Consider the following 53,458-nt stretch of genomic DNA (forward strand, 5'->3'; position numbering starts at 1 on the left):
TTATAAGAATACGTAAAAGGGAGCTAAACATGAGTAAATCAGCAGAGCTTTATAGAATGGCAACAGATGAGCATATTTGCCCATTTGGCTTAAAGTCAAAAGACCTTCTAGAACGCGAGGGTTATGATGTTAATGATCACTTATTATCTTCTCGTGAACAAACAGATAAATTTAAAGCAAAGCACAACGTAGAGACCACACCACAAACATTTATTGCTGATAAACGTATCGGTGGTTATGACGACTTACGTGATTACTTTGATAAGCCAAAAGCTGGACAGCAAGGTACAACTTACACCCCGGTTATTGCAATCTTCGCGGTCGCATTTTTACTAAGTTTGGCATTTAGTTTTGCAATGGGTCATGGATTAATTTCCATGAAAACCGTGGAGCTATTTGTTGCGTTAACTATGGCTGTGTTGGCAATACAAAAACTTCAAGATTTATTTAGTTTCTCAAATTCATTTATCACTTATGACTTAGTGGCGATGAAAGTAGTGAGGTATGCCTATGTTTACCCATTTTTAGAAGCGTTTGTTGGTATTGGAATGATAGCTGGGTTGCCAGCATATAGTATTGCTCCTATTTCATTATTTATTGGTGGTGTTGGTGCTGTTTCTGTTTTTAAAGCCGTATATATAGATAAGCGCGAACTCAAATGTGCATGTGTAGGCGGTGATAGTAATGTACCGTTAGGCTTTATTTCACTTACAGAAAACCTGTTTATGATCGCTGCTGGGATATGGATGCTTGCCAGGTAGAAGGTAAAGTATTTAATTTAAAAATATAATGAACAGTTTATTTATGGGGGTACCTGACCCAGTCTAAAGTCTGAATTATCTCTTTGAGTCCAGCATCAATCTGTTCTGACACTTCGAAGACCTCACCAACTTCGATTGCTAAATAGCTAAAAGTGTTTTTGACGATAAATAGTTAATTGGCACTGTAAAAACTCACAGTGCCAATTAACAATTAGATTAGAAATCGTTTTTCGATTTTACATCTACAAGCTGACCATTTTTAGCTATTTTGAAATAAACTTGTTCACTATCATTTGATGCTTGGATAATATAAGTATCATCGCTCTCGTTTACGACAGTAAATGCTTCTGAAGAAATACCTTTCCAAGAATCATTTAGTTTTCCAACCTCAAAACCATAGTCTTTAAAGGCCAATTTCTTTATTGATTTAGCTGCAATACTAATAGCTTGTTGATCGCTAACGTGACCATGATCACTATGTGCTAGAACACCAGTACTCATTAATGAAATACAAACTAATGCTATTGGAATTAATCTATTCATTGTTTTCTCCTATTAAGTTTTAAGTTTATTGTTTTAAGCCAATTACTTTATATTGTCCTTTTACTAAAAGCTGTATAGCTACGGGGTTATCTGAGTTGTTTTTCCAGTACCAGCCATGTGAGCCCCCAAATGGGGCGGTAAAGCTGCCCTTCATTTCGCTTAAATTGGCAATTGCATAGCTTTCGAAGTAACCGGTTGTGTCTCCTGCTGGCTCTCCGTGTAAATCAAAATGTAAAGAAGCGCCATCGGTCATCCATTCGTAGGTCATTTTTTCATATTGTTGCATCTCAAATTTATATTCAACCCCGCGATTTGCAGGGATAGTGACTTCAATTGTTTGAAACTCATCACTGCCCACTTGCAATGAATCTGATGTTTTAAGTGGTTTTTGCGCTGATGTCTGAGCTATTTTAGTAACGCCCAGTTGTTTACCGAGCCCGGTTGGATCAATGTTATATTCTGCCGGAAGGATAAATAGCACAAAGGCGATTATCGCAACTAATGAAGCGGTGATACTGGCTTTTATAAGTGTTTTTGAACTAACTGTATGTTGCATATATTTCTCTAAATTAATTAATTATATAGCCGGTTAATTGAAGGCCGACTAGCATTAAGCCGGCACTCATTAACGCACCGTTGATAAATGTTGAAAAACGATGAAATGACGGCCGTTTACGCCACACATTAATGGCAATTAAGATAACTGCGAGCGCTAAAAATTGGCCAAGTTCTACGCCAATGTTAAAGGCAATTAAATTTGTCAGTAATCCATCTTCGGGTAATTGAAACTCTTGTAACTTGGTTGCTAAGCCAAAGCCATGAAACAAACCAAAAATAAGCACAGCCATTTTTGTATTTGGCTGCCAATTAAAACAACGCTTAAACCCACCTAAGTTATCAAAGCCCTTATAAATAACTGAAAAACCGATAATAGCGTCAATTAAATAGGCATTAATCTGAATATCGCCAAGCACACCAAGTAGTAAGGTTGTGCTGTGGCCGATGGTGAACATGGTGACATACAGCAATACATCTTTGCTGCGATATAAAAAGAAGATCACACCGATTAAAAACAATATATGGTCGTAACCGGTGATCATGTGTTTTGCCCCAATATAAATAAATGGCACAAACTGTACACCTTGGTTTTGCTCTAAAAAAGCGCGAGTACTATCATCGACTCCGTGTGCTAATGCCTCAAAGCTTAATAAAGCCAAAATAAGCATTAAAATCACTATGCTAAAGTTTATTATTTTAGTTGGCATCAGATCGCTCCAACGTTTCACTTTCAGTCAAAATAGACTCCTTTTCTTTGTGTAAAAGTCGATAGAGTGCGGGGATCAAAAATAATGTTAGTAAGGTCGATGAAATGATGCCACCAATCACCACGGTCGCTAGAGGTCGCTGTACTTCTGAACCAATTCCTGTATTAAGTGCCATAGGTATAAATCCTAATGAGGCAACCAGTGCTGTAGTTATAACTGGACGTAAGCGAGTTAATGCCCCTTCTGTTATCGCTTGATTAAGCCCCATCCCTGAGCTGCGTAACTCACGAATAAACGATACCATTACCAAGCCATTTAATATGGCGATACCAGATAAAGCAATAAAGCCAACAGCAGCAGATATTGAAAATGGAATATCACGCAACAACAATGCTGCAATTCCACCTGTAAGCGCTAAAGGCACACCGGTAAAAATAATTGCAGCATCTTTAAGTGAGTTTAAGGCTAAAATAAGTAAACCTATAATCATTAACAATGTAACTGGCACAACCACACTTAACCGCTCAGAGGCCGATTGTAACTTTTGAAACGTTCCTCCATATTCAATCCAATAGCCGGAAGGGATCGTAACTTCATTTTCAATAGTCGCTTGAATCTCACCAACAAAACTTCCTAAGTCTCGCCCTCTAACATTAGTGGTTACTACAATACGCCGTTTGGCATTCTCACGATTAATTTGATTTGCACCATTAGTTAGCTTGATGGTAGCTAATTCTTGTAATGGTATAGAGCTTCCATTTGGTAAGTTAATAGGTAAGTAACCCAACTTTTCAACATTACTACGTTGCACTTCTTCTAAACGAACGACAATATCAGAACGAATATCGCCTTGATAAAACTTGCCTGCGATAGCTCCTCCTAATGCGGTAGCTAACTGTGACTGAATTTGTGCTTTGCTTATACCAAACTGACTTAGCTTTTCAGTATTGGGTATAATTTCAAGCATAGGTAGACCTGTTGTTTGCTCAACCATCAAATCAGCTACGCCATCAACATTTGCAATCGCAGATTCAATTTCTTTTCCTAACGTAGCGAGTGTTTCAAAGTCATCACCAAATACTTTAATCGCTAATTCTGCGCGAACGCCGGCAAGCAATTCATTAAAACGCATTTGAATTGGCTGTAAGAATTCATATCTGTTACCTGGAATAGGCTCGACTAGTGCAGCTAACTCTTCTACTATTTGAGCTTTAGATTTATTTGGGTTTGGCCACTGATCTCGTGGTTTTAGAATAATAAAGTTATCAGCTACGCTAGGTGGTACTGCATCTGTTGCTACATCCGCGGTACCAATTTTTGCAAATACGCGTTCTACTTCAGGCATCTGCGTAATTTTTTCTTCCAAGACTTTTTGTAGCTCAATCGCTTGGCTTAAGGAAGTACCTGGAATACGAAGCGCGTGCATAGCGATATCACCTTCATCAAGATTTGGTGCAAATTCGCTCCCTAAGCGTGTTGCTTGATAACCAAAAAATGTCACAAGTAAACAAGCGATTAGTACTACTGCCCAGCGGCCTTTTAATGCTAATGCGAGTACTGGTTTATAAACACGGCTTAACCCCAGCATAATATGATTAGGTTTTTCTTTAATTGGCTTTTTAAATAATAGGGCGACCATTGCAGGCACAAATGTGATCGAAAGCGCCATTGAACAAAGCAAAGCAATCACAACCGTTAATGCCATTGGATGGAACATTTTTCCTTCAACGCCTTCAAGCGCGAAAATAGGTAAATAAACAACGGTGATGATGAATACACCGAATAAAGCGGGTCGAATAACCTCTCGTGTAGCCGTAAAAACAATATCTAAACGTGCTTTTAAAGAAAGAGGGGTATCACCTCTCATACTTAAACGACGTAAGCAGTTTTCGACGATAATTATCGTACCATCAACCAATAGACCAAAATCTAATGCCCCTAAACTCATCAAGTTTGCACTGACTCGCGTATGTACCATACCGGTTATTGTCATCAACATTGCAAATGGGATCACTAAAGCCGTTAAAAATGCGGCTCTGAAATTCCCCAGTAATATAAATAATACAACAATAACTAAAATGGCCCCTTCGAGCAGGTTAGTTTGAACAGTATTAAGCGTTTTATCTACCAGTTTAGTTCGGTCATAGACGGCTTTTGCAACTATACCTTCGGGTAAACTGGCATTGATTTCTTTTAACTTTTCACCCACGCCTTGTGCAACTGTGCGGCTGTTTTCTCCTATTAGCATGAACACGGTACTCATCACCACTTCGCGGCCATTTTGAGTAGCAGCACCGGTACGAAGCCCCTTACCATCACTTATAGTGGCAACATCTTTAATAAACACTGCGCTACCGTCGATGGTTTTAATGGGTAAATTTGTGATTTCAGTTAAATCAGCCACCTGACCAGGGACGCGAATTAACCATTGTGCACCGCTTTTTTCAATAAATCCTGTGCCTTGGTTTTGATTGTTTTGACCAATAATATCAACAACATCTGCTGAGGTAAGATTATAAGCCAGTAGTTTTTCAGGTTTAAACGCAATGAGAATTTCTCGCTCGTAACCACCAATAGGGTTTACTTCAACAACACCTGGCACCCGCATTAATTGAGGGCGAATTGTCCAATCATGTATTGTTCGTAAATCAATGGGAGTTACCTCACTACCGTCGGGGTTTTTAGCGCCAGGTATAGCATCAACCGTAAACATAAAAATTTCACCTAACCCAGTAGCTATCGGGCCAAGCTCAGGTAAAAGGTTTATCGGTAACTCGGAACGAGCACTAGACAGCCGCTCATTAACCAACTGGCGAGCAAAGTAAACATCGGTATCATCAGAAAAAATAGCAATAACTTGCGATAAACCATAACGAGACACAGAACGTGTGTTTACAAGCCCTGGTAGCCCAGCTAATGCATTTTCGAGGGGAAAAGTAACGCGTTGTTCAACCTCTAACGGCGTATAGCCTGGCGCTTCGGTGTTGATCATAACCTGAACATTAGTTATATCAGGTACTGCATCAATAGGTAGTTTAGTAAAATTCCATAAGCCTAATCCTGCAATGGCTAATACCATGACAAGAACGAGGATATTTCGCTTTATAGCAAAGCGTAAAATCGATTCTAACATTACGCTCTCCTAGTGATCGTGTGACGCGCCAGACTTTTCAATATCGGCTTTGATGATGTAGCTATTTTCAGTAACATACTCAGTACCAGCAGGCAGTCCACCTAGTACCTCTACCCATGTTGCATCTGAACGACCCAGCTCAAGCATCCTGACTTCATATTCATCAGCGACTTTTGTATACACGACCGTAAAATCACGAAAGCTCTGTAAGCCTATTTTCTTTACCGCTAAAGGAACTTCAAAAGAAGCAGTTTCAATATCGGCTTTAACAAAACTCCCTTCCAACAAAGGCTCAGCCTGTTGTGCCAACGTAACCCACACCATTCTTGCCTGATCACTTCTAACTTTTGGCTCTATAAATGATACCTTACCAGCAATATTCACAAGACTACCTTCTGCCTTAATGCTCACTAGAGTGCCTTGAGATACTTTGCTGTAATCGCTCGGGTAGACTGCTAATTTAACGACAGATTGACTCGCGTCTGTGATAACAAGCAGTTCTCGGTTATTCGTTTGCTCACCTGAATTAGCCATTTGTTTTGCGACAAAACCAGCAATAGGCGATTTTATCTCATAGGGGTTTAAACTTTCATTACTTTCAATCGTCATTAAAGTTTGGCCTTTATTTACTTTATCGCCAAGCTTTACATTTAAGTGTGTAATAACACCTTCAAAACGTGCAAAAACAGTGCGGTGCGCACTCGGCGGTAACCAAACCTGTCCATAAGCAGGGATCGTTTGATGAAGCTTTTGAGACCCTGCAATTGCAGTTTCAATCGCCATTGCATCTGCTACTGCGGGTTCGATTTTTGTTCGCCCCTCTAGGTTATCGTATTGCCAACGATATTTTTTTCCTTGGTAGCTCGCATTTACTGTGACAATAAAAGAGTGCGGTTCGTAAATTTCCATATCCCCACGTAAAAAGTCACTTTGGCTAATAAACTTAATATCATCAATCACATTACCTAATCGGGTTAACGTAACCGTTAATTCAACATCGTCGGGATTAATTGGGTTTTTATTATCCGTTAACCATACTCTAAACTCAGGTGGTACGCCTGTTTCGAAAATCGCTAACTCCAATGCGAAGCTTCCTTCACGAAGCATACGACCATTATGCGGCCCTTTTTCAGGCTCTGCTTGCTCTGTAGTAGGTGTTGATACTGCGCTAGCGGGTAAATGTACCCCCGCGCTGAGGCCGAGTAATACGGCAACGGTTATGGAGGGAATAAAGTTTGTCGTTTTCATAAATAATCTCATTGTTCTATCGATGCGCCAGTAAGACGCTGAATTTCTATATGCTGTAAATGTAAGCTTTCATAAGCGCTAAGTAGTTCTGATTGCGCGCTTAATTGCGCCAGACGCACGCTACTCCACTGGTTGTAATTCAATTTACCAACGTTAAATGCTTGTTTTGCTTGGGTAAGCGCGGTTTCTAGCGTGGGAATGATTTCATTTTTTGAGGTGGTAATTACATGAACAGAATGCTTAACTTCTTGAAGCAAAGCATAAAGCTGGCTATTAGCTTGTTGAGTTAAACTCTTCGCTTGCGCTGTTAATACATCTTGCTCGGCACGTAACTTAGCGACCGTTCCGGCATTGCTGCCAGATGCTCCCCACGGAATAGAAACACCGGCCACGAGCCCAAAGTCATCCGTAGATTCATAGCGACGTAAGCCTGTTGTGAATTGCCATTGTGGTTTTGCTTCAATTTGAGCTAATTCAATGTGTGATTGTGCAATACGTTTTTGACTTGCTAACTGCATCAAACGAGGCGCATTTTTAAAGCGCTCGAACTGTGACTGAAAATCTACAATTTTAGGTAACTGCAATAAGTTACCTGTAAGTGTAAAGTCAGTGCGAGGCTCTGCCCACAAGGCTGAAAGCTGATATTTTCCGCTAGCTATTTCATGCTCAAGATCTTCGACAAGTAATTTTTGTTTAATTAGTTCAGCTTTGGCTAAATTTTTATCAATAGCCAACGACTGACCAATACGAACTCGTTTATCTATTGCATTTACAACTTCATTCGCTTGTCTTACTGCCATTTTATTGAGCTTTAGTGCCTCTTCTTTCACCAGTAGTTGAATAAATTGCTTCGCAGTCATCGCGGCTAAATCAAGTGCAATAATTTGTTTATCTAAACGTAACTGCTCAAGTTCAGACTGGCTTGCTTTTACGCGACTATCAATTTGCTCTTGTTGCATCAGCCAAGAGAAAGTTAAGGTTGATTGCATATTTTGCAAACCACTATGCTCACCTGTCCCAAAAGCATCTTCAACCATTAAGCCTATTTGTGGTCTTTGGCCTATACTTGCTTGCTTTATTTTGCCTTGCTGGGCTTTATCTCGATAAAAGAAGCCCTGTAATTGCGGGTTGTTAGCAAGCGTAAATGAGATGGCTTGCTTTAGATTTAATGTTTGATAAGCCTCAGCACTTGCAAAACACGGCAGTGCTGTAAAAGCCATCAATACTCCCACAAAAAACCGACTACCAATCGGTTTTTTGTGGGTAAAATGACTACTAAATGATTTCATTTTAATCCTTACTTAGTGGATGAAAAAAGTTTCGATAAGATGGTGGACACTATCGACAGTCGACAGTGTGAATAAAGTGATAACCACAAAGCTAAACAAGGTGATCATTAAAAGTAGCTTAGGCGTAGTGGAGATTGGCATTAACAATGTTTGTATACGCTGAGTTATTTGTTCATTACTAAAATGACTCATGTATATATTGTCATTCGTAATATGTTGTTGTCGTTGAAATCGAGCAACATTAATAAGTGCTTGAGCCACATCTAATCCATCAAAACTTTGCGTTGCACCGACATCAGCGATTTGTTCTGTTAAAGCCGTATAAGATTGCTGTAACGCCGCGCGCGTTGACGCAGGAAAACACCAACCAAATAGACTAAACAGTGTTTTAAAAAGCGGATCTCGGGCTTTTAAATGTGCTAGTTCATGCTGTATGACTATGTGTACTGTTTTTTCATCAAGTGCTTGTAATCCGCTGGTTATATACACTTTTGGATTGAAAAAACCAACAGTAAATGCCTCTGGTACAAGGTGGTCAATAACGTGTACAGACTGGTTGGGATAATCTTTGTGAGGTTGAGTATTTGATAAAGCCAACAGACTGCTCATTGCTGAACTATGTCTATTAAGACTAAAAAATGCATGTACGCTAGCGCTTGTCATCAAACAAGCTGCTGATATAAGTAATACCGAATGCCAACTATAGACAGAGAAAACCTCTAGGTGATGCCAGTGAGCAACCCCTTGCAACCAATTAGACATTTGGTTTTGATGTGCCTGCCAAAATACAGCTGCACACAATAATGAGATCCACCAAGGGCTGCTAATAGTTAACCAAAGCATGAACTTACGCTCGGTAAACTGGAAAATAGTAAGTTTTTTACAAAGCGAGGTGTGGAAGAAGGAAATCAATATGATCACACAAATAAAAGCGGTCACCGCTGCGCTCGCTAGATTTAAAAACACGGCCCAATTTCCAACAATCATGTTTACACTTTTCCGCTTCGTAGTTTTCGCTGTTGCTCTATAAGCTTTTCGAGCTCATCTAATTGTGTATCATTAAAATTAGTCGAAGTAGAAGAAAATGCAGCAATTAAACTGTTTTCACCCTCTTCAACAAAGTCAGCTGTAATATCATTTATTAAAGTAGCTATAAGCGAGTTACGATCAACTTTAGTTCGGTAATTATAAGCATGACCCTGCTTAGTTCTGCTAAGAAGGCCTTTTTTATAAAGTCTTTCAAGGGTGCTTTGAATAGTATTGAGAGTGCAGCCACGTGTTTTACCTAAACGACTGTGCACATGCTTTGCATCCGCTTCTTTAGAAGACCACAAATATTGAAGTACTAGTTTTTCTAATTCGCCTAACTGCATAATCAAATATCTCTTAACAACATAGCCATATCATGGCAAAATAAAAACCGATAGGCAATCGGTTTTTATTTTTTATTTAAAAAGGAAAGTAATACATGGGTTGGATAATTTTTAAATACTTAGTGACAGCAGCAATTGTTGTAGCGGTTTCAGAGGTCGCAAAGCGCAGTGATAAACTCGGAGCACTAATTGTAGCACTTCCATTGGTAACCATTTTAGCGATGATTTGGTTGTACGTTGAAAAACAGCCGCCAGAGAAAATTGCGAGTCATGCCTGGTACACATTTTGGTATGTTGTGCCTACCTTACCGATGTTTTTAATATTTCCATCATTACTACACCGATTTGGTTTTTGGCCATCACTCGGCCTCAGCGCCTTAATAACTTGTTTTATTTTTGGAGTGTTTGCATTCGTCGTTAGTAAATTTGGAATAAATTTATTACCCTAAAAGTTGTTTCTGAAATTAATAATATGGTGAAATCAAGGATGTAGCTGAGGCAATAATTTCGATACTTATCTCTAAAAAATTTCCCATTACTTAGCAGAGTCAAATAAAAGCTAGCCTTATTTATGTACTAAGAGTGATAATATAAACAGAATATGGCTCATTTTATGGAACTATAAAAATGCTTCTATAACTCTAGTTCTAAGTGATTTAATTTGTATACTGCTTAATGAACAACCTGAAAGCAGCTCATCATAAGCTATACCGCGTTCTGAAGTTAGGCCCCCTAGAACGAGTTTATCAAGGGTTTCTTTTAACTTATTATCCCTGTTTATCTTTGGCGATGTTAAAGGTCTAAATATATCTTCTCTCACCAAGATTGTGTCACATTCCATATCAACATAAGAGCAACTATCTGGTATATCAATATTAATACGCTCAGCAAACTCAACTAAGCTTGTTTCTGCAAATGTGAATAACCATGCGAATTCAATTTTACCTTTGCCAGACCTAAGAATGCGCCCTAGAACTTGCCTAAAATACAACTCTGTTTTTATAGAGCTTAAATGACAGCATACTTGTAGCCTAGGTATGTCGGTCCCTTCACTGATCATACCAACACTAACAATCCACTGTTCAGTAGATGACTTAAATAAATTAATTTTCTGTGTTGAATTATCGTGTAAGTAAGTAACTATGGTTGACGTTTGATTAAATTCTTCAATTAATAAACTATTTATCATTTCAGCGTGCTTAACTGAAGACGCGACAACTAAGCCTCCGGCAGTTGGGTTTGAAGCTCTTATCTCCGACAATTTTAATACGGCTAACTTTAGTAAATATCTAAGTGCAGAGTCATTATTAAGCACCTCTTGGTACGTTGAGTGAGCTTGCCTAACAAATTCAGCTATAGACCCATATGTATCGTGACCATCCGAAATATTATTGCTATCAACTAAAACTATTTTTGGCTCTCTACACACATTATCTCTAATGGCCTGACTCAAGCTGTATTGATAATCGCATATCAACTCACCTTCTGCAGAATAGTTCACTAAAGCGATAGGAAGAGCGTCTGAGCGCCAAGGAGTGCCTGATAGCGCAAGCGTGTAAGTTGCAATATCCTGTAAATGGAAAACAACTCTCTCACCCCACGTATTGATTTTAGATTTATCTTGCGAGAACGAGCAATGGTGTATTTCATCAAAAATAAAAAATGTACGGTATTTACTTAGCCCATCCCAGGTACTTTGAGGAATGGAGCATAAACTTTGATAAGTCATTGAAACACCTACAGCCGTAAATGAGCCATCAAATGAACACCCAATTATTTTTCCAAATGTTCTTTTGATATTATTAGCCACTTCAACCGATGGTGAAAAGCAGATCACTCTGTCTATCATTTTTTTATCAAATAACGTTTTGGCCAATGATGCTGCCATTATTGTTTTACCAGCACCTGGAGTAGCCTGACATAGAAAGTGCTTATCACTAACAGCGTATTTCTTTACCGCTAACTCAACACATTCTTTTTGCCAACTTCTCAACATTGCCGTGCACCATTATCCAAAGAGGCCAATACAGTAGTTAAAGCGTTAACTTTTCCTAATAACTTAGCTGAATTATTTTTAGCATCATCTAATGCAGAGTAGAACAAGCTAAGGTGCTCAGGGAATCGCTTTTGTAGAGCTTTATATTCATCAACTTCCCCTAATAAAATTGCAAGCTCAGCCTCAAAGTGTTTCTTTTCATTTAATAAGGTTTCAACAAGCGGTGATGCTTGATTATCAGTATTACTGCTAATTGATTTTTCTTGTTCAATTACAACCTGTTTCGCCACAAACGTAACGTTATTAAACAGCTCAGTTTTAAAATATTTTTTATGGCGGCCACTTCCTTTTGAATTTAGGAGTTCCTTCCGCTCAAGAGCTGTCGTTTGTCTATAAATGAATTTACGTGCCTCATCTATATCTTGATATGTATCAGTTACGGTTAATAACTCATCCCTGAGCTCGACAATTGTAAAGCCATTGCACTCTTTTTCGATCAAAAGGGAATAAATATGTTGGTTTAATTTGATAACGTGGGGCATTTCTTATACTACAACAATTAAGAAAACTTAGGGTTGCTAAGTATATAGAACAATGCAAAACTTAGAAATACTAAGTTTTATGCTTGAGAGTGATTTTAAGAACATACCCACAAATCAGACTTAGGATTCCTAAGTGTACAAACTATTGTAAAACTTAGACAATCTAAGCTATTAGAGACTGAAAAAATGATACTTTTGTGTTCCAAAATCCAATCCCAATTAGACTCAAACAAGCCCGCGCTAAGTCAGGTATTACTCAAAAGCAGCTGGGGATACTTATCGGTATGGATGAAAACTCAGCGAGTGGTCGCATGAACCACTATGAAAAAGGCCGTCATATTCCAGATTTAACGACTCTAAAAAAGATCGCTGATGAACTAAATGTTCCATTGAATTATTTTTTCTGTGAAGATGAGACAACAGCAGAGCTAGTAATTGAAATATCAAAGTTAGACACGGAGAAAAAGCTTGAGCTAATCAAGGAACTCAAAAAATCAACTAAATAACTAAAGTTTAAGAATAAACAACCTGATACTAACTTGATATTTTTGGATTAAGTGCTGCGCCAACACATTAACTTTTATAACAATTGATCTGAGAGTATATTTTTAACAAACAAGAATTAAAAAAATCAATAAAGGGAAATTAATGTGAAAATTAAAATGTACCCAGCCGAAAATGGAGATGCATTTTTGATTTGCTCTTCCGATACTAATATTTTGATCGATGGCGGTTATGCAAAGACCTTCGATAAACACATAAAACAAGATCTCGATAACTTAGCGAGTAAAGGTAATATTCTAGATTTAGTTATTGTAACTCATATTGATGCTGATCATATTGGCGGAATTATCCGACTTTTATTACTGAACGAAAGTAAAATATTAAGTAAAGTTATCTCGATCAAAAAAGTTTGGCACAATAGTCTTCGAAGCCTTTCATTACCAAATAGTTCTGAAATTTCACAGGAAAGCTTAGAAATCCTGAAATCGTTCATAAGAAGAGGTCACCCCAAGAATTTAATTGCAGAAACTGAGCAAGTAGAAGAAATTAGCGCTAGACAAGGCAGTACACTAGCAACTTTGATAAATAAAGGTCGATATTGTTGGAATGAGAAACATGGTTTAAAAAACATATGCGTAGAAGAGAATTCATACACATCTCTTCCTAATGGTTCAATAAAAGTTATAACCCCTACAAAGTTAAGACTACAAGAACTTCTACACTCATGGAAAAAAGAGCTAAAGCGTTATGGACTTACTGAATCTGTTACATCAAATACAATTGTCGATGATGCATTTGAGCTAAGCTTAGAACATAGGCAAGAAGAAAATACCAAGCTCCCAGAATTAACATCTTCTGGCCAAAATATAAAGCTTGAGGATATATACTCACCTGATGAGTCAAAAACAAATGGAAGTTCAATTGCAACTATAATTGAGTTAGACGGTGTTAGAGTACTTATGCTAGCTGACGCTTGGGCCGAAGATATTATAGTTGAATTAAATGCAATGAAAGCTCAAGGCGATAACTTAGAGTTTGATGCAATAAAAATATCTCATCACGGTAGTATCCACAACACCAGCCCAGAGCTCCTAAAATTGATAGATGCACCGGCATTTTTTATTTCAACTAATGGTAGTGGAAATCATAATCACCCCGATTTAGAACCCCTTTGTGCAATCGTTGATAGAGAAGCGAATTTTATGAGAACTATTTACTTTAACTATTCAACCTCAGCATCTAGGAAGCTTAAAAACTATCAAACAACCACTGGAGCAACTTTCACAGTTGTAGAAAATGCTACAAATTGGATTAATATCAAAAAGGATTAAGATGCTAGATAAAACAGCACAATCAGCGACATGTAGAATTCAATGTGGTGAGGAGTCAGGAACTGGCTTTCTTGTGTCTTCAAAATTAGTATTGACAGCAAGCCATTGTTTGGAAGATCCGACTGAGAGTAACAATGAGGTTGATGTTGTTTTTGAATATGGCACAACCAAATTACCTCACAAAGCAAAAGTGCTGGATTATGATGAGAGCTTAGATGTAGCTCTATTAGAGCTCGACTCAGAACCCGACTTAACTCCGTTAACTATCAGTTGTCAGATGCCACTAGATGGTTCAAAGTTCTACTCTTATGGATGGCCAGTAGCTAAACTAACAATCGGTCACCGTTTAGAAGGAAAAATAATCCAAACTTTTGAAGCTACAAAACTAAAATCTGACATCGAAATTAGTATTAACCAAGAATTATCTCTAAGTAGTTATAAAGGCTTTTCTGGAGCTGCTTTAATATGCGATGAAGCTTGCGTTGGAATAATTCGAGTTTCAATTGAGAAAACATTACATGTCATTTCAACTTTCACACTACGACATTTTTTAGCTCAAAATGATATTCCAATAACACAAGAAGAAAGTTTGTCTAATAATGAAACCATAGCTTCACGATTTGAATTCGTGAAGCAGTTTGATGAACTACTCACCAAAAATTGCAATAGTTATAGGTTCATTAACGGCGCTCATGGGATAGGAAAATCCACTTTTTGTGATACTTACTCCCCATTGAATGACTCACTTGAACACTTCGCTACTTATTGCTTTTCGCAAAGTCAGAAGTCCAAAAATGCAGTACAGCTAGCACAGCCTATAGAGTTCTTTAATTGGCTAAATATGCAAGTATCAAAATTAATAAACGGGACTCCTATAAGGACAGATAACTATGATTACCACAGGTTAATAAAAGAAACAGAACAGCTCCTTTCCATAGCTTGCAATAAATATGATTTAAATAAAAAAGTAGGTATTTTATTTATTGATGGGCTTGACGAAATTTCTCGGCATGACCCTGCTTTATTAAGTAAGTTCATTGGGCTTTTACCAATACAACTACCTAAAGGCTTGATTATTGTTCTAGCAGCCCCTAACTATGAACAATTTGAAGCTCAATTGGGACAAAGGTTGAATAAAAGTTTATGTATTTCGCTCCCTCCCCTGAAATATAATTCAGCCCAAAGTTTCTGCTATACCAACCTATATAATGAATTTGCAGTACCTAAAACTGTAAACTTAATTTGTGAAAGAGCTCAAGGACACCCTCTATACCTTCGCTATTTAATAGACCTAGTAAACTCAGGATTAACTAAAAAAGAGTTATCTGATTTCCCCCTGATTGATGGAACAATCCGAAATTACTACGATTTACTTTGGTCACAGTTAAAAAACGATGAAGCTGCGGTAAATCTATTAGCAATTGTTGCTCGATTACGATGGGGGATTCCTATTAGTTTCTTTTCGGAGATTTTAAATAAAAGCGAACAAGCTATTCTAATAAGTACTCATAGTAGAATAAAACACTTACTTTTAAATGAGAATGAAACAACCGTCTATCACTCATCATTTTCAGACTTTTTGGTTGAAAAAACTCAATTGCTTGAGAAGAGTATTCAACTGAGACTATTTGAGTTTTGTGAAAAAAATCAAAAGAGTCAATACGGCTTACTTAATTTAATTTATCACGGCCTCAAGATAGAGAATGATGATAAATCTCATGTAATTCTATTATGTAATCAAAGTTGGGTAGATAAATGTGTCCTACAAGGAGTAGAGCCTGACACTTTGCAAATTGATATTCATAAAACCTTAGAGGCTGCAACACTGTTAGGTGATTTAGCTGAAACAGTTCGAATATTATTATTGTCCCAAAGAATTAATTTCCGCTATAGCGTTTTATTTGCTCAATCAGCTAGTTTGACAGCTGGAGCACTTATTTCTATTGGGAAACAAGAAGAAGTTTTGCAACATGTAGTTAGGTATGGTCAGTTAATAATACCTCCTCAAGAATCTTTCAAAATAGTTTTACACCTCTCGAATGAAGAAGCTAATCAAGAAGCTCTCAATCTAACAAGAACTACAGAGATGTTTATTGAGGACAAGTTTGAAAATTTATTAAGTGGAGATGGGATTCCATATGACGAATTTATGAACTTCTTTAGCTTGTACTCTCAACTTTTCATGCTTAAAACTCGACTTGGTGACGAATCCGCTTATAAGAAGTTCGTGAACTTTCAACTTTATTGGTCGGAAGTTATTTCATCCAACGCAAAAAATAAAGAGTATAGCGATGCGTTCAAAAACGAAATGGTAGCTAACTCCCAAGCAACCGCAATGTGCCTACTGGAACACTACGTGCCTATTTCAGAGCTACGCAAGATCTATCGAGGTCCTATCAGTGACTACACAGGAATTATTTTATCCTCGATTCCTATTTATTTTGAGTTATGTCGCTATTACGGCTTAACTGCCAATAGAAGTATACTTACAGTAGTTTTTAATGACCTTCTAACCATCATTGCTGAATGTGGTGGTGGAGTTAATAAACTAAATAGTGTAGCTACTAGCGCTCTTTTAACTCTCAATGCGCCAAAAGAAATTATAGAAACCTTTAGTAAAGAAATTGAAGAGTTGAGCTCCTTTACCTTCATCGGAGAAGACGGAATCACGAGTGATGAATACCTTTTCATTCAAAACATGTCTGACTGGCGACTAAAAGCATATGCTAAAACTTGCTTTAAATGTCCGAATTTTATCCCATTCACTAATAACAACTGGGAAGAAAGCATAAGCTCCATCTGTAAAATAGTTGCTTGGTGTAGTGGCAAAGCAAGAAAATACAATCAAAGTAGTGATGCTAAAGAGCTAGAAAATGTATGGGATATACTCAATAAAAGCGTTATTGATAATATAAAGTTTGTTTTGTCAGAGCGAGAGCAATGGCAAGATTCATATAACATACCTGAGGGTATTTTCCCGCTAATTTACAAGGAATTAGCTGAGACGATATCTCAAAGTTTTGAAAACAAAATTAGCTATTTAATAAACCATCTTAATACTCAGTTTGATACTCAATATGGAATATATTCAGAGGGATTTAGAAGAATACTTAAGAATACGATTGAGTGTTTAACGAGAAAAAAAATAGATTCTCAATCAGAAGATCTTGTTTTCAATTTAGTTCATCAATGGAACAAGTATGTAAGTCAAAATCTTAAAAATAGATATGAACTGATCCCTGAGCTTTTAGAAATAATTGCTTTATATAAAAAATTAGACGCACAAGAGGAAGCAAAAAGAACCTATGAGAGAGTTTTATCTCTTTCAATGGGGCCAAGCTGGTATAAAGAGGACCAATTTGGTTTATGCATTACCGCACTCGAATCTTTAAGTACTACTTCGAACTTAAAACATGAAGTTATCAAAGATATTGCAGGTATACTTGACGCAGCTAGCGGAGAAATGACTTTTCAAAGATTTGTTAGATACGCCAAAAGAGATCTTATTGGTGCCTTGTGTGTAAAAGGTAAGTATAAAATTGCTGTAGATTACTTTATTACACAAACATATGGCACATTAGAACAGATGCACATCGAAGTCACTCGAGATAACATTGACCGGCTCAATGAACTTAGGGGATCTCGCTTTCCTGGCAATGCTCTTGACGAGCAAGATTGCATAGTATTGATTGTTAAAAATATTTATAAAGTTGCTGACTGGCAGCTTTGCTGGGCTCTTCTAGAATGTTTTCAATTTGGAGACGATCGCCATTATAGCAGCTTTACCCAAGCATATGGATTAATCTTAAATAATATTTCAGATGACCAAAGTTCAGTGAGTAAAGCTTTTGATAGATTAGAAATAATCTGTGAGTCAGAATTTAATGACGAATTAAGTAAAGCTCAGTTTATTAATACAATTTTTTCAATTATTTCCGAGGGACTCAGAGAGCAGTTTGAAACAAAGTTTCAAACTGAATTAACTCTGATCAATGAGATTGAAAAAGAGGAAATTACAGATAATGATGAGTCGTTAGCTCCAAATGCTGATGTGCATAAAGATGAAAACTTAGGCCGTAACTCTGATGATATGGTTATTCCTGGTATATTTGGTAAACAGTCAGTAACCCAAATTGCAGAGAAGTTATTAGATAACGCTGAGAGTTTACTTCGCCGAAATAATTTCTCGAGTGCAACAAGTAAAATTTTAGCAGGGATGGAGGCAATGCAAGGTGGTGGTTGGACTATTTGGGGAGAAAGCCTATCAACAACTAGCAGAAGTCGTTTTCTATTGGCACAAACCACCGACTCAGTCCCAGAAATAGTAAAACTATTTTCTTCACTTATTTTAAATGAAACAAACACTCAGCGCTGGCAAATAGCTGAAGGGCTAGTTGATTGGCTGGGGAAGCGGTCATCACATGACATACAAAATAAACTACTAAAGTATACTATTGAGCATATCAATATAATAGTCGGAGATACTTCAGAATACATTACTAGCTACACAAAGGAAAAATCAAATAATAAAGTGGGGAGTAGTCTTGAGGAAAGTCTAACACAACTTTTATGCCATACTCTTAACCACCCTGCTTGGCTAAGAAGAGAAAAAGCAGCTGAGTTAACATCTTGGCTATCAAAATCTTATCCTTCTTTTATTAAATTTTTCAGCCCAAAAGCATTCTCTATGGACTCAGGATCACACTCAGATATTATTTGTGGTGCAATTGAGCTAATACCTTTTAATCTAAAGTTATGGGATCAACTTGCGGACACGCTAGATTTTGAATCTATATTAAACAACTGTAGACACACAGGGAGGTATTCTGTTTTAACTAAACTAGCTAATAAAGCTGTAATACAGGAATCTCAATCAGCACAAGATGCATTAAACATACTTAGGCATCGTTTTAATAAATATAATTCTTTAAATCATGATGAAATAGAGTTACCAGAATGGGCTGAGACTATCAAGTATGAGTGGGATAAACTTGTTCAATATGGTGCTATAAATAATGAAGTCGTAGCTAAAGCCGAAAAGATGATGAGGGAGATCTGCTCACCATTACCAATTGAAAAGGCTTTAGAGTTGGAAGAGTTATTGGCTGAAGGTTACTCTAGTAGCACTACTCCTCCCCAACGTTGGAAGGATAAAGTATTTTATGTATTCCAAGTAGCGCTTACTGATAATGCGTCTGAAAAGAACTATGAATACATAGGGAGTCTATTTAGACAATATAATCCTAATTCACTAACCAAAGAACGCATCATCAACTTTAACTCTCCTGTTGATAAATGGTTTAAATCTAATAAAATTACTCCAGTTCATGAAGGAAAAGTTTATTTAGACTACTGTGAGAGACTATTGTTAGAAGGTGAGCTAAAGTTTGTTAGACTAACAGCATATATTGCAGAGTCACAACAAAGCATCCCACTGATTTCTGGCAGATTTTTATCTACCGAACAAATCAATCAATCCAGTGTAAGTGACCTTGACACCTGCGCTAATGTGGTAGCCAATCCTGCATATTTTGGAGGGTTTACACCTGCAAACCCCGCATATCATTTTATGCAAATTACCAATATTAATAGCTCTGACATCACAAGAGGTTACTGGAAGTCAGGTCGTGTATTGGATGACTATAAAGGAGCACCGATGAATGAAGGGTGCTTCCTTGCTATAAATGAAAAGTCTTTCTATCGCGCTATTAACACTAACATTATTTGGCGGTTAGAAATTGATTTCAAAACTGTTGCACATATAACCTACAATTAACACTGGAGAAGTTATGAAGCTTGAGACATATGATACTCCCCATACTAGAGAAGAGTTTGAGTTGAGATTTCACTATCTCAGTGTTCAAATGAAACACGGTAAATGTCATTTCAATGGGAATATAACGATGGATGGATTAAAAAATATGAGAAAGCTACCAAATGGACGAATTGATTTTTTGAGTGTAAATGAAATGGCACGCTTAATGGCAAACCAAATTTACCATATGCGCAACATGAAACTCCCTGATGACAATTAATTTGGGGTGCTGAAATACTTACTAGCTCCCCTAAAGAAATACTCTTTAAATAATAAAAATTAATCATCAAAAGATAGACAAAGCTACTGTCAAAATTAGGATATATTAAATATGAATAGATCTGGAAAACTATTTTCCAGACCTCAAAAAAGTCCAAATTTCTTTGCTATTTTTCACTTTTTCTGGAAAAGCCTTCTAGACTAGGTAAAGTGTAGGTTTCCAGAGTATTTCCAGATTTGGATGTACAGAGTATGGTGGGACGATGCGATAGCTTCGGGCTTCGGGCTTCGGGCTTCGGGCTTCGGGCTTCGGGCTTCGGGCTTCGGGCAAATATTTAAAAACCTTGCTTAACACTGCAAGGTTTTTTCGTTTTGGCTGGTGACTTTACTTACTATCTATAGCTACAAAGCTAATTCATCAATTTTGTTTTTTAATCTTGGTGATGCGAAATCTAAAAAGCTTTTCATTTTTTGTGGCATATATTTTCGAGATTTATGCAGTAAATGCACAGGAACTTTCGCGGGTTCAAATTCAGCTAATATGACCTCAAGCGCGCCTTTATCTAGTGCATCTTTAACTTGGTAATGTAGTTGTTGGGTTACCCCTACTGAATTTATAGCAGCAGTAACAGCTGATTTACTATCCGTAATCGTTAATCGAGAGGATATATTTACATTAAAAGCAATTTTAGAATCCGGAACAAGGTAACTCCAAGGTGGGGTTGTCATCGCCGTATTTAGTGATATACACGGGTAGTGTGTTAAATCAGCCGGTGTTTTTAACGTTTTATGGGCAGCTAAAATCGATGGACTTGCACAGGTTACCACCCGAATTTTTCCTACTTGAGTGGCTATCATTGAGCTATTTGGTAACGCACCAATTCTAACAGCCATATCAACATCATTATCAAACAGATTAATATTTCCATCCGACAAAATTAACTGTACATTTATGCTGGAATATAAGGACAAAAACTCAGTAACAATTGGCAATACATATAACCTGCCAAACATCACAGGCGCGGTTATGACCAACTCGCCTTTAGGCTCTGAATATTCGCCTTTTACCCCTTGTTCGGCCTCTTCAACTTGCTCGATAATTGCTTTGCAAGCACGAATATAATTTGCCCCAAAGTCCGTTAACGATAACTTTCTTGTTGTTCTATGTAACAGACGCACACCGAGCTGGTTCTCAAGTTCCGATATTTTTCGGCTTAGGGTTGGCAAAGGAACACTTAGCTCTTTACTTGCCGCAGAAAAACTACCAACTTCCACAACCTTAATTAACATAGACATTGCTTGTAACTTGTCCATTAATTATCTCATTTATTGAAAATATCCTTATCAAATTTACCGTATTATCTTTTAAATAACAAAATGTCATAGTGCAGCTATCAAATAAAGATAGGAAACATACTCTATGCACGCTTTATCTCCTGTAAACCCTCAAGCAGCTCTTGCCTATGATCATATTGGTATTCGAGTCAGCAATAGACAAAAATCAGTCCACTTTTATGAACGTCTTGGATTCAAAGAAACCTATCGCATTGCAGAAGGCGAAGCGAATGAGATGGTTACACTGGGCGGTGTTCGCATTAATCTTATTTTTAATGGGGCAAAAATAACAGGGCAAAAGAACACACTACTTGATGAGCCGATAAAGAAACCAGGGATCACGCATCCTGCATTCATTATTAATAACATCCATGAATTTCAAGCTTGGCTATCTAAAGAAGGGATCACAATCACTGAAGGACCGAAAAAACTCGGCCCGAGAAGAATCGCTTTATTTATCCGTGATCCAGATGGAAATGTTCTTGAGTTCAACCAATTATTATCAGAGGAGACAAAAAATGAAATTATATGATTTAGCGTTATCAGGTAACTGTTACAAAGTAAGGTTATTTGCCTCACTGATCCATACACCATTAAATATTATTCCTGTTAACTTTATGCAAGGTGAGCATAAGCAAAGTAAATTAATGAAATTAAACCCTTGGGGAGAAATCCCAATACTTGAAGATGGCAATATAGTGTTAAGAGATGGGCAAGCGATATTAGTTTATCTTGCCAATAAATATGGCGGTGAAGCATGGTGGCCTAGTGAAGCGCATTTACAAGCAGACGTTATGCAATGGTTGTCTGTCGCGGCGAATGAAATACAACATGGACCGAATAAAGCTCGGTTAATTAAAAAGTTTGCGGCCGAGTATGATCATACTCAATACGTGCTGCAATCAAATAAAATACTTACATTAATCGATTCTCACCTTATGAATAACCATTGGTTAGCAGCGAATCGCCCGACTATCGCCGAGTGTGCAATTTATCCTTATATATCAATCGCCCATGAAGGAGATATTGACGTAGATAAATACCCGCATATCAAACAGTGGATGAAAAGAATTGAGCAGCTACCAGGCTATATCCCTATGCCTGGTAACTAATATTACCGTGTTTTAAACATGACCAAGTAATCCTTATTAGCTGGCACAAACCTTGTAACTATTGATTTATTGCAACAATTTGCCCTTATTTACTGTGTAATTAAGCAATTATTACGCAGTAAACAAGGCATTTTTACAAGGAGGCACTGTGTCTAAGTCTGCAATTTTATATCGCATGGTAACCGATGAGCATATTTGCCCATTCGGTTTAAAATCAAAAGATTTGTTGGATCGTAATGGCTACGATGTTGATGATCGCCACCTGACTAGCCGCGAGCAAACCGATGAATTCAAACAGCAACATGATGTAAAAACCACGCCGCAAACCTTTATTGATGATAAACGTATTGGTGGTTATGATGATTTGCGCGATTTTTTCAATCTGCCTGAAGCCGGTCAACAAGGCACAAGTTACACGCCGGTGTTAGCTATTTTTGCAGTCACTCTATTACTTAGCTGCGGGTTTAGCTATGCCAGTGGCGATGCTTTATTGTCGATGCAAAACCTGATGCTGTTTGTTGCACTATCGATGGCTGTTTTAGCTATTCAAAAGCTGCAAGACTTATACAGTTTTTCAAACTCATTTATTACCTATGACTTATTTGCCATGCGCGTTGTGCCCTATGCCTATGTTTATCCTTTTGTTGAAGCCTATATTGCCATCGGGATGGTAGCCAAACTACCAGCCTTAGCTGTGGCGCCATTCTCGTTATTTATTGGTGGCATTGGAGCTATTTCGGTATTTAAAGCTGTGTATATAGATAAACGTGAACTCAAGTGCGCCTGCGTGGGTGGCGACAGCAATGTACCGCTAGGTTTTATCTCATTAACCGAGAATCTATTTATGATAACAGCGGGTATTTGGATGCTAGTTAGTTGATAAAACATATAACGGTTTTACCACTTTATTAGTGTTCCAGCGTGGTGGAATCAGCAAAATTTAGTTAGTATGGCTACGAGCTATTTTGATTAACGCACTCCCCATTAGGAAGTTATGAGTAAAGATATACTGCTACACCCGGTTTTAATTTCATTGGCAATTTTCGTTATTGCGTTTTGCCTAAAGGTGCTAGTTGATAAATTAGCGCGACATCGCGCCGAAAAAAAGCAACGAGATATAAGGTACATTTCCCACAACATTAAGCACTTTATCAACTTAATGGTGGTTTTGTTGCTGCTGTTTGTTTGGTCTACTGAAATTCAGAATTTTGCGCTGTCTGTCGCGGCTTTTGCGGTAGCAATTGTGTTTGCCACCAGAGAGTTTATTCAATGTGTAATTGGCTTTTTCTACTTGGTGACAACACGGCCATTTAGAGTTGGCGATTGGGTTCAAGTTGGTGAGTATTACGGTGAAATTGCTGAAACAGATTGGATCAAAACCACCATGCATGAAATTGATATGCACTCTTATCAATTTTCTAGAAAAACCATATACATACCAAATAATAAGCTGATCACCAGCCCAATTAAAAACTTAAACTTTGTGAAACGGTTTACCACCCACCATTTTGCGATTGTGCGTAAAGAAAGCTTTAACCCGTATCCCATTTACGCCACGCTACTCGATAAAGCGAAGCATTATTGTGAAGACTTTCATGATGTAGCGAGTCGATATAATGCAATTATCGAAAGAAAGTTAGACGCAAAGATTTCTGGCCCTGCACCTGAAATACACTTTAGCACCACTGAGCTTGGTGAATTTAAAGCAAGCTTCACGTTATTCTGCCCAACCGATCAAGCACTAGCAATAGAGCACAAGCTAACCGAGTATTTTATGGCACTTTGGTACGCTGAAGCTGAAAAAAGTGAATTAAAAAACGTACTTTAAATCCACCTTCATTTATTTATACTCGAACCATTAGAGCATAGCAGTGGCTCGTCACCATGAGAGACGAGCCACTACAGATTTTTCATCAGCGAGCAGTGAAAACGACCAACCATTGCGCTCGCACAGCCGTTTCACAATACCTAAACCTAATCCATAGCCGTGAGACGATGACGTCTCTGTTGATATGCAACGCCTTTCAATGTTGTTGTGCGCCTGATTAGTAACTAACAGTTCACGCTCTTTAATACGAATTATAATTGCTCCCTGACCAGCGAGCGTGTGCTCGAACGCATTACGTACTAGATTGTTGAGCGCGATAGCAAAAGCCTGTGGATGTCCATGAACTATGGGGTTTGTGAGTTGCTCGATTTCAACATCAACCAATTTCCCTCTGAGCAAGTGGCGTTGCTGCTCTATCGCTTGACTCACTAACGGCATCACTAAAAACTGCTCGTCATACAATCCGTTATCTGACTCGCGAGCAAGCCACAAGAACATGTCAATGGTGGTTTTCATGTCTAGTGTTGCGCGCCTTATTCTGTCTAGCGCCTTTTCATCGGCTACTGATAAATTGCTGTGCTCTAGCAGCTCAAGTGCGCCTGTTATCACCGTGATCGGCGTGCGTAACTCATGGCTAGCTGAATCGGTAAAGTATCGCTCTCTGGCTATAAATGCGCTGATACGTTCAAGCGTCAGCTCTATGGTTCTGGCGAGCATACCAACTTCATCTTCGCTGAAGCGGCTGGAATCTATGCGCTTATGGTCCTCGCTTGATAGTTGTTCTGGGTCGATATCGGCGACGACTTCAGCTAGTTGTGTTACAGGGGCAACAGCCCGCCGCATCACTACTATTCCCAGTCCGAATCCCAGTATTCCTAGCGTACCTACAACACTGCTAATAATAAGCAGTAACCACCAATCCTCTGACGACGAAGCCTCGATGCCAGCAACATCAAAAACCACAAAGGCAGGTGACTGCTGATTTTCGACAGCTATCACTGCAACATGTAATTCTTCGCTATCGAACTCATACAACCCTAGTTCAGGATTTGTTTGCGCCCATTGTTTGAGTGATTGGGGTAAATTATCAAGCTTGTCATAACCACGCAGGTTTGTCGTCGCAGCTGGATAGTTATCAGCTGCAACCTGTAGCTGTTGTGTTAGCACACGGTCTTCACTTAACCTAACTGCTGCGAAGAAAGCAAAGCCCCATACAATGCTAAGTACAGCAACACATAATGCAAATGCAATAGCGACACGTTTGCGTAAACTGTGTCGATACATTATTGCGTATCCTCTGCAATTCGATAGCCGATCCGATGCACAGTATGAAGCAGCGGGCTGTCAAACGGCCTATCGATAGCCTGGCGTAACTTATACATATGCGAGCGAAGCGCATCACCATCGGGACGTTCGTCAGCCCACAACAAAGTTTCAAGCGTATCGCGAGCCACTACAGAGGGTGCCTGTTCCATTAATCGTTGCAGTAGTTTCATACCTGTTGGGTTGAGTTCGACACGTCGCCCCGCGCGATGAACTTGTAAAGTGGATTTATTTAGAGTCAGTTCGCCCACAATTAACAGGTTATCGGTTTTGCCATGACTGCGTTTGTACAACGCTTGCAGCCGTGCATGGAGCTCTTGTAATGCAAATGGCTTAACCAAATAATCATCGGCTCCCGCCGCAAACCCCTTAAGTTTATCGTCCAGCGTATCCCTGGCCGTTAGCATAAGTACTGGGATTTCTAGTTTGGCGTCCGCTCGCAACTGTTGGCAAAAACTTATGCCATCCATTCCTGGCAGCATCAAATCGAGTACAATCACATCAAATGGATTGGTCAACGCTAAATGCATCGCACTGATACCATCATAGGCAAAATCCAGTATATAACTGTGCCTTTCAAGATAGGCGGCAATGTTTTCACAAATGTCGCGGTTATCTTCGACAATCAAAGCTCTGATCGGCGTTGCACTGTGCGAGTTAACCATCTTCTATGCTCCCTTACCAGGCATAATCTAATCGCAAACCTATGAGTGGCTCTGCTTCGCTATCGTCTACGACCTCAATGCCTCGGCGGTAGTCAAACTCAGTGTCGTCACTTGATGACGCTGCCGTTACGTTGATAACATCGAGAAAAGCAGTTACATCTATGGGGCCAAACGCACGTCGATAGTCAACGCGAAGATTCAGCGAACCGGAACCACTTTTGCGACCAACATTACGCTCAGTGATCTCTTTTGAGTAACGTAAAGGTTGTCCTGGCCCCAATACGTCTGAATGAATTATAAATTCGTCGTCTGGTCTACCGGAAAGATATTTATAGCGTCCTGCGACTTTCCAGCGATCGCTGATCTCCCAAGTCAAACCTAGGGTAGCGACATGCTCGCGACTAAATTCTGCGGCCACGTCACCACGACCATCTTTACGATCAATGACTGCATCATTGTAAGAATAGGTTGCACTCGCGTAAAGGCCTTCATAGATTGCACCATTAAGGACAAAATCAACACCATACGAGGTGCCATCACCAATATTTGCATAAGTTCCGCTGGCTCGATCAAGATCAACCACTAAATCGTCGAGAGTTTGATAATAAGCTTCGGTCAACAGTGACCAATTGCTGCTCGGAAAGTATTTGAAACCAACACTAGCGTGGGTGATTTTTTCGGTCTTAAGATCATTTGAGTCGTTCGCTGCAAGCTCTAGATAGCGTGGCGACTGATGAAAGAGTCCTGCTGTTGCAAAATATCTAACTGTTTTGCTCGGCTGCCAGTTAACGTTAAATCTTGGTGATGCAAAACTTTCGTCAGCAAAACCGTCCCGTTCGAGGCGCAGTCCAGTACCAAAATCCCAATCACCAAATTCAAAAATTTGATCTACGTAGCCAACATAACTGGTTTCTTTCTGGTTCATTGTGGAGTCGATGCTCTCAGGCGTCAGTACAATAAAGTATTGCTCAGGATCTGGCCTAAAATCATCCTCATCGTAGACATAGCGATTCCAATCACCATCTAAAACGGTGCTGTAGTCCAGCTCAATTTGCGTCACTCGCACACCAGCACTGAACAATCCCCATTGGTTTACTGTCTCAAAATCGCTTCGCCAGCCAAGCTCTGTTTCACCTTCAGTGATGGTAATAATATCCTCCCGCACCGGATAATCAGACGCAGCTGTGCCTGCTGGTACAAGATCAGGATAAGCTTCCCCCTCTGAGCTCACTTTGTCACTGTTGCGATAGTAAAACTTATTGGTCCAAACTGCTGTTTCACCAAGCAAAGTTCGCCAAGTTAGACCATATAAATCACTGTCTTGCTCAGAGTCTTGCAGCGCAGTGTCTTCGAAATTGGGCGACTCGGCAACGTGTTTAACACCGCGAGTATAGTCTTCGTGAGTATCCATTAGCAGAATTTCAACGGTGTTATCTTGATTGATGGGGATGACTGATTTTAGTATCACGTCCCTTAACACTGGTTCACCAATATCTAGCTCTTCAATGGTTTCAAACAAAGCGCCAAAGTCCAATCGTCTTGCAGAAAAAAGCATAGTTGCATCATCAGTAATACCCATAGGCCCATCGTAACCTACTTCATAACCGGCAAGATCATAGCGGAAACTTGCTGACGGGCTTGGATTACCATCGGCAACATCGAGTTGCAGTAGCGATGCTGCACGGCCGCCATAAGCCGGGCCCCAGCCACCTGGGGAGAATTCAGCGCCGCTGATAACGTTTGGTGCAAAAATCGAGAAACGACCACCACCGCCAACATCCTGCTCTTCACCTAGTGTCGCATCAAAGTGAATCGCTTTATCAAAAGGAAAGTCATCAACGAATAGCAAATTATCTCTTGGCCCACGACCGCGAACACTAAAGCTTGCAAATTCACTGTCGGATGCAAGACCTGGCAATCCATCCAACGATAGCAGCGGATCTGCACCACCGCCCACAGCGCTTCGCAACGCTTCCCTATCGAGGTAGGTGCTAGAGCCTGAAGAAAATACATCCGCTTGCTGCGCCCGCACTTCCACAACTTCAATTATTTGCTCTCTAAGTTCAAATTCTACTTTGATATTTTTTCGCGTCACCACACGTACACTTGGTTCATACAATGAAGTGAATCCGTTTTTAGTGACGTTGACCGAGTAAAGGCCTGGGTCAAGCTGTGCAACAACAGCGCGACCTTGTTGATCGGTTGCTAAAGTTTGCGTGGATGAGGTTTCTCGTTTCTTGATAGTGATCTGCACATTTGCCAGTGGCCGATTTATATTTTGCTCTTTGACTATAAAGGTCAGCGCCCCTGGCGCCTCTGCTGCATGGCTAAGTAGTGGCAAGCCAATCAACAGTGCCCACAAGGTCAACCACGATAGCAGTCTTAATTGCCCGTTCATATTGCTATCCCTCTAATTGTTAACCGCACGACTTCTTTCAATTGCCTGCTCATCTTACTCTCCTTACAAAAAAATCAACTTAGCGCTGTAGTGAATGCAAGGAGTCTAGCAAAGCGAATGTGACTAAAAAGTCACCAGAACATAAAGGTTATATAAAATGGAGGAAAGTTAGACGCAAAGATTTCTGGCCCTGCACCTGAAATACACTTTAGCACCACTGAGCTTGGTGAATTTAAAGCAAGCTTCACGTTATTCAGACCAACCGACCAAGCACTCGCAATAGAGCACAAACTAACCGAGTATTTTATGACACTTTGGTACGCTGAAGCTGAAAAAAGTGCCACTCAACACTAAACCATTAAAGCGAGCATAGAACTTGCTACACTACTAAATACAAACGCTTCAAATAGATAAATGGCATTAAACCGGTAAAGTTTACAGGGTATTGCCATCATTTACTCATAAAGTGTCAGGAGGTAGTGTGGCTAAGTCAGCAATTTTATATCGCATGGTAACCGATGAGCATATTTGCCCGTTTGGTTTAAAGTCAAAAGATCTATTACAGCGAAACGGCTTTACTGTGGATGATCGCCACCTTAGTTCACGCCAAGAAACCGATGCATTTAAAGCCAAACATGATGTTGCCACCACGCCACAAACCTTTATTGATGAGCAACGTATTGGCGGTTACGATGATTTGCGTGGCTATTTTGAGCTGCCCAAAGCAGGTCAACATGGTACGAGCTACACACCAGTGCTGGCTATTTTTGCTGTAACTATATTACTAAGCTGTGGGTTTAGTTATGCCAACAACAGCGGTTTATTTTCGATGCAAAATTTAATGCTGTTTGTTGCACTGTCGATGGCAGTGTTAGCAATTCAAAAACTGCAAGATTTATACAGTTTTTCAAACTCGTTTATTACTTACGATCTATTGGCGATGAAAGTAGTGCCCTATGCCTATGTTTATCCATTTTTAGAGGCGTTTGTGGCTGTGGGTATGATAGCAAACTTAACGGCTTATATTGTTGCGCCAATCTCGTTATTTATCGGCACGATAGGCGCTATTTCGGTGTTTAAAGCGGTATATATCGATAAACGTGAACTCAAGTGTGCCTGCGTAGGGGGTGACAGTAATGTGCCATTGGGCTTTATTTCATTGACTGAGAATTTGTTGATGATTGGCGCAGGCTGTTGGATGTTACTGCGATAGATTGCTGCTCACTTTCTTGGTAGAGGATATATGCGCCGTTTAATTTATGGTAGGAAAGCGCTTTAGCGCCGAAAATAGGCCCCGAGGTTCGTTGCTCGAACCTCGTTTCCCGAGCTCCTACGTTAACGCAGAGCTCTATTAAGCCGTGCCACCTACAGTGAGGTTGTCTATCTTCAAGCTTGGTTGGCCAACGCCTACTGGTACACTTTGACCGTCTTTACCGCATACGCCCACACCTTTATCAAGTGCAAGGTCGTTACCCACCATCGAAATTTGCTGCATTACTTCAGGGCCATTACCAATTAAGGTGGCGCCTTTAATAGGTTGGGTAATTTTACCATTTTCAATTAAGTAGGCTTCAGAGGCACTAAATACAAATTTACCTGAGGTGATATCTACTTGGCCGCCACCAAAGTTAGGCGCGAAAATGCCTTTTTTAACCGTGCTGATAATATCTGCTTGGCTGTGTTCGCCGCCTAACATATAGGTGTTGGTCATCCGTGGCATAGGTAAGTGAGCGTACGATTCGCGGCGCGCGTTACCAGTTGGGTTAACCCCCATCAAACGCGCGTTCATTTTATCTTGCATATAGCCTTTTAAAATACCGTTTTCGATAAGTACGTTATAGGCCGCAGGCGTGCCTTCATCATCTACGTTAAGTGAACCACGACGGTCAGCAATAGTGCCATCATCAACCACAGTACACAGCTCAGAAGCCACCTTTTGCCCTACTTTACCGCTGAACGCAGAGGCACCTTTACGGTTAAAGTCGCCTTCTAAACCATGGCCTACGGCTTCGTGTAACAATACCCCTGGCCAACCATTACCCAATACCACTTCCATAGTGCCCGCTGGAGCATCAATGGCTTCTAGGTTTACTTTAGCTTGGCGTACCGCTTCTTCGGCGTATTCCATCCAACGTGGTTTACCCTCAACTAATTCTTTAAAATAACCATAATCTAAACGCGCACCGCCGCCTGCACCACCGCGTTCACGACGGCCGTTTTTCTCTAATAACACAGAGCAGTTTAAACGGATCAATGGGCGAATATCGGTAGCGAAGGTACCATCACTGGCGGCAATTAATACTTCCTCATAAACCGCTGACATAGAGCTGATCACTTGCTCTGCATCGGGTGCAAGTTCGCGAATATAGTTTTCAAGCTCACGTAACAAATTTACTTTGTCGGTATCTGTCATACTTTGAATTGGTTGTAGCGGTGCAAACTGCTGCTTTGCTGCCACATCACTAAATACCTGAATAGCTTTGCTTTCGCCTGCTTCGGCAATACTACGCGCGGCGGTGGCGGCTTTATTTAGGGCTTCGAGGTTAATCGCATCAGAGTACGAAAAACCGGTTTTTTCACCGCTCACGGCACGTACACCTACGCCACGTTCAACGTTGTATGAGCCTTCTTTCACTAAACCGTCTTCAAGCACCCAGGATTCATGGTGGCTTGATTGAAAATACAGATCTGCGTAATCAACGTTATGCTGATGAATAAAACCAAGCGTTTTTTCGAGTTCTTCTCGATTTAGCTGACTGTCGTGTAATAAATGCTGTTCAACCGAATTCATAATAAATGCTCTCTAAATCGTTGGTGAGATTGCACTGGCATATCTCGACGAATGGCGTGCAAGCGGTTTAAATCTGGCTGACAGCCAATAAACCCTATGCCATTTGCAAGCTCACTGAGGACATCGCCCCAAGGAGAAATAATAATACTGTGGCCATATGTTGCGCGGCCATTTTCGTGTTGCCCTACTTGCGCAGCGGCAATCACATAACTTTGTGTTTCTATTGCCCGCGCTGTTAGTAACGGCTGCCAATGAGCGGCGCCGGTTACGGTGGTAAAAGCGCTAGGCACTAAGATAATTTCAGCCCCAGCACGTTGCAAGGCACTAAATAAGCCACTAAAGCGCAGATCATAACATACTGTTAAGCCTATTTTACCAAACGGCGAATCCACTACCACGATATCATTGCCCGCTTGGGTAAAGTTAGACTCGCGATATGCCCCTGTACCGTCCGCCACATCTACATCAAATAAATGCATCTTGTTGTATTGGGCAACCACATCGCCTTGGTTATTAACAAGCAAAGAGGCAGCAAAGTATTTGTCATGTGCAGTGGCAATCGGCACAGTGCCTGCCGCAAGCCAAATATCATACTGACGACATAAATCACTTAATTGCTGTATATAAACGTCACTTTGCTTAGCAATCGCGAGTGTTTGTTGGCCACTTTTACTAAAGACTAAAAAGCTCTCAGGTAAACACACCAGTAATGGCCGAGTTGCAGGGAGTTGTTGTAACTGCAGGTTAAGTTGCTCAATGTTAGCATCAGCATACAGTCCGGAGCACATTTGTAGTGCGACTATCATAGCTTGCTCCTTATTGCGTGGCTGTAACGGCGGCATCTTTGAGTGTTAGCTCATTTGATCTAGACGCTTGAGGTTGATTTTGTGCCGCTTGTGGCAGTGTCACTTCACGGCTCTTACGATCGATTTCTTTCACCACAGGGTCATTCATACTGCCAGTCACTTTAAAATTAATTTCTGAAATAACCCGCGCTGAGTGAATCACTTTATCTATCGCCAATGCAGCAAGCCCAGTTACCGGATTAACCATCCACGCCACGATCACCGGAATACTTGAGGTAACTTGTGGCGCAACCGCTAAATCATAATCAATTTCCATGGTGTTGAGATTGGTGTGGCCTTTAATAGTTAAATCTGCAGGGACGCCATCCATTTTCGTATCTTGGGTATAGGCAATGCCTTGCTCTAACTGCATCGTACCTTGTAGGCTGTTATAGAAAAATCCCTTTGAAAACACATCTCTAAAGTCGAGCTTTAACTTGCGCACTAATGAATCAAGGCTAAGTAACGAAAATACCCGCGCACCACCATCGCTTACCTCAGCTAAGTGTCCTTCGCCTAAACGCCAATCTAAATCACCCGACAAACTGGCTACATCAAATAAGTAAGGCGCATCTTGCCACGCGAGGTTAAATTTAATATCAGCAGTTGAATCTTTAACTGTAGTGGTAATATCAAATTCATCAAATAGTTCTCCGATATCATCACTTTGCATATTACCGCTAAACTGGCTGATGCTATCTTGCCAGTGACCTTTGGCGCGTAAAATATGCTCACCTTTATCAACCACAAGCTCTGACACTGTGAGTTTATGGCCATCACCATAGAGTGATGCACTGACTTTATCGAGTTGATAACTTGCCACTTTACAATCAGCACATTCAAACTCAATGGCCGGTAAGTCACTTAACCAAGTGTAATCTTGAGGCGTGTCTGCTGGCAACGGTTCACCCGTAGTTGGCATAAAATTAACACGTAAATAATCACTGGCGATATGAATTGGTCGACTTGATTTATCAAGTGGTATAAGGACTTGTGAACGCAGCTCTTTAGCATTAAGACGCAGGCTCAAATCACTGCCAATAGGCGCTAAACGCATTTCAAAATCATTAAAGGCAATATCGGCTATGGTTAATTGCTGTATTTGACCGACAATTTCTTTTAATGGTGGCAACACACCTGGTTGATCTGACTCTGCTTGGCTAATGGTGATGATCTGCTGGATCAAATCAAGCCAAGGTAATAAATCTGTTTGTTGTAAATTAATAGCAACACTTAAGTCTTGCTGGTTTAGCCCTAAATCTTGCTTACCTAAGATGATATGCGCATTGCTTAAAGCGCCGCTGCTGTTCGCTAAAATGCCATTAAAATATGCGTTGTTATTGATATTCACAGTAATCAAATTAGAAATTTCATCACCTTGAACAACAGCCGTTAACGGCCAGAGCTGATCGACGCTTTTACTATAGGGTGCCGGTAATTCACTGCTGAGCCCCTCAAGTTGTGAACTCACATTGGCGCGATAGTTAAAGCCATCAGTTAAAAAGTTGAGCGCAACATTGATGGCAACTTCACTTTCACCCTGTAAGTAACCTTTTAATAAACCTTGGCCATGCGAAATTAAGCTATCAGCATTTAACTGTGCTTTTATATCAATGTCAGCACGGTAATTTTGGTCAATGTTTTTACCATTAAAATTAACTTTCAGCGGCATTCCTAACCAGCTGGCTTGCGCATTTTTTAAGGTGATCTGATCATCATTAAAATGTAGCTTGCCCGTTACGCCCTCAAGCTGTAGTCCTGGCTGCGCTAAATACACTGGCAGGTTTTTTAAATTAACGGTGCCTTTAGCTGTTACATCTAACTCGTTTAAATCAACAAGTAGCTCAATATCAGCGCTGGCCGTGCCTTTACCTTGGATCACCGCAAATACATTTGCTAGTGGTTCTGCAATCGGCGTTGCTTGAAAAAACGGTAGTAACTTTTGCGCATCAGCACGTTTATTAATTTTTACACTGAGTAGATCTGCGTTCATTAGATCTGCAATACTGACATGCACGGCATCAGCAACGGCTAAATTAACTAATTGCCCCTGCTGAGAATAAATGTCCATACGCTGATTTTCAAAATGTAATTTGGCGCTAGCATTGGTCACTGCCGGCCAATCTGGGGCAAACTGGTAGTGCGCGTTATCGACCTGCGCTAACACTTCAAATTGCCCTGAGTTATCAGCAAACGGAAAACCCGTTAATGGCCCTGAAAACAACACTTGTGCCTGGCTGAGTTCGCCACCTTTAATTGCCCCAGTTAAGTAATCAACTAAGTTTTCCGTCATCACTGGGCGTGGAAAGTAATGGCTGGCAATACTGGCATCGGCTGCAAATGCTTCTGCGTATAAATCTAGCCGCGGCTGTTCGCCTAAGGTTAGTTTCATTTCAGCTGCAACGGTGACTTCTTCATTATCAAGCCAAATATTATCACTGCTGAGCTGCCAACCTTGTTCGCTATTGGCTAAATCAATTTGCATATTAAGCTGATTATATTTAATAGGATGACTAAAGGTGTCACCTGTCAGTAGTTCACTATTTTCACCAAACAGGTTGATCCGGCCACGATCTTGGTTAAGCAGTCCATCAACCAATAACCCTTGTACTGCCGGCACACCTTGCTCAGCAAGCCAACCTAACTGCTGTGCTTCAAACCATAACTGCCATTGCTGCGCTGAGCTAAATTGCAAATATGCACGCTTAACTTGGCCACTGGGCTGTCGAGTTAATAGCGGCTCTAATGCTGAAAAATCACTGAGTTGCGCCAACTTTGTCACTAACTCAAAGTCCAGCTGCTGTAACCAAAACTGCTGCTGGTTGTGATCTAACTGTGCTTCAAATTGAAAGTCAGGCCACTGTTGTTGATCATTTGCGATCGCCAGCCCCGAACTTTTTAAGCGCCAACCTTGTTGCCAAGGGTAAAGCTCAAAGCCACCTTCACTTAAACTAAATTGGTGACTTTCGGTATCTTGCTGCCAATGAATAAAACTCGGCAACCATTTAACCGTGACATCTTTGATCAAGCCATTTTCAATGCTTAACCATGATTCTAAATTGATATCTGAATTAAACTGCTCTTTATCGGTATTTATGTATTGCGCTAACCATTTCGAGACATCAACATTACTGGCTTGCACATAAATATCACCCAGCATGGTCTCAAGTGTTGAACCTGTTAACGCCAAGCGCGCATCGAAACTGCCCACTGAAATACCCGGTACAGCGAGCGAGCCACTGCCTAGGTGTTGCCCTGGTTGGTTTTGCCAAACAATATTTTCAAGAATTAAACGGCGCTCTTTACCATCACCCAACATAAAATTAAGGCTGCTATTTTCAACCGCAAAATGCCCGGTTTCACCAAGAAACAATCCTTCGATCAGCTCTTTTTGCTCAAACGATACGTCACCGCTTTGTGAATCCAACATGCTCGGCATATCAACATTGGCATGAAAGCCGTTGATCACAAAATAACTTGATTTTAATTGCCACGTTTTAATGGTTTCCCAAATATTTAATTCGAGGCTGGCTTTGGCAATCGTAAGTGCAATAGGTGAGGTTTTATTATCTTCAAAGCTTATCTCTTCCAATACAATGGCAGGGCCTTTACCATGCCAACTAGCAGAAATAGCACCAATTGATAAATTAACAGCGAACTTATCGAGCAGGTAACCTTCAAGGTCACCTTTGTAGTCATTGGCGTAAGGTAGCGTATATTTAAGAACTGAAACAACAACGGCCAGCAATACCAGGGTTATGGCACACACTTGCCATAACTTACGGATACAAAAAAAACAGACCGTCTTGGCTTTCATTACATCATAACCACGTCAAACTGCTCTTGGCTGTAGAGACTTTCGGTTTGGATACTTACTTGCTTGCCAATAAAGAGCTCAAGCTCTGCAAGGTTATGATATTCGTCATTTAGTAAAGCCTCACTGACCGCAGGGGCAGCGTAAACCATAAACTTATCTGCAGCGTAAGCGCGGTTTACGCGGACAATTTCGCGCAGTATTTCGTAACATACCGTTTCCACTGTTTTTTGCGAGCCACGCCCAGAGCAAGCCGGACACACATCACACAAAATATGCTCTAGACTTTCACGAGTACGTTTACGGGTCATTTCCACTAAACCCAGTGCTGATAAACCATTAATATTTGATTTAACGCGGTCTTTAGCTAATGCCGATTCCAATGAATGTAATACCCGGCGCTTATGTTCTTCGCTTACCATATCAATAAAGTCGATTATGATAATACCGCCTAAATTACGTAACCTAAGTTGACGGGCAATCGCCGAGGTCGCTTCAACATTGGTATTAAAAATGGTTTCTTCGAGATTACGATGGCCTACAAATGCCCCCGTATTTACATCAACCGTGGTCATCGCCTCGGTTTGATCGATAATCAAATAGCCACCTGATTTTAAGGTCACTTTGCGGTGCAGCGCTTTTTGGATTTCGTTTTCAACATCAAACAAATCAAAAATAGGACGCTCACCTGGGTAGTATTCTAACGCCTCGGAAAGAATAGGCACAAACTCTGCAGTAAAGCTTTTCAGCTCTTCATAGGTAAGCTTTGAATCAACCCGAATACGTTCCATATCTTCGCCGACGTAATCACGTAAGGTTCGAAATGCCAGCGTTAAATCTTCATGAAGGATGCTTTCTTTGCTGGTTTTTTTACGTTTAGTGACGATTTTTTTCCAGAGCTTTTTTAAAAACTCAGCATCGTGACGTAGTTCGGCCTCACTGGCGCCTTCTGCGGCAGTACGAACGATAAAGCTGCCGTCTTCGTCGCCATATTCACCAACAATGCTTTTTAAGCGAGCACGCTCTTCTTCGGTTTCAATACGCTGGCTCACACCAACATGGGTGGCATCGGGCATAAACACTAAATAGCGCGAAGGAATGGTAATATCTGTGGTTAAACGTGCGCCCTTAGTACCTAATGGGTCTTTAACCACTTGCACCATAATGTACTGGCCTTGGCGAACGAGTTCGCGAATGTCTTGTACTTTTTTGATTGGCTGCTCATCAACCCCTTCAACAATAGAAGCGCTGTTAACAATATCCGAGGCATGTAAAAAAGCGGCTTTATCTAAACCTATATCCACAAACGCGGCTTGCATCCCCGGCAACACGCGGCTTATTTTACCTAAGTAAATATTACCAACAATACCGAGGTTACCAATGCGTTCTAGTTGAATTTCTTGCAATACACCGTTTTCAATCAGGGCAACACGGCTTTCACTTGGGGTGACGTTGATCAGTAATTCTATACTCATGTTACCTACTTAAGAATTCGCTTAATAATTTTTCGCACTCATATAAAGGTAAGCCGACAACCGCAAAATAGCTACCCGAAATATGAGTAACAAAGCGCCCGCCTAATCCTTGAATGCCATAGCCTCCGGCTTTATCTTGTGGCTCACCACTTTGCCAGTAGGCTTCTAATTTTTGTTCTGAGAGTGTTTTAAAGCTCACTTTAGTGGTTACAACACAACTCATTACCTGTTGTTCAGTAGCAAAAGCGATCGCCGTAAACACTTCATGGCTGCGCCCTGATAGACGCTTTAGGGTTGCCATAAAGTCGGCTTTATCACGAGGTTTACCAAGGGATTGGTTATCAATAACCACCACAGTATCACTGCCAAGTACGGGGCGATCTGTATATCCCATCGCAACACCCGTTTGGGCCTTTAAACGTGCTAACCGTTCAACAAGTTCGAGCGGGGTTTCGCCTGCTAGCGGACTTTCATCAGCATCAACACTAAATTGTGAGAATGCGACACCAAGCTGAGTTAGCAACTCTTTGCGCCGAGGGGAAGCTGACGCTAAATAAATGGCGGTTTGCATTATCTGATCCTGAAATGACGGCGATATTTACGTAGCAATAAGAAAATCCAAGGCCAACTTAACATGCCAGTGACGACAGGCCATAAATACTGCGGGTTAAAATACACATCCATTAAAAAATGGTTCAACCAAAATTGCATTAAATGATACAAGGTTAAAAATAAGCCTACCAGTATCGCTTGCTGCCAAATTGAAAAATTACGAATTTTCTGGAAATTACTGGCGGTCACAAAAATACAAATTGAATAAGTGAGTGAATTGACCCCCAGTGGCGAACCAGTGGCTAAATCTATCAATAAGCCAACCACCCAAGCCGTACCAATATTTAATCTATGCGGCACTGCTAACGACCAGTACATTAACACCAATAACACCCAGTCTGGACGAAATGGTTCAAACGAAAATGGTAATGGCATCAATGCCATGATCAAAGCAAAAAAGATGCTCACGGCAATCAATAAAAAATAACGGCTATTCATTGCTGATAGTTTCCTGCTGATTGCGCCATAACACCACTAATAAACGAATGCGATCTAACTGAGCTATTGGCTCTGCGTAAACTTGTGCAAATGGCTGGCCTTCATCGCGATTAATTTCAGTCACTACAGCCACCGGATAGCCTTCAGGAAACGTACCACCAAGTCCCGAAGTTACCAACACATCGCCAATTCGTACATCTAAACTGTGCGGTACATGGGAGAGTTTAACTGAATTAATTTTGCCAATGCCTTCAACCACTGTACGCACATCATTACGCAGAATACGCACTGGCGTGGCATGGGTTGTGTCGGTCATCAGTAATACACGAGAGGTTGTTGAACCAACTTTGGTAAGCTGCCCAACGACACCCATTTCATCAATCACCGCTTGCCCTTCACTAATACCATCAATGGTGCCACGATTGATCACCACTTGGTGACTATACGGATTTGAGTGTACAGAGAGTACTTGCGCGATTATTTTACGATTAGAATGTTTAGCAGAGGATCCCAATAAAGCTCGTAGCTTTTGGTTTTCTTTGCTTAAGAATTGATATTGCTGGAGTTGTTCACTTTGCAGTAATTGCTTTTTCTTTAGCGCTTCGTTTTCAGTAAGTAATTGATCGCGCGTGTGCAAGCTTTTAGCGCCAAGGCTAAATACTTCATAAGGTAAGTTGGCTAAATACAGTAACGGGCTCACTAAAGTATTTAAACTCGTGCGTACTGTAGTACCACCTTGGGTATAACGATCGCCGACGATCAACATAACACTCAATACCACTGCGACAAAAAGCCGCAGTTGTAAAGAAATGGCACGCCCAAACATTAATTTCATTAGTCGTAACTAAATACGTCACCACCGTGCATATCTATCATTTCTAATGCTTTACCGCCGCCACGTGCTACACAGGTTAATGGATCGTCAGCAACCACAACAGGAATGCCAGTCTCTTCCATTAATAAACGGTCTAAATCTTTAAGCAATGCACCGCCACCCGTTAACACCATACCTTTAGCAGAAATATCTGACGCCAGCTCTGGTGGTGATTGCTCAAGGGCAACCATCACTGCGCTAACAATACCCATTAATGGCTCTTGTAGGGCTTCTAGGATTTCATGCGAGTTAAGCGTGAATGAACGCGGCACACCTTCAGCAAGGTTACGGCCACGTACTTCAATTTCAATCGGCTCATCCGTTTTAAACGCTGAACCAATTTGATGCTTAATGTTCTCGGCAGTTGCTTCACCGATTAAGCTACCAAAGTTACGGCGCACATAGTTGATGATTGCTTCGTCGAACTTATCACCGCCAATACGCACTGATGATGAATACACCACACCGTTAAGTGAAATAATCGCGACTTCAGTGGTACCACCACCAATATCAACAACCATAGATCCGGTTGCTTCTGATACTGGTAAGCCAGCACCAATAGCAGCAGCCATTGGCTCTTCAATTAAATACACTTCGCGAGCACCTGCTCCCATTGCTGATTCGCGAATGGCACGCTTTTCTACTTGCGTTGCACCACACGGCACACAAATAAGCACACGTGGGCTTGGGCGCATAAAGTTATTGTTATGCACTTGCTTGATAAAGTGTTGTAACATTTTTTCAGTTACATAGAAGTCAGCAATGACACCGTCTTTCATCGGGCGAATTGCTTTAATATTACCAGGCGTTCGGCCAAGCATTTGCTTAGCTTCAGTACCTACAGAGGCAACACTTTTTGGACCACCAGCGCGTTCTTGACGGATCGCAACTACAGATGGTTCATTAAGGACAATGCCTTCATCTTTGACATAAATTAGGGTGTTGGCTGTACCCAAGTCGATCGATAGATCGTTTGAAAAAATACCACGGAGCTTTTTAAACATGAGGCTGGATGACCTTTGAAAAACGTTCTTATGTTAGCTTATGCACTTTAACATGCTGAATCAGTTCAGCAATAAAAAGCGTAGCTACCTTTGTTAATTGGGTAAAAAAGGAAGCATTGCTTCCTTATTTAAATTATTTTTTATCGTTCGCGTACTAGACGAAAACCGATATAATTTGCACGAAAGTCCGGCGCCAAAATCAAACGAGTTGAGGCGCGAGCTAAACTAGGCGCAAAATTCCACGCCCCACCGCGAACAGTCACATCCGCTTGATCAGCCGACTTATGAGTCCATTCCCATACATTTCCTACCGTGTCGTAAAGACCAAACGCATTAGGTGCAAACGAGCCAGTTGGCGCTGCACTTTTGTTTGACCATTCACTACCACACCAACCACAATTGGCTAAATTTTTACCTATTTCGTTACCCCATGGGTATTCAGTTTTGGTGCCAGCGCGTGCTGCATACTCCCACTCAACCTCATTGGGTAACCGATATTGTTGACCTGTTTGACCTGACAACCAATCAGCATATGCTTTTGCATCGTTGTAAGTTAAACACACAGCAGGAAAATCACTGTTTTGCTCAAAACCTGGATTGCGCCAATTTAAATTAACTTCCCAAACTGGTTCGCCATTTAAGTAATAAGCACAACCACGATTACGTTCAGCTTCTGTTTTATAATTGGTATTAGAAACAAATTGCTGATAAGCGCCCACGGTCACTTCTTTATTCTGCATAGCAAATGAGCTTGCAATGGTTTTTTCTACAACTGGACGTTCATTGGCAAGACCATTACCGTTGATATCGCCCATTTCAAACTTACCAGCAGGGATCACAACCATTGCCGCAGCAGCGTTATCACCTAGCGCAGTACTGGTTACTGGTGTCGTATTACGTTGCTCGCTAGTGTATGTCGGTGCAGCAATCGACTCAGGCTTTTTTACCAACTTAGCATGAATGGTCTGCGGCTTTCGCAAGTCAACACGCACGCGATAAGGTTGATACCCTTGCTTACGCACTTCAACATCATGAATACCACTTGGTAAAGACGTTGCTAAACGAGTTGAGCCAAAACTTACACCATCAATAAACACTTCATCGTCATAAACATTTGAACGCAGCGTAAGTTCAATCATTTTATTTGCATCTAGCTGCGGCTTCACCGTTGGCATAGGTTTAACTGAATAATCGTGTATCGGTTGTTCGCTCATACGCGACACCGAAACGTTGGTATTATCCTTACTATCACTGAATGTTAACTGACTATCTGTAAAAGTCGTATCGTAACTGCTTTGATATCCAGTGCTAAGCGGCGTGCCGTACTCTGAACAATAGCGGTTATCAACAGTTAATAAGCTACACAAACGACTACTATTTACATCGCCACGCATAGTGACACTTAAGTTTACGTTGTAGTTACCTTGGCCACTAAACGCACTATTGACCACATGGCTACTTAAAACCTGTACCTGTGCACCCGCCATATTACGCTTAGGTTCTACTAGGCGCTCTTCAGTTAAGTTAGCAAAAATTTGGTCTACAAAACGCTTGGTCGCTTTTTGCAAACCCATTTGCTGACCACGTTGCTCACACGCTGCTAACGTTTCTGTACGTTTACAGTTGATAGTATGGTTAACTTCTAATGTGCCTTCACGGGTAAATTCATTACGTAAGCGTTCAACTCGGGCTGTTGTTAATTGTTCTTTTAAGCTTTCGAGTGTATTTAGCTGGGTATGTTTTGCTACGCGAATTTGTTCAATGTCTTTGCGGTGGGATGCAATTGCCGCCAACTGCATCGCGATATCATCTTTATTTTGTTTATGATCAACCACAGCCTGCTGATAGCGCGCTTGTGCTGCACTAATATCAATACTGGGATCGTCAATTAAACGACGATACATTTCATTCATGGCATCAAGTGCTTGATTTTTTTCTTTGTCTAGCTCGGTCGAACGAGTTCGTAATAAATCTAGTTGACTCTGTAACTGACTTTCTTCTTTTAAGTGTTTTTCAAGTATCTGTGTAGCGTTATCGTATTCAGCTTGTTTAATACTGATCTCAGATTCAATTCCAGTTACTGTGGCTGTATCTTGTGCAAATACACTCGATGCAAACAAACTAGCTGATATTAATAGAGACAAAGGAGCAATTCGCATATATTCCATTCCCAAAAAGCGGCAATTATTTGGTCATTATTTATTTTTTATAATTAAACTCTTATGCTATGTACTTGCAAGGCAAAACACAAGCTTTGTTCAAAAATTATCTGAGTTTACAACTATTACCGTACTTCATGCCAGTAAATTACCATCACATAGTATGAAAATAGCCCCTTTTCTTGTTCATAGCTAATTTGTTAAACTTATGGCCCATTTATTTTAAGTTGTCACTGTGAATTTAATACCTGAGTCTGCACTGCAAAGAATCACTTGCCCCATGCTAAATGAAAAAAAAATATCCTTATCAGTAAAACGTGACGATCTTCTACATCCGTTAATAAGCGGCAATAAATGGCGAAAATTAAAATATAACTTAACTGCAATGAAAACAGAGGGAAAAACAGAATTAGTTACTTTTGGCGGTGCTTTTTCAAATCATATTCATGCCTGTGCTGCCGCAGGAAAGCAGTTCAACTTGAAAACCCATGGCATTATCCGTGGCCCTGAACTTGATCAGCAAAACCCGACCTTAAAGTTTGCCAAACAATGCGCTATGCAGCTGCACCCAGTTACCCGTTTAGAGTATCGTGAGCGACACAACCCTGATTATTTAGCGCAATTGCAAACACGTTTTCCTAACGCCTACATACTGCCAGAAGGCGGCACAAACAAAGCCGCTCTGCTAGGCTGTAAAGAACTTGCGCAGTCATTACCTAACGCTGATTATGTTATCTGCCCAACCGGTAGCGGGGGCACGCTAGCTGGATTAATTGAAGGTTGCGATAACACCACTCAGGTTTTAGGGGTTGCGGTATTAAAGCAAGCTGATTATCTAGTGGATGAAATCAAATCTCTTAGTGCAATTGCTATGCAGCAGCAAAACTGGCAATTACTCACCCAGTTTCATGGTGGTGGTTATGGCAAGTTTAGCCCTGAACTTTGGCAGTTTTGCCAAATGATGCAAACTCAACATCAACTACCGCTCGAACCAATTTACTCAGGAAAAATGATGTACGCTTTATGGCAGCTAATAGCTCAGGGTTATTTTCCTGAAGGCAGCCGGATCATTGCTATTCATACCGGCGGCCTACAAGGGTTAAATGGACTGCGTTACCGTCAGTTAATAGGTTAATTTACCATTACATTAGTAAACTCTTGCAAAGGCTCTGTAAAGTAAAACCCTTGCGCACCAATGACGCCCTGCTTTTTAAGCATATTGAGCTCTTGTTGCGTTTCCACGCCAACACCGTATACAGGTAAGTTTATTCGCTCAGCACTCACGACAATTTGACGCACCATTTTTTGCTGCGTTACATTTTTATCAATGTTGTGAATTAAATCGTAGCTTAATTTTAATCCTTTTATCCCTTTATAGGACGCCAATAAAGCGATTTTATCGTGCGATGCAACATTATCAATTAATACTGAGCTACCCACTGATTTAATCGTACTAAAAGCAAATTTCAAAAGCTGTTGGTGTTGATAAAAATCCACTTCAGATATTTCAAACTGTAGTTTAGCAGCGCCTTTTAGGTTTTTCATTTTCTCGCCAAACCAATGCCAGTAGCCATCATCAAACCAATTAAAAGCATGTAAGTTAATACTAACCGTCAAAGAACTTGGCTCACTTTTTAATAACTTAATAACTTGCTCCAATACTGTTTTATCCAACAAGGTAATTGCGTCATCACTTTTCAATTGCGGGATAAATTGCCTAGCCGACAGCATGCCTAGTGATTTATGACGTACTCTGATCAAAGCTTCATGCTGTAATATATCACCACTGGCAAATTCAAACAGCGGTTGAAAAAATAACATAAACTTCTTTTTGCCAATGTAATCAGACAGATTCTCAGAACTATTTGCCAGCACTGTTGACCGTGTGTAGTTAAATGGCACACGGTGAATATGCTGCCAAGCACTTTGCTTTGCGAGTGTTAATGCTGATTTTGTTAATTGATAAACTATCGTTTGGTCAGCACCATCACGGTAATTACATACCCCTATTTTAATTTCTTTACGGGATAGATCACCGCGATAAAGCAAAGATGCTTGGTAAATCGTTTGATGTAACCGCTTGGCGTAAGTATCAACATCGGCCTGCGGTATATTCTCTAAAGTAATTGCCAAGCCACCTGAAGATAGTAACTTCACAGATACCCGAGATAACTCTTTAAAGCCTTTGACTATAATAACTTTAAAATGACTTTCTAAGTCCACATTAGCTGGAAATGGCTGTGCCCAATAAAGTAGAGCAAAGAGGTGGTTGTGATTATTTTGAATGCCGTACATGCCCGTGATCACAGCATCTTCTCTAGCTACCTGTTGGTGCTTAGTCGCAACGGCATTGCTGTCACCAATCGTAATATTATGAAGGGGTAAGTTAACGGGCAATTGAGTGTGCGATGCTTTAAAATCGCTGATTTCAGCAACCGTATCGCGTCGTTTGAAAAGCACCCGCCACCAGCGATAGCCCCATGTAATAGCGCCAATCATCACTAAATTCAATAAAATAAATAGCGGGCTTTCTATAACCCAAAAAGGCAAATGGTAAAGCTTTAAACTAACCGTTTTATATTTATAGATATCACTCTCTTGGGCCATAAAAGCAGAAAAATGAAACGGCATACTCTCTGGCTCAAGCATAAAACCATGCTCGCCAGCAAGTGCTGCAATGATGTCTCTATCTGCGATTTGCTCCAGTTTTAAGTTATATACTTGCTTTGCTAATTGACTGCCTTCGATGTGTACTTTTTGATGCAATATCTCGCCTAATAAGAGATTAAATACCGTCAGTAAAAGCATAAAAGCAATCACATAAATACTTAGCATCCGTACTTGTGCATTTTTAAATTGAGTCACCATGGCTGTTACGCTGTTTGTACTAATAGCTCAAGTGTTGTTCAAGATCCCTATAAACACAAGGCTACAGCATGATTAAAGATAATTTTAGATTCGATAAATCGAGCAAAAAAGCCAAAACTGGCGTTTTTTTAAAGACCTATGAATTTGCAAATTTCAAATAAAAAATGTAACCGGAGCAAGTGCGTGGCAAGTTAAATTTGTTGGCATGCATTTTTTACCAACAAAGATAAAAAAAGGGCCTGTAAAAACAGACCCTTGAAAATAATTACTGATAATTTAAAACGGGATATCGTCATCAAAGTCGATTGGTGGTTCCATTGGGTTTGATGCGCCGCCTTGTGGAGCATTTTGTGGCTTAGGTGCAAAACCACCTTGTGGTTGCCCGCCACCTTGTGGAGCATAGCCGCCACTTTGGTATTGATTACTTTGCTGTGGTGCTGCAGCAGGTTGCTGACGAGCAGCTGGCGCTTGTTGTGGTGCTGGCGCATAACCACCGCTTTGCTGTGGTGCACTTTGCTGTTGAGTGTAACCACCTTGTTGTGGTGCGCTTTGCTGTGGAGCGCTCTGTTGCTGGCCGTAACCAGCTTGAGATTGACCGCCTTGGCTGTGCTGTTGGCCACCTTGATAACCGCCACCTTGCTGATCACCACCACGGGCACCTAGCATTTGCATTTGGCCAGTAAAGCCGTCTACCACGATCTCAGTGGTGTATTTCTCTTGGCCTTGTTGGTCAGTCCATTTACGGGTTTGAAGTTTGCCTTCAACGTAAATTTGTGACCCTTTACGGCAATATTCACCTACAATTTCAGCTAACTTGCCAAAAAACACAACACGGTGCCATTCTGTTTTATCAACCATTTGACCGGTGTTTTTGTCTTTATAGCTATCTGACGTAGCCAAGGTAATATTCGCTACACCATTGCCGTTAGGCATATAACGTACTTCTGGATCTTGACCTAAATTACCAACCAAGATTACTTTGTTCACACCGCGTGCCATGGACCTTTCTCCTATAAACGTTATATTAAACCAGCCGCTTTGCGGGCTTGGTCTAGGTCAAATTCTTTATCATCAATCTTTAAATAGCTACGATTTTCATCGCATACTACCGTTGCTTCTATTACACCTGGTAAAGCAACTAAACGAGACGCAAGGGTTTGCGCTTGCTGCTCATTACTTAATTCTGTCATTAAGCTTATCATTTTACTTCTTGGCGGGACTTGCATATTCCACGCAAGGATAAGCCATATTAACCCAACAACTGCGGCCGCGGCAAACACTGCTTGCGGCGTTGTTGATTGCGCAACGTAACCTCCTAAAATACCACCTAAAAAAGCACCAAAAAATTGCCCAGACGAAAATACTCCCATCGCCGAGCCTTTTTGATTGGCAGGTGAAAAGCGCGATACCAATGCCGGCATGGTCGCTTCTAAAAAGTTAAACGCGACAAAATAGGCCAACATACATAACGCCATGCCTATAATACTATCAACCCATAACGCCATTGCCGTCATACTCATAGTCAATAACGCAACTGAAGCGATAAAGGCCTGCTTTTCTTTTTCTTTGCGAATGGCGATGATCATCATAGGTGCCATTAACAAAAAGCCAAAGATCAACACCGGAATATATATTTGCCAATGTGCTGATGCGACCAGGCCATTGGCAATCAATTGCCCAGGTAGCGCAACAAAAATAGTGGTTAGGGTTAAATGGAGCAACATAATGCCCACATCTAAACGTGCTAATTGTGGGTGTTTAATAAGCTTTTTAATATCAGTAAAGCTGGCTAGCGTATCGCCTTTGGGCGCCTTATTAACGGCTTTTGGCACTAAAAATAGCACGATAAAAATACCAAGGATAGCCAATGCCGCCGTCAACCAAAATATACCCGCAATGCCCCAAGCCGCGGCGACCATAGGCCCAAGCAACATGGCGACAGCAAAGCTCATACCAATACTCATGCCGATTACGGCCATCACTTTTGGTCGTTGTTCGTCACGACTTAGATCAGAGGCAAAAGCAAGTAATGAACTGGCAATCGCCCCCATTCCTTGTAATGCACGTCCTACAGTGACCATTTGCAAGGAATCAGCAGTGGCTGCAATAACAGAGCCCACAGCAAACAAACATAAACCACCAACAATAACTTTTTTGCGGCCTATTTTATCTGATAACCAACCCATAGGTATTTGTAACAGCGCTTGTGTTAAACCATAAGCACCAATAGCAATACCAATCCATAACGGTGAAAACCCAGCTAAATCTTGTCCATAAATAGCCAGCACTGGCATTAACATAAATAAGCCAAGCATACGAAATGCAAACACACTCGCGAGCGATACTGCGGCGCGTTTTTCTCGTGAATTAAGTGAAGATGCTGTCATGATTCGCGTGTTCTTGCTGTCTATTAAAATTCGAGCAGGGATTCTAGCACAAGCTTAACAAGAAATAATCGTTTCAAACTGATGATTTTTCATTGATCAAGGATTAATCTTCGCACGTATTATGAGATACTCAGTAAATCAATTTGGTAATGAAACGAGATAGCATGGAAAACATTGAAGTCCGAGGCGCCCGCACGCACAATTTAAAAGACATCAGCCTAACCATTCCCCGTGATAAATTAATTGTTATCACCGGGCTATCTGGTTCAGGTAAATCGTCTTTAGCATTTGATACCTTATATGCAGAAGGGCAGCGTCGGTATGTAGAATCTTTATCGGCCTATGCCAGACAATTTTTATCTTTAATGGAAAAACCGGATGTTGATCATATTGAAGGGCTGTCGCCAGCAATTTCAATTGAACAAAAATCAACGTCACATAATCCTCGCTCCACCGTTGGTACCATTACCGAAATTTATGATTACTTACGCTTAATGTTTGCCCGTGTTGGTGAACCGCGTTGCCCTACTCACGATTTGCCACTCGCTGCACAAACCGTGAGCCAAATGGTCGACACTGTTTTAGCGTTCCCTGAAGGCAGTAAATTGATGTTACTGGCTCCTGTGATAAAAGAACGCAAAGGTGAGCACGTTAAGTTGTTAGAGCAACTTGCCAGTCAAGGTTATATTCGCGCCCGTATTGACGGCGAAGTATGCGACCTCTCTGATCCACCGACTTTAGAACTACATAAAAAACACACTATTGAAGTCGTAGTTGACCGCTTTAAAGTTAAAGATGGTTTACAACAACGCTTAGCTGAGTCGTTTGAAACCGCGTTAGAGCTGTCTGCTGGTGTAGCAACAATTGCCTCGATGGATGATTCAAGCGCCGAAGAGTTACTGCTCTCTGCTAACTTTGCTTGCCCAACTTGTGGCTATGCGATGAGCGAACTCGAACCACGGTTGTTCTCGTTTAATAACCCGGCGGGCGCATGTCAAAGTTGTGATGGTTTAGGGGTTCGTCAATATTTCGACCCAAATAGAGTGATTCAAAACCCTGAGTTAAGTTTATCTGGTGGGGCAATCAAAGGCTGGGATAAACGCAGTTTTTACTATTTTCAGATGCTGCAAGCGGTTGCTGAGCACTATAAATTTGATTTAGAAATGCCCTTTCAGGAACTGTCTAAAGACGCTAAAAAAATCATTTTAGAAGGTTCTGGCGAGACAAAAATTGCTTTTAACTACCGCAACGATCGAGGGGACTTAATAACTCGTAACCATGAGTTTGAAGGCGTGCTCAATAATATGAACCGCCGCTATCGTGAGACCGAATCAAATTCAGTGCGCGAAGAGCTGGCTAAATACCAAACCAGCCAAGCGTGCCCAAGTTGTAAAGGTTCGCGCCTACGCCAAGAAGCGCGCAGTGTATTTATCGGCCAAACTAACTTACCCGCTATCACCAGTATGAGTATTGGTGAAGCGATGAGCTTTTTTGAGCAACTAAGCTTAACCGGTCAAAAAGGCCAAATAGCTGAAAAAATCTTAAAAGAAATTCGCGATCGTTTATCGTTTTTGATCAATGTCGGCCTTAACTACCTTTCATTAGAGCGCAGTGCCGATACTTTATCTGGCGGTGAAGCGCAGCGGATCCGCCTAGCCAGCCAAATTGGTGCTGGCCTTGTTGGCGTAATGTATGTGCTTGATGAGCCATCGATTGGTTTACATCAACGCGATAACGACCGCTTATTAAAAACCCTTATCCACTTACGTGATCTCGGTAATACCGTGATTGTAGTTGAGCATGATGAAGATGCGATCCGCGCCGCCGATCACATTATTGATATTGGCCCCGGCGCTGGTGTACATGGCGGCTATGTAATAGCTCAAGGTACCCGTGATGATATTTTGGCCAGTGCAGAGTCTGTCACAGGGCAGTTTTTGTCGGGTAAACGCAAAATTGAAGTTCCCAAAGAGCGTCATAAAATCAACGACAAGTGGTTAGAGCTGTTTGGCGCTAGCGGTAATAACTTGAAAAATGTCGATTTAAAAATACCTTTTGGTTTGATGACTTGTATTACTGGTGTATCAGGCTCTGGTAAATCAACGCTTATCAACGACACTTTATTCAAACTCGCGCATACCGAACTAAATGGCGCAACCACCGCCGAAGCTGCACCATACAAATCAATTAGTGGCCTTGAGCATTTTGACAAAGTAATCGATATTGACCAAAGCCCCATTGGCCGTACGCCACGCTCAAACCCAGCCACATATACCGGTATTTTTACTGGTATCCGTGAGTTGTTTGCGGGTACGCAAGAATCACGCTCGCGTGGTTATAAAGTGGGTCGCTTTAGCTTTAACGTTAAAGGTGGTCGTTGTGAAGCCTGCCAAGGCGATGGCGTAATTAAAGTCGAAATGCACTTTTTACCGGATGTATACGTGCCGTGTGATGTCTGTAAAGGACAACGTTATAACCGCGAAACGCTCGAAGTACAGTACAAAGGTAAAAACATTCACCAAGTGCTTGAGATGACAGTGGAAGATGCGCACGACTATTTTGATAAGATACCCGCCATTGCACGCAAACTAAAAACCTTAATGGATGTCGGCTTGTCGTATATTCGCTTAGGTCAAGCAGCGACTACGCTCTCCGGTGGTGAAGCGCAGCGGGTTAAACTCGCCCGTGAGCTATCAAAACGTGATACAGGTAAAACCTTGTACATTTTGGATGAGCCAACTACAGGCTTGCACTTTGCCGATATTGAGCAATTATTAGTAGTGCTGCATCGCCTACGCGATCATGGCAATACTATCGTAGTTATTGAGCATAATCTTGATGTAATAAAAACAGCCGATTGGATCATTGATTTAGGTCCTGAAGGTGGCGCTGGCGGCGGTGAGATCCTCATTGCAGGCACGCCAGATGAAGTAGCCGAATGTGAGCGTTCACATACCGGTCACTATTTGAAACCCCTATTATTAAAATAGGGCTTTCCCTTTAAGTACTAAGGTTGGCCGGTGTTAAGATATATGAAAATCGCCAGATGGCATGCAAACAAACAGCTGAGGAAACAACAGCAAAATTTGCAACCTCATAAGCTGCGCTTTTATGAGCAAGGTAAAGCTATTTGGTTTAATCTTAACACCGCACAAAAGCTCTATTTATTGGCACTGCTCTGCCTAATTATATTTCAAAGTGGGTGGCTGTGCGCAGCTATCACCATAGTAGCGCTTACCATTGAGTTTTGGCCTAAGTTCAATAAGCTCTGGCATTCACTGGCTGGCAAAGCACTTATACTGATATTTTATGCCAGTATCGCCAACTTTGTGCTGGCCGACGCCAGTGGCATCGTCAATAATGTTACTCATGTTTCTGCAACACATTTTAATTACACCCACAATTTCGCCACACTACTTTACTTACCGCCCTGGGCGCTGGGTATCTCTTTATCGACATTACTATTATTGCAATTGATATTACCGTTTTACATTTTTGCGCTATTAATAATCAAGCCATTTGGTTCGCAGCGGGTAAAGTTTATTAGCCAAAGCTATTCACCTTTGCTTACCGCTTCTATACGGTTCTTTTTATCAACCATTGTAATAATCAATCTAATGTCTTTTGTTGACGACAAAGACACCGATGCCGTTATTGATGACATTGTAAGCAACTTCGTTAGCAGCAAAGCGCTCTCAAGCCAATCACTAACAGAGCAACAAGAAGTTGAAGTTGTCGAAGAGCTCAGCCAAAAAATACATGGACAACTGCCAAGTGAGGATATTACAGAAACACCTCCCGCGCCGCCCATAACCAACATGGAAGAAGATGAAACCACTCAATCCGTGCGATTATTCTTTAACACAAAAGGTTACTTTGAACGCAGCAAACGCTTAATTGCTATGTTTGCTTACACCTACGAAGCAGATCAGTACTCCCGTTGCAAAAAATCAGACGACAGTAAAGCAATTGAGATTAACGACTACGAAATTGTTGAAATTGCACCAGATAACAGCAAACCTTACGGTTACAGTTTTACGGTAAAAGCCTGCCAATCGCCGGGTATTAAAGCGCCATAGCGGGCTTGTAATGGTACAGTGATTTTGGTCACCCATTAAGAAAAAAATGTTAAAAAAACTTTATGATGGGTGTCTTCTTTGTATTCATTTATTAATACTTTTTCGCCGTCTTTAAACTAAAAACCAGTAACCAAAATAAATAAAAATTCAACACATTTAATAAGATGAAGGCACCTTTTTGATTATAGAGGTCATCCGTTTTGTGGCCTTTAAAGTCCCAGGTAAAAACCCAGCCAAATACCCAAAAAAGCAACATGCTCAATAGAACAACAAAAGCTAGGATTATCTTGAGGCGAACAACCCAATTGCTAGGGCCAAAATAAACAAAGCCAAACCCTTTCGTTAAAAAAAATAACTGACACACGTATATTGGCATATCAACCAGCACACAAAAGGCAAGCCAATTATAAAAGTCGGGCTTTGCAGAGGCATTATTGATATTTATAAAGATCGGCAATCTATTTAATAGCTGAATCAAATCGACTGACAAATAGCTCCACTCAAATAACAAAAAACAAAAAGTGCTTACCAATAAAACCAGAGTAAAATGACAGAGAATAGCTCCCTTAAACTTATAAGATAAATACACTTCATCGACGGTTACATTAATTCTGCTCATAAGTCACATCATCCACTAAATTTGATTTCCTTCAACACCATCTTAATTAAAGTCTAGTCCCTTGCACTAAAACTGAACACAGCACTAAGCGATGTTCTTTAGTTAAAATACTTCTGAGCTGAGATAGCCCAGAAGTACTATGCCTTCTTGATTTGTTGTAATCAACTTCAATGTATTAAGATACCGCTTGGCGTATTGTTTTACACTTCATAATTATCTCGCCATGTGTGATGGTTTAATGAAACTGGGTGCCAGCGAGCAACGAGCCATAGCATGTGGGAGCACTAGTATCAAAGTACCAAAAGTAAGCGTTGGAAGTGAGGTCCTTGTAGAAGCTCAAAAACAAAAGGAATTAATATTGCTCTAGGTAATGACTATTTAGCTTCATGAGGTTTAACGTTACTTAGAGATATTTGGATAAATATTTATTACGGAAGATGAACCGCCCATTGCACTTTATATTTAATAAAAAGTGCTTGATGGGTGATGTAGGCCCTGGAGGTTAGAGATCTCCGGCTACCCGATTAGGCTTTTTTGTAAACGAAAAAACGAAATATTAAAGCTTGAAATAATGCTGCGAGACCAAGCAACAACGAACCTTTATAAAACAAGCACGGTATAACAAATACAATTGGCAAAGCAGCGTAGTATAAATAAGAACCATTAGTATATTTGCTTATTACAAAATGGAGAGGGAATCCAATTACTAACCATCCAGCAATAGAAATAAGCAAATACACACCTATGTATAGCAATAGCGTAACAACAAAACCTAAAATATCGTTCTCTGATGATGTAAAACTATTAATTAAA

At 40.6% G+C, this 53,458-nt stretch carries 41 protein-coding genes and 1 pseudogene; 15 read left to right on the forward strand and 27 right to left on the reverse strand.

Annotated features, from left to right (window positions below; translation table 11 throughout):
• Positions 1-29 precede the first annotated feature (29 nt).
• Positions 30-761 carry a MauE/DoxX family redox-associated membrane protein gene (locus ENH88_RS02035; RefSeq protein ID WP_016900199.1) on the forward strand — a complete coding sequence of 244 codons (732 nt, stop codon included), beginning with the start codon at positions 30-32 and terminating at the stop codon, positions 759-761.
• A 216-nt stretch (positions 762-977) separates the two neighbouring features.
• On the opposite strand, the gene ENH88_RS02040 is transcribed toward ENH88_RS02035, so the two are convergent.
• From ENH88_RS02040 to ENH88_RS02075, 8 genes are read right to left on the reverse strand one after another with little or no spacing between them, the layout of a single operon-like run.
• Entirely contained in the window at positions 978-1,304 is a 327-nt protein-coding gene (locus ENH88_RS02040; protein ID WP_016900200.1) for a DUF6488 family protein, read from the reverse strand.
• Positions 1,305-1,329: 25 nt separating this feature from the next.
• Positions 1,330-1,860, reverse strand: a complete 531-nt coding sequence (locus ENH88_RS02045; protein ID WP_165724355.1) for a hypothetical protein — start codon at positions 1,858-1,860, stop codon at positions 1,330-1,332.
• A 13-nt stretch (positions 1,861-1,873) separates the two neighbouring features.
• Entirely contained in the window at positions 1,874-2,569 is a 696-nt protein-coding gene (locus ENH88_RS02050; RefSeq protein WP_165724357.1) for a HupE/UreJ family protein, read from the reverse strand.
• Positions 2,559-5,702 (reverse strand): efflux RND transporter permease subunit, encoded by a 3,144-nt coding sequence (locus ENH88_RS02055; RefSeq protein WP_182758724.1) that lies wholly within the window; start codon positions 5,700-5,702, stop codon positions 2,559-2,561. The genes ENH88_RS02050 and ENH88_RS02055 overlap by 11 nt, the downstream gene beginning before the upstream one ends.
• A gap of 9 nt (positions 5,703-5,711) precedes the next feature.
• Positions 5,712-6,950: an efflux RND transporter periplasmic adaptor subunit gene (locus tag ENH88_RS02060; RefSeq protein WP_182794240.1), complete on the reverse strand. Its 1,239-nt coding sequence runs from the start codon at positions 6,948-6,950 to the stop codon at positions 5,712-5,714.
• Between the two features lie 8 nt (positions 6,951-6,958).
• Complete coding sequence (locus tag ENH88_RS02065) at positions 6,959-8,239, reverse strand: TolC family protein (protein ID WP_182758726.1); 1,281 nt, start codon at positions 8,237-8,239, stop codon at positions 6,959-6,961.
• A 12-nt stretch (positions 8,240-8,251) separates the two neighbouring features.
• Positions 8,252-9,226: a M56 family metallopeptidase gene (locus tag ENH88_RS02070; RefSeq protein WP_182758727.1), complete on the reverse strand. Its 975-nt coding sequence runs from the start codon at positions 9,224-9,226 to the stop codon at positions 8,252-8,254.
• Between the two features lie 2 nt (positions 9,227-9,228).
• Complete coding sequence (locus tag ENH88_RS02075; protein WP_008467191.1) at positions 9,229-9,612, reverse strand: BlaI/MecI/CopY family transcriptional regulator; 384 nt, start codon at positions 9,610-9,612, stop codon at positions 9,229-9,231.
• A gap of 95 nt (positions 9,613-9,707) precedes the next feature.
• Between ENH88_RS02075 and ENH88_RS02080 the strand changes: the two genes are divergently transcribed.
• Entirely contained in the window at positions 9,708-10,061 is a 354-nt protein-coding gene (locus tag ENH88_RS02080) for a DUF3147 family protein (RefSeq protein WP_008467186.1), read from the forward strand.
• Between the two features lie 170 nt (positions 10,062-10,231).
• On the opposite strand, the gene ENH88_RS02085 is transcribed toward ENH88_RS02080, so the two are convergent.
• Both ENH88_RS02085 and ENH88_RS02090 read right to left on the reverse strand, forming a co-directional pair.
• Positions 10,232-11,608 carry a DEAD/DEAH box helicase gene (locus ENH88_RS02085; RefSeq protein ID WP_304178935.1) on the reverse strand — a complete coding sequence of 459 codons (1,377 nt, stop codon included), beginning with the start codon at positions 11,606-11,608 and terminating at the stop codon, positions 10,232-10,234.
• Complete coding sequence (locus tag ENH88_RS02090; protein ID WP_182758729.1) at positions 11,602-12,150, reverse strand: hypothetical protein; 549 nt, start codon at positions 12,148-12,150, stop codon at positions 11,602-11,604. The genes ENH88_RS02085 and ENH88_RS02090 overlap by 7 nt, the downstream gene beginning before the upstream one ends.
• Before the next feature lie 197 nt (positions 12,151-12,347).
• Between ENH88_RS02090 and ENH88_RS02095 the strand changes: the two genes are divergently transcribed.
• The 4 genes from ENH88_RS02095 to avs1c all read left to right on the forward strand — a co-directional run bounded on the left by ENH88_RS02095 (position 12,348) and on the right by avs1c (position 20,020).
• On the forward strand, positions 12,348-12,656 hold the full coding sequence (locus ENH88_RS02095; protein ID WP_165724362.1) for a helix-turn-helix domain-containing protein: 309 nt from the start codon (positions 12,348-12,350) through the stop codon (positions 12,654-12,656).
• 144 nt (positions 12,657-12,800) lie between these two features.
• On the forward strand, positions 12,801-13,985 hold the full coding sequence (gene avs1a / locus ENH88_RS02100) for an AVAST type 1 anti-phage system MBL fold metallo-hydrolase Avs1a (RefSeq protein ID WP_165724364.1): 1,185 nt from the start codon (positions 12,801-12,803) through the stop codon (positions 13,983-13,985).
• A 1-nt stretch (position 13,986) separates the two neighbouring features.
• Entirely contained in the window at positions 13,987-19,761 is a 5,775-nt protein-coding gene (gene avs1b / locus ENH88_RS02105) for an AVAST type 1 anti-phage system protease Avs1b (protein WP_165724365.1), read from the forward strand.
• A 13-nt stretch (positions 19,762-19,774) separates the two neighbouring features.
• Positions 19,775-20,020 carry an AVAST type 1 anti-phage system protein Avs1c gene (avs1c, locus tag ENH88_RS02110; protein ID WP_165724367.1) on the forward strand — a complete coding sequence of 82 codons (246 nt, stop codon included), beginning with the start codon at positions 19,775-19,777 and terminating at the stop codon, positions 20,018-20,020.
• Positions 20,021-20,421: 401 nt separating this feature from the next.
• Here the strand turns inward: avs1c and ENH88_RS02115 are convergent, their stop codons facing one another.
• A complete protein-coding gene (locus tag ENH88_RS02115; RefSeq protein WP_304178940.1) occupies positions 20,422-21,333 on the reverse strand; it encodes a LysR family transcriptional regulator in 912 nt (303 codons plus the stop codon).
• A 106-nt stretch (positions 21,334-21,439) separates the two neighbouring features.
• On the opposite strand from ENH88_RS02115, the gene ENH88_RS02120 reads away from it, so the two are divergent.
• From ENH88_RS02120 to ENH88_RS02135, 4 genes are all read left to right on the forward strand, one after another.
• Positions 21,440-21,886 (forward strand): VOC family protein, encoded by a 447-nt coding sequence (locus ENH88_RS02120; RefSeq protein WP_304178942.1) that lies wholly within the window; start codon positions 21,440-21,442, stop codon positions 21,884-21,886.
• Positions 21,873-22,466 (forward strand): glutathione S-transferase family protein, encoded by a 594-nt coding sequence (locus tag ENH88_RS02125; RefSeq protein WP_304178943.1) that lies wholly within the window; start codon positions 21,873-21,875, stop codon positions 22,464-22,466. The genes ENH88_RS02120 and ENH88_RS02125 overlap by 14 nt, the downstream gene beginning before the upstream one ends.
• A gap of 148 nt (positions 22,467-22,614) precedes the next feature.
• The gene (locus ENH88_RS02130; RefSeq protein ID WP_304178945.1) at positions 22,615-23,346 is read left to right on the forward strand and encodes a glutaredoxin family protein; all 732 of its coding nucleotides are present in this window, start codon (positions 22,615-22,617) and stop codon (positions 23,344-23,346) included.
• Between the two features lie 114 nt (positions 23,347-23,460).
• Complete coding sequence (locus ENH88_RS02135; protein WP_304178947.1) at positions 23,461-24,294, forward strand: mechanosensitive ion channel domain-containing protein; 834 nt, start codon at positions 23,461-23,463, stop codon at positions 24,292-24,294.
• Positions 24,295-24,345: 51 nt separating this feature from the next.
• On the opposite strand, the gene ENH88_RS02140 is transcribed toward ENH88_RS02135, so the two are convergent.
• From ENH88_RS02140 to ENH88_RS02150, 3 genes are read right to left on the reverse strand one after another with little or no spacing between them, the layout of a single operon-like run.
• Complete coding sequence (locus tag ENH88_RS02140) at positions 24,346-25,578, reverse strand: sensor histidine kinase (protein ID WP_304178949.1); 1,233 nt, start codon at positions 25,576-25,578, stop codon at positions 24,346-24,348.
• Positions 25,578-26,255, reverse strand: a complete 678-nt coding sequence (locus ENH88_RS02145) for a response regulator transcription factor (RefSeq protein ID WP_304178984.1) — start codon at positions 26,253-26,255, stop codon at positions 25,578-25,580. Before ENH88_RS02145 ends, ENH88_RS02140 begins: the two co-directional genes overlap by 1 nt.
• Before the next feature lie 40 nt (positions 26,256-26,295).
• Entirely contained in the window at positions 26,296-28,680 is a 2,385-nt protein-coding gene (locus ENH88_RS02150) for a TonB-dependent receptor (RefSeq protein ID WP_304178950.1), read from the reverse strand.
• Between the two features lie 165 nt (positions 28,681-28,845).
• On the opposite strand from ENH88_RS02150, the pseudogene ENH88_RS02155 reads away from it, so the two are divergent.
• Together ENH88_RS02155 and ENH88_RS02160 are read left to right on the forward strand one after the other, a co-directional pair.
• Positions 28,846-29,034, forward strand: a pseudogene (locus tag ENH88_RS02155) (mechanosensitive ion channel family protein); the annotation flags it as partial.
• A gap of 127 nt (positions 29,035-29,161) precedes the next feature.
• Complete coding sequence (locus tag ENH88_RS02160) at positions 29,162-29,893, forward strand: glutaredoxin (protein ID WP_304178952.1); 732 nt, start codon at positions 29,162-29,164, stop codon at positions 29,891-29,893.
• A gap of 138 nt (positions 29,894-30,031) precedes the next feature.
• Here ENH88_RS02160 and tldD read toward each other — a convergent pair whose 3' ends face one another.
• The 9 genes from tldD to ENH88_RS02205 form a co-directional block, all read right to left on the reverse strand.
• Positions 30,032-31,471, reverse strand: a complete 1,440-nt coding sequence (tldD, locus tag ENH88_RS02165; protein ID WP_304178954.1) for a metalloprotease TldD — start codon at positions 31,469-31,471, stop codon at positions 30,032-30,034.
• Positions 31,468-32,277 (reverse strand): carbon-nitrogen hydrolase family protein, encoded by an 810-nt coding sequence (locus ENH88_RS02170; RefSeq protein ID WP_304178955.1) that lies wholly within the window; start codon positions 32,275-32,277, stop codon positions 31,468-31,470. Before ENH88_RS02170 ends, tldD begins: the two co-directional genes overlap by 4 nt.
• 10 nt (positions 32,278-32,287) lie before the next feature.
• Positions 32,288-36,133, reverse strand: a complete 3,846-nt coding sequence (locus tag ENH88_RS02175; protein WP_304178956.1) for a YhdP family protein — start codon at positions 36,131-36,133, stop codon at positions 32,288-32,290.
• The gene (gene rng, locus ENH88_RS02180; RefSeq protein WP_304178957.1) at positions 36,133-37,605 is read right to left on the reverse strand and encodes a ribonuclease G; all 1,473 of its coding nucleotides are present in this window, start codon (positions 37,603-37,605) and stop codon (positions 36,133-36,135) included. The genes ENH88_RS02175 and rng overlap by 1 nt, the downstream gene beginning before the upstream one ends.
• A 1-nt stretch (position 37,606) precedes the next feature.
• Positions 37,607-38,176, reverse strand: a complete 570-nt coding sequence (locus ENH88_RS02185; RefSeq protein WP_304178959.1) for a Maf family protein — start codon at positions 38,174-38,176, stop codon at positions 37,607-37,609.
• On the reverse strand, positions 38,176-38,655 hold the full coding sequence (mreD, locus tag ENH88_RS02190) for a rod shape-determining protein MreD (protein WP_192540890.1): 480 nt from the start codon (positions 38,653-38,655) through the stop codon (positions 38,176-38,178). The genes ENH88_RS02185 and mreD overlap by 1 nt, the downstream gene beginning before the upstream one ends.
• Positions 38,648-39,490, reverse strand: a complete 843-nt coding sequence (mreC, locus tag ENH88_RS02195) for a rod shape-determining protein MreC (protein WP_304178962.1) — start codon at positions 39,488-39,490, stop codon at positions 38,648-38,650. The genes mreD and mreC overlap by 8 nt, the downstream gene beginning before the upstream one ends.
• Positions 39,490-40,533, reverse strand: coding sequence for a rod shape-determining protein (locus ENH88_RS02200; protein ID WP_016709506.1), 1,044 nt, complete (start codon positions 40,531-40,533; stop codon positions 39,490-39,492). Before ENH88_RS02200 ends, mreC begins: the two co-directional genes overlap by 1 nt.
• A 140-nt stretch (positions 40,534-40,673) precedes the next feature.
• Complete coding sequence (locus ENH88_RS02205; protein ID WP_304178968.1) at positions 40,674-42,692, reverse strand: SUMF1/EgtB/PvdO family nonheme iron enzyme; 2,019 nt, start codon at positions 42,690-42,692, stop codon at positions 40,674-40,676.
• A gap of 280 nt (positions 42,693-42,972) precedes the next feature.
• On the opposite strand from ENH88_RS02205, the gene ENH88_RS02210 reads away from it, so the two are divergent.
• The gene (locus ENH88_RS02210; protein WP_304178970.1) at positions 42,973-43,827 is read left to right on the forward strand and encodes a 1-aminocyclopropane-1-carboxylate deaminase/D-cysteine desulfhydrase; all 855 of its coding nucleotides are present in this window, start codon (positions 42,973-42,975) and stop codon (positions 43,825-43,827) included.
• On the opposite strand, the gene ENH88_RS02215 is transcribed toward ENH88_RS02210, so the two are convergent.
• The 3 genes from ENH88_RS02215 to ENH88_RS02225 form a co-directional block, all read right to left on the reverse strand.
• Positions 43,824-45,560, reverse strand: coding sequence for an EAL domain-containing protein (locus tag ENH88_RS02215; RefSeq protein ID WP_304178972.1), 1,737 nt, complete (start codon positions 45,558-45,560; stop codon positions 43,824-43,826). The two genes, ENH88_RS02210 and ENH88_RS02215, sit on opposite strands and share 4 nt — an antisense overlap.
• Positions 45,561-45,836: 276 nt before the next feature.
• A complete protein-coding gene (ssb, locus tag ENH88_RS02220) occupies positions 45,837-46,559 on the reverse strand; it encodes a single-stranded DNA-binding protein (RefSeq protein WP_304178974.1) in 723 nt (240 codons plus the stop codon).
• Between the two features lie 20 nt (positions 46,560-46,579).
• Positions 46,580-47,947: an MFS transporter gene (locus ENH88_RS02225; RefSeq protein ID WP_304178976.1), complete on the reverse strand. Its 1,368-nt coding sequence runs from the start codon at positions 47,945-47,947 to the stop codon at positions 46,580-46,582.
• 164 nt (positions 47,948-48,111) lie between these two features.
• Between ENH88_RS02225 and uvrA the strand changes: the two genes are divergently transcribed.
• The gene (gene uvrA, locus ENH88_RS02230; RefSeq protein WP_304178978.1) at positions 48,112-50,937 is read left to right on the forward strand and encodes an excinuclease ABC subunit UvrA; all 2,826 of its coding nucleotides are present in this window, start codon (positions 48,112-48,114) and stop codon (positions 50,935-50,937) included.
• A gap of 42 nt (positions 50,938-50,979) precedes the next feature.
• Positions 50,980-52,026, forward strand: coding sequence for a hypothetical protein (locus ENH88_RS02235; RefSeq protein ID WP_304178980.1), 1,047 nt, complete (start codon positions 50,980-50,982; stop codon positions 52,024-52,026).
• A 1,143-nt stretch (positions 52,027-53,169) separates the two neighbouring features.
• Here the strand turns inward: ENH88_RS02235 and ENH88_RS02240 are convergent.
• Positions 53,170-53,458: hypothetical protein (locus tag ENH88_RS02240; protein ID WP_304178982.1), on the reverse strand; the 289-nt coding region annotated here is incomplete at its 5' end.

Origin of the sequence: Pseudoalteromonas prydzensis (genome assembly GCF_011050055.1) — a bacterium.
GTDB lineage: Bacteria > Pseudomonadota > Gammaproteobacteria > Enterobacterales > Alteromonadaceae > Pseudoalteromonas > Pseudoalteromonas prydzensis_A.

What these genes read in the sequence shown, in the direction of transcription:
- ENH88_RS02035 (WP_016900199.1), top strand. Translation starts at nt 30, where the DNA reads ATGAGTAAATCAGCAGAGCTTTATAGAATGGCAACAGATGAGCATATT.
- ENH88_RS02040 (WP_016900200.1), bottom strand. Translation starts at nt 1,304, where the DNA reads ATGAATAGATTAATTCCAATAGCATTAGTTTGTATTTCATTAATGAGT.
- ENH88_RS02045 (WP_165724355.1), bottom strand. Translation starts at nt 1,860, where the DNA reads ATGCAACATACAGTTAGTTCAAAAACACTTATAAAAGCCAGTATCACC.
- ENH88_RS02050 (WP_165724357.1), bottom strand. Translation starts at nt 2,569, where the DNA reads ATGCCAACTAAAATAATAAACTTTAGCATAGTGATTTTAATGCTTATT.
- ENH88_RS02055 (WP_182758724.1), bottom strand. Translation starts at nt 5,702, where the DNA reads ATGTTAGAATCGATTTTACGCTTTGCTATAAAGCGAAATATCCTCGTT.
- ENH88_RS02060 (WP_182794240.1), bottom strand. Translation starts at nt 6,950, where the DNA reads ATGAAAACGACAAACTTTATTCCCTCCATAACCGTTGCCGTATTACTC.
- ENH88_RS02065 (WP_182758726.1), bottom strand. Translation starts at nt 8,239, where the DNA reads ATGAAATCATTTAGTAGTCATTTTACCCACAAAAAACCGATTGGTAGT.
- ENH88_RS02070 (WP_182758727.1), bottom strand. Translation starts at nt 9,226, where the DNA reads ATGATTGTTGGAAATTGGGCCGTGTTTTTAAATCTAGCGAGCGCAGCG.
- ENH88_RS02075 (WP_008467191.1), bottom strand. Translation starts at nt 9,612, where the DNA reads ATGCAGTTAGGCGAATTAGAAAAACTAGTACTTCAATATTTGTGGTCT.
- ENH88_RS02080 (WP_008467186.1), top strand. Translation starts at nt 9,708, where the DNA reads ATGGGTTGGATAATTTTTAAATACTTAGTGACAGCAGCAATTGTTGTA.
- ENH88_RS02085 (WP_304178935.1), bottom strand. Translation starts at nt 11,608, where the DNA reads ATGTTGAGAAGTTGGCAAAAAGAATGTGTTGAGTTAGCGGTAAAGAAA.
- ENH88_RS02090 (WP_182758729.1), bottom strand. Translation starts at nt 12,150, where the DNA reads ATGCCCCACGTTATCAAATTAAACCAACATATTTATTCCCTTTTGATC.
- avs1b (WP_165724365.1), top strand. Translation starts at nt 13,987, where the DNA reads ATGCTAGATAAAACAGCACAATCAGCGACATGTAGAATTCAATGTGGT.
- avs1c (WP_165724367.1), top strand. Translation starts at nt 19,775, where the DNA reads ATGAAGCTTGAGACATATGATACTCCCCATACTAGAGAAGAGTTTGAG.
- ENH88_RS02115 (WP_304178940.1), bottom strand. Translation starts at nt 21,333, where the DNA reads ATGGACAAGTTACAAGCAATGTCTATGTTAATTAAGGTTGTGGAAGTT.
- ENH88_RS02120 (WP_304178942.1), top strand. Translation starts at nt 21,440, where the DNA reads ATGCACGCTTTATCTCCTGTAAACCCTCAAGCAGCTCTTGCCTATGAT.
- ENH88_RS02125 (WP_304178943.1), top strand. Translation starts at nt 21,873, where the DNA reads ATGAAATTATATGATTTAGCGTTATCAGGTAACTGTTACAAAGTAAGG.
- ENH88_RS02135 (WP_304178947.1), top strand. Translation starts at nt 23,461, where the DNA reads ATGAGTAAAGATATACTGCTACACCCGGTTTTAATTTCATTGGCAATT.
- ENH88_RS02140 (WP_304178949.1), bottom strand. Translation starts at nt 25,578, where the DNA reads ATGTATCGACACAGTTTACGCAAACGTGTCGCTATTGCATTTGCATTA.
- ENH88_RS02150 (WP_304178950.1), bottom strand. Translation starts at nt 28,680, where the DNA reads ATGAACGGGCAATTAAGACTGCTATCGTGGTTGACCTTGTGGGCACTG.
- tldD (WP_304178954.1), bottom strand. Translation starts at nt 31,471, where the DNA reads ATGAATTCGGTTGAACAGCATTTATTACACGACAGTCAGCTAAATCGA.
- ENH88_RS02170 (WP_304178955.1), bottom strand. Translation starts at nt 32,277, where the DNA reads ATGATAGTCGCACTACAAATGTGCTCCGGACTGTATGCTGATGCTAAC.
- ENH88_RS02175 (WP_304178956.1), bottom strand. Translation starts at nt 36,133, where the DNA reads ATGAAAGCCAAGACGGTCTGTTTTTTTTGTATCCGTAAGTTATGGCAA.
- rng (WP_304178957.1), bottom strand. Translation starts at nt 37,605, where the DNA reads ATGAGTATAGAATTACTGATCAACGTCACCCCAAGTGAAAGCCGTGTT.
- ENH88_RS02185 (WP_304178959.1), bottom strand. Translation starts at nt 38,176, where the DNA reads ATGCAAACCGCCATTTATTTAGCGTCAGCTTCCCCTCGGCGCAAAGAG.
- mreD (WP_192540890.1), bottom strand. Translation starts at nt 38,655, where the DNA reads ATGAATAGCCGTTATTTTTTATTGATTGCCGTGAGCATCTTTTTTGCT.
- mreC (WP_304178962.1), bottom strand. Translation starts at nt 39,490, where the DNA reads ATGAAATTAATGTTTGGGCGTGCCATTTCTTTACAACTGCGGCTTTTT.
- ENH88_RS02200 (WP_016709506.1), bottom strand. Translation starts at nt 40,533, where the DNA reads ATGTTTAAAAAGCTCCGTGGTATTTTTTCAAACGATCTATCGATCGAC.
- ENH88_RS02205 (WP_304178968.1), bottom strand. Translation starts at nt 42,692, where the DNA reads ATGCGAATTGCTCCTTTGTCTCTATTAATATCAGCTAGTTTGTTTGCA.
- ENH88_RS02210 (WP_304178970.1), top strand. Translation starts at nt 42,973, where the DNA reads ATGCTAAATGAAAAAAAAATATCCTTATCAGTAAAACGTGACGATCTT.
- ENH88_RS02215 (WP_304178972.1), bottom strand. Translation starts at nt 45,560, where the DNA reads ATGGTGACTCAATTTAAAAATGCACAAGTACGGATGCTAAGTATTTAT.
- ssb (WP_304178974.1), bottom strand. Translation starts at nt 46,559, where the DNA reads ATGGCACGCGGTGTGAACAAAGTAATCTTGGTTGGTAATTTAGGTCAA.
- ENH88_RS02225 (WP_304178976.1), bottom strand. Translation starts at nt 47,947, where the DNA reads ATGACAGCATCTTCACTTAATTCACGAGAAAAACGCGCCGCAGTATCG.
- uvrA (WP_304178978.1), top strand. Translation starts at nt 48,112, where the DNA reads ATGGAAAACATTGAAGTCCGAGGCGCCCGCACGCACAATTTAAAAGAC.
- ENH88_RS02235 (WP_304178980.1), top strand. Translation starts at nt 50,980, where the DNA reads ATGAAAATCGCCAGATGGCATGCAAACAAACAGCTGAGGAAACAACAG.